At 39.8% G+C, this 55,109-nt stretch carries 50 protein-coding genes, 4 tRNA genes and 1 rRNA gene; 24 read left to right on the top strand and 31 right to left on the bottom strand.

Translation table 11 applies throughout. From position 1 onward, the window contains the following. The first annotated feature begins 289 nt into the window (after window positions 1-289). From FTV32_RS10750 to FTV32_RS10740, 3 genes are read left to right on the top strand one after another with little or no spacing between them, the layout of a single operon-like run. Window positions 290-793 carry a YfiR family protein gene (locus FTV32_RS10750; RefSeq protein WP_180028616.1) on the top strand — a complete coding sequence of 168 codons (504 nt, stop codon included), beginning with the start codon at window positions 290-292 and terminating at the stop codon, window positions 791-793. Between the two features lie 5 nt (window positions 794-798). Then, complete coding sequence (locus tag FTV32_RS10745) at window positions 799-2,016, top strand: diguanylate cyclase domain-containing protein (protein ID WP_180028615.1); 1,218 nt, start codon at window positions 799-801, stop codon at window positions 2,014-2,016. A 24-nt stretch (window positions 2,017-2,040) separates the two neighbouring features. Continuing rightward, window positions 2,041-2,520 (top strand): OmpA family protein, encoded by a 480-nt coding sequence (locus tag FTV32_RS10740; protein ID WP_035267906.1) that lies wholly within the window; start codon window positions 2,041-2,043, stop codon window positions 2,518-2,520. A gap of 110 nt (window positions 2,521-2,630) precedes the next feature. Here FTV32_RS10740 and FTV32_RS10735 read toward each other — a convergent pair. The 8 genes from FTV32_RS10735 to secA all read right to left on the bottom strand — a co-directional run bounded on the left by FTV32_RS10735 (window position 2,631) and on the right by secA (window position 8,966). After that, window positions 2,631-2,707, bottom strand: a tRNA-Pro gene (locus FTV32_RS10735). 17 nt (window positions 2,708-2,724) lie between these two features. Continuing rightward, window positions 2,725-2,800, bottom strand: a tRNA-His gene (locus FTV32_RS10730). A 37-nt stretch (window positions 2,801-2,837) separates the two neighbouring features. Continuing rightward, window positions 2,838-2,914: transfer RNA gene (locus tag FTV32_RS10725), tRNA-Arg, on the bottom strand. Window positions 2,915-2,961: 47 nt separating this feature from the next. Next, window positions 2,962-3,038: transfer RNA gene (locus FTV32_RS10720), tRNA-Pro, on the bottom strand. Window positions 3,039-3,194: 156 nt separating this feature from the next. Further along, the gene (gene nadA / locus FTV32_RS10715) at window positions 3,195-4,262 is read right to left on the bottom strand and encodes a quinolinate synthase NadA (RefSeq protein WP_180028619.1); all 1,068 of its coding nucleotides are present in this window, start codon (window positions 4,260-4,262) and stop codon (window positions 3,195-3,197) included. Window positions 4,263-4,376: 114 nt separating this feature from the next. Further along, a complete protein-coding gene (gene argJ, locus FTV32_RS10710; protein WP_180028614.1) occupies window positions 4,377-5,597 on the bottom strand; it encodes a bifunctional glutamate N-acetyltransferase/amino-acid acetyltransferase ArgJ in 1,221 nt (406 codons plus the stop codon). A 169-nt stretch (window positions 5,598-5,766) separates the two neighbouring features. Continuing rightward, window positions 5,767-6,117: a hypothetical protein gene (locus FTV32_RS10705; RefSeq protein WP_180028613.1), complete on the bottom strand. Its 351-nt coding sequence runs from the start codon at window positions 6,115-6,117 to the stop codon at window positions 5,767-5,769. Window positions 6,118-6,251: 134 nt separating this feature from the next. Then, window positions 6,252-8,966: a preprotein translocase subunit SecA gene (secA, locus tag FTV32_RS10700; RefSeq protein WP_035267914.1), complete on the bottom strand. Its 2,715-nt coding sequence runs from the start codon at window positions 8,964-8,966 to the stop codon at window positions 6,252-6,254. A 330-nt stretch (window positions 8,967-9,296) separates the two neighbouring features. On the opposite strand from secA, the gene FTV32_RS10695 reads away from it, so the two are divergent. Further along, window positions 9,297-9,938 (top strand): peroxiredoxin, encoded by a 642-nt coding sequence (locus tag FTV32_RS10695; protein ID WP_180028612.1) that lies wholly within the window; start codon window positions 9,297-9,299, stop codon window positions 9,936-9,938. A gap of 143 nt (window positions 9,939-10,081) precedes the next feature. Here the strand turns inward: FTV32_RS10695 and FTV32_RS10690 are convergent, their stop codons facing one another. The 4 genes from FTV32_RS10690 to trpA are packed head-to-tail and all read right to left on the bottom strand — an operon-like array spanning window position 10,082 to window position 14,013. Next, the gene (locus FTV32_RS10690) at window positions 10,082-11,044 is read right to left on the bottom strand and encodes an SPOR domain-containing protein (protein ID WP_180028611.1); all 963 of its coding nucleotides are present in this window, start codon (window positions 11,042-11,044) and stop codon (window positions 10,082-10,084) included. Beyond that, window positions 11,031-12,320 carry a bifunctional tetrahydrofolate synthase/dihydrofolate synthase gene (gene folC / locus FTV32_RS10685; protein WP_092768531.1) on the bottom strand — a complete coding sequence of 430 codons (1,290 nt, stop codon included), beginning with the start codon at window positions 12,318-12,320 and terminating at the stop codon, window positions 11,031-11,033. Before folC ends, FTV32_RS10690 begins: the two co-directional genes overlap by 14 nt. After that, window positions 12,317-13,213 carry an acetyl-CoA carboxylase, carboxyltransferase subunit beta gene (accD, locus tag FTV32_RS10680; RefSeq protein ID WP_035267924.1) on the bottom strand — a complete coding sequence of 299 codons (897 nt, stop codon included), beginning with the start codon at window positions 13,211-13,213 and terminating at the stop codon, window positions 12,317-12,319. The genes folC and accD overlap by 4 nt, the downstream gene beginning before the upstream one ends. After that, window positions 13,210-14,013: a tryptophan synthase subunit alpha gene (gene trpA / locus FTV32_RS10675; protein ID WP_180028610.1), complete on the bottom strand. Its 804-nt coding sequence runs from the start codon at window positions 14,011-14,013 to the stop codon at window positions 13,210-13,212. Before trpA ends, accD begins: the two co-directional genes overlap by 4 nt. A 351-nt stretch (window positions 14,014-14,364) precedes the next feature. Between trpA and FTV32_RS10670 the strand changes: the two genes are divergently transcribed. Continuing rightward, window positions 14,365-15,702 carry a Na+/H+ antiporter NhaC family protein gene (locus tag FTV32_RS10670; protein WP_180028609.1) on the top strand — a complete coding sequence of 446 codons (1,338 nt, stop codon included), beginning with the start codon at window positions 14,365-14,367 and terminating at the stop codon, window positions 15,700-15,702. A 58-nt stretch (window positions 15,703-15,760) separates the two neighbouring features. Here the strand turns inward: FTV32_RS10670 and FTV32_RS10665 are convergent, their stop codons facing one another. Beyond that, window positions 15,761-16,816, bottom strand: coding sequence for an AraC family transcriptional regulator (locus FTV32_RS10665; RefSeq protein ID WP_180028608.1), 1,056 nt, complete (start codon window positions 16,814-16,816; stop codon window positions 15,761-15,763). A gap of 141 nt (window positions 16,817-16,957) precedes the next feature. Between FTV32_RS10665 and FTV32_RS10660 the strand changes: the two genes are divergently transcribed. Both FTV32_RS10660 and FTV32_RS10655 read left to right on the top strand, forming a co-directional pair. Next, entirely contained in the window at window positions 16,958-17,833 is an 876-nt protein-coding gene (locus FTV32_RS10660; RefSeq protein WP_035267930.1) for a metal-dependent hydrolase, read from the top strand. Window positions 17,834-17,990: 157 nt separating this feature from the next. Next, window positions 17,991-18,860: a metal-dependent hydrolase gene (locus FTV32_RS10655; RefSeq protein ID WP_180028607.1), complete on the top strand. Its 870-nt coding sequence runs from the start codon at window positions 17,991-17,993 to the stop codon at window positions 18,858-18,860. A gap of 53 nt (window positions 18,861-18,913) precedes the next feature. On the opposite strand, the gene FTV32_RS10650 is transcribed toward FTV32_RS10655, so the two are convergent. Both FTV32_RS10650 and FTV32_RS10645 read right to left on the bottom strand, forming a co-directional pair. Beyond that, window positions 18,914-19,909 carry a DUF2804 domain-containing protein gene (locus FTV32_RS10650; RefSeq protein WP_180028606.1) on the bottom strand — a complete coding sequence of 332 codons (996 nt, stop codon included), beginning with the start codon at window positions 19,907-19,909 and terminating at the stop codon, window positions 18,914-18,916. 131 nt (window positions 19,910-20,040) lie between these two features. Further along, the gene (locus tag FTV32_RS10645; RefSeq protein WP_180028605.1) at window positions 20,041-21,159 is read right to left on the bottom strand and encodes a CaiB/BaiF CoA-transferase family protein; all 1,119 of its coding nucleotides are present in this window, start codon (window positions 21,157-21,159) and stop codon (window positions 20,041-20,043) included. A 210-nt stretch (window positions 21,160-21,369) separates the two neighbouring features. Here FTV32_RS10645 and FTV32_RS10640 point away from each other — a divergent pair, with 210 nt between their 5' ends. The 4 genes from FTV32_RS10640 (at window position 21,370) to FTV32_RS10625 (ending at window position 26,919) form a co-directional block, all read left to right on the top strand. After that, the gene (locus tag FTV32_RS10640) at window positions 21,370-22,380 is read left to right on the top strand and encodes an AraC family transcriptional regulator (protein WP_092768523.1); all 1,011 of its coding nucleotides are present in this window, start codon (window positions 21,370-21,372) and stop codon (window positions 22,378-22,380) included. A 746-nt stretch (window positions 22,381-23,126) separates the two neighbouring features. After that, window positions 23,127-24,332 carry an acetyl-CoA C-acetyltransferase gene (locus FTV32_RS10635; RefSeq protein ID WP_035267939.1) on the top strand — a complete coding sequence of 402 codons (1,206 nt, stop codon included), beginning with the start codon at window positions 23,127-23,129 and terminating at the stop codon, window positions 24,330-24,332. A gap of 11 nt (window positions 24,333-24,343) precedes the next feature. Beyond that, a complete protein-coding gene (locus FTV32_RS10630; protein ID WP_180028604.1) occupies window positions 24,344-26,476 on the top strand; it encodes a 3-hydroxyacyl-CoA dehydrogenase NAD-binding domain-containing protein in 2,133 nt (710 codons plus the stop codon). A gap of 113 nt (window positions 26,477-26,589) precedes the next feature. Next, window positions 26,590-26,919, top strand: a complete 330-nt coding sequence (locus tag FTV32_RS10625) for a hypothetical protein (RefSeq protein ID WP_035267942.1) — start codon at window positions 26,590-26,592, stop codon at window positions 26,917-26,919. A gap of 38 nt (window positions 26,920-26,957) precedes the next feature. On the opposite strand, the gene FTV32_RS10620 is transcribed toward FTV32_RS10625, so the two are convergent. After that, window positions 26,958-27,386 (bottom strand): GNAT family N-acetyltransferase, encoded by a 429-nt coding sequence (locus FTV32_RS10620; protein ID WP_035267944.1) that lies wholly within the window; start codon window positions 27,384-27,386, stop codon window positions 26,958-26,960. A 21-nt stretch (window positions 27,387-27,407) separates the two neighbouring features. Next, the gene (locus FTV32_RS10615) at window positions 27,408-28,619 is read right to left on the bottom strand and encodes an SAM-dependent methyltransferase (protein ID WP_035267945.1); all 1,212 of its coding nucleotides are present in this window, start codon (window positions 28,617-28,619) and stop codon (window positions 27,408-27,410) included. 103 nt (window positions 28,620-28,722) lie between these two features. On the opposite strand from FTV32_RS10615, the gene FTV32_RS10610 reads away from it, so the two are divergent. Continuing rightward, on the top strand, window positions 28,723-29,361 hold the full coding sequence (locus FTV32_RS10610; protein ID WP_035267946.1) for a hemolysin III family protein: 639 nt from the start codon (window positions 28,723-28,725) through the stop codon (window positions 29,359-29,361). A gap of 141 nt (window positions 29,362-29,502) precedes the next feature. Beyond that, the gene (locus FTV32_RS10605) at window positions 29,503-30,813 is read left to right on the top strand and encodes an MFS transporter (RefSeq protein ID WP_035267948.1); all 1,311 of its coding nucleotides are present in this window, start codon (window positions 29,503-29,505) and stop codon (window positions 30,811-30,813) included. Between the two features lie 42 nt (window positions 30,814-30,855). Here the strand turns inward: FTV32_RS10605 and FTV32_RS10600 are convergent, their stop codons facing one another. Beyond that, entirely contained in the window at window positions 30,856-31,866 is a 1,011-nt protein-coding gene (locus tag FTV32_RS10600) for a metallophosphoesterase (RefSeq protein ID WP_180028603.1), read from the bottom strand. Window positions 31,867-32,037: 171 nt separating this feature from the next. On the opposite strand from FTV32_RS10600, the gene FTV32_RS10595 reads away from it, so the two are divergent. Next, window positions 32,038-33,600, top strand: a complete 1,563-nt coding sequence (locus FTV32_RS10595; RefSeq protein WP_257227618.1) for a phospholipase D family protein — start codon at window positions 32,038-32,040, stop codon at window positions 33,598-33,600. A 34-nt stretch (window positions 33,601-33,634) separates the two neighbouring features. On the opposite strand, the gene FTV32_RS10590 is transcribed toward FTV32_RS10595, so the two are convergent. Next, window positions 33,635-34,429: a 1-acyl-sn-glycerol-3-phosphate acyltransferase gene (locus FTV32_RS10590; protein WP_180028602.1), complete on the bottom strand. Its 795-nt coding sequence runs from the start codon at window positions 34,427-34,429 to the stop codon at window positions 33,635-33,637. A gap of 378 nt (window positions 34,430-34,807) precedes the next feature. Here FTV32_RS10590 and hflX point away from each other — a divergent pair, with 378 nt between their 5' ends. From hflX to FTV32_RS10575, 3 genes are read left to right on the top strand one after another with little or no spacing between them, the layout of a single operon-like run. Next, a complete protein-coding gene (hflX, locus tag FTV32_RS10585; RefSeq protein WP_092768502.1) occupies window positions 34,808-36,139 on the top strand; it encodes a ribosome rescue GTPase HflX in 1,332 nt (443 codons plus the stop codon). A gap of 42 nt (window positions 36,140-36,181) precedes the next feature. Continuing rightward, on the top strand, window positions 36,182-36,553 hold the full coding sequence (locus FTV32_RS10580) for a hypothetical protein (RefSeq protein ID WP_180028617.1): 372 nt from the start codon (window positions 36,182-36,184) through the stop codon (window positions 36,551-36,553). A 9-nt stretch (window positions 36,554-36,562) separates the two neighbouring features. Then, a complete protein-coding gene (locus tag FTV32_RS10575) occupies window positions 36,563-37,240 on the top strand; it encodes an LrgB family protein (RefSeq protein WP_035270007.1) in 678 nt (225 codons plus the stop codon). Between the two features lie 75 nt (window positions 37,241-37,315). Here FTV32_RS10575 and FTV32_RS10570 read toward each other — a convergent pair whose 3' ends face one another. From FTV32_RS10570 to FTV32_RS10555, 4 genes are all read right to left on the bottom strand, one after another. Next, window positions 37,316-38,167, bottom strand: a complete 852-nt coding sequence (locus FTV32_RS10570) for a symmetrical bis(5'-nucleosyl)-tetraphosphatase (protein ID WP_180028601.1) — start codon at window positions 38,165-38,167, stop codon at window positions 37,316-37,318. Further along, the gene (rsmA, locus tag FTV32_RS10565) at window positions 38,168-38,980 is read right to left on the bottom strand and encodes a 16S rRNA (adenine(1518)-N(6)/adenine(1519)-N(6))-dimethyltransferase RsmA (RefSeq protein WP_035270009.1); all 813 of its coding nucleotides are present in this window, start codon (window positions 38,978-38,980) and stop codon (window positions 38,168-38,170) included. Between the two features lie 30 nt (window positions 38,981-39,010). Continuing rightward, the gene (gene pdxA, locus FTV32_RS10560) at window positions 39,011-39,991 is read right to left on the bottom strand and encodes a 4-hydroxythreonine-4-phosphate dehydrogenase PdxA (protein WP_228133293.1); all 981 of its coding nucleotides are present in this window, start codon (window positions 39,989-39,991) and stop codon (window positions 39,011-39,013) included. A gap of 105 nt (window positions 39,992-40,096) precedes the next feature. Further along, entirely contained in the window at window positions 40,097-40,519 is a 423-nt protein-coding gene (locus tag FTV32_RS10555) for a hypothetical protein (RefSeq protein WP_035270015.1), read from the bottom strand. 211 nt (window positions 40,520-40,730) lie between these two features. Between FTV32_RS10555 and rplM the strand changes: the two genes are divergently transcribed. From rplM to FTV32_RS10525, 6 genes are all read left to right on the top strand, one after another. Then, window positions 40,731-41,159 carry a 50S ribosomal protein L13 gene (gene rplM, locus FTV32_RS10550; protein WP_035270016.1) on the top strand — a complete coding sequence of 143 codons (429 nt, stop codon included), beginning with the start codon at window positions 40,731-40,733 and terminating at the stop codon, window positions 41,157-41,159. Window positions 41,160-41,171: 12 nt separating this feature from the next. Next, window positions 41,172-41,558, top strand: coding sequence for a 30S ribosomal protein S9 (rpsI, locus tag FTV32_RS10545; protein WP_035270019.1), 387 nt, complete (start codon window positions 41,172-41,174; stop codon window positions 41,556-41,558). 276 nt (window positions 41,559-41,834) lie between these two features. Further along, window positions 41,835-42,206 carry a hypothetical protein gene (locus FTV32_RS10540; protein ID WP_180028600.1) on the top strand — a complete coding sequence of 124 codons (372 nt, stop codon included), beginning with the start codon at window positions 41,835-41,837 and terminating at the stop codon, window positions 42,204-42,206. Between the two features lie 222 nt (window positions 42,207-42,428). Continuing rightward, a complete protein-coding gene (locus FTV32_RS10535) occupies window positions 42,429-43,082 on the top strand; it encodes a glutathione S-transferase N-terminal domain-containing protein (RefSeq protein WP_035269487.1) in 654 nt (217 codons plus the stop codon). A 21-nt stretch (window positions 43,083-43,103) separates the two neighbouring features. Next, entirely contained in the window at window positions 43,104-43,538 is a 435-nt protein-coding gene (locus tag FTV32_RS10530) for a ClpXP protease specificity-enhancing factor (protein WP_035269488.1), read from the top strand. A gap of 19 nt (window positions 43,539-43,557) precedes the next feature. Further along, window positions 43,558-44,208 (top strand): hypothetical protein, encoded by a 651-nt coding sequence (locus FTV32_RS10525; protein WP_035269490.1) that lies wholly within the window; start codon window positions 43,558-43,560, stop codon window positions 44,206-44,208. 45 nt (window positions 44,209-44,253) lie between these two features. Here the strand turns inward: FTV32_RS10525 and FTV32_RS10520 are convergent, their stop codons facing one another. The 6 genes from FTV32_RS10520 to FTV32_RS10495 form a co-directional block, all read right to left on the bottom strand. Further along, window positions 44,254-46,203, bottom strand: a complete 1,950-nt coding sequence (locus FTV32_RS10520; protein ID WP_035269495.1) for an acetyl/propionyl/methylcrotonyl-CoA carboxylase subunit alpha — start codon at window positions 46,201-46,203, stop codon at window positions 44,254-44,256. Window positions 46,204-46,286: 83 nt separating this feature from the next. Further along, complete coding sequence (locus tag FTV32_RS10515) at window positions 46,287-47,117, bottom strand: enoyl-CoA hydratase/isomerase family protein (protein ID WP_035269505.1); 831 nt, start codon at window positions 47,115-47,117, stop codon at window positions 46,287-46,289. Between the two features lie 14 nt (window positions 47,118-47,131). Beyond that, a complete protein-coding gene (locus FTV32_RS10510; RefSeq protein ID WP_035269512.1) occupies window positions 47,132-48,289 on the bottom strand; it encodes an acyl-CoA dehydrogenase family protein in 1,158 nt (385 codons plus the stop codon). A gap of 138 nt (window positions 48,290-48,427) precedes the next feature. Beyond that, window positions 48,428-50,041: an acyl-CoA carboxylase subunit beta gene (locus tag FTV32_RS10505; protein WP_035269519.1), complete on the bottom strand. Its 1,614-nt coding sequence runs from the start codon at window positions 50,039-50,041 to the stop codon at window positions 48,428-48,430. A gap of 31 nt (window positions 50,042-50,072) precedes the next feature. Next, window positions 50,073-50,954, bottom strand: a complete 882-nt coding sequence (locus tag FTV32_RS10500; RefSeq protein ID WP_092768552.1) for an SDR family oxidoreductase — start codon at window positions 50,952-50,954, stop codon at window positions 50,073-50,075. Window positions 50,955-51,025: 71 nt separating this feature from the next. Further along, entirely contained in the window at window positions 51,026-52,825 is a 1,800-nt protein-coding gene (locus FTV32_RS10495) for an acyclic terpene utilization AtuA family protein (RefSeq protein WP_092768480.1), read from the bottom strand. A 160-nt stretch (window positions 52,826-52,985) separates the two neighbouring features. On the opposite strand from FTV32_RS10495, the gene FTV32_RS10490 reads away from it, so the two are divergent. After that, window positions 52,986-53,588 (top strand): TetR/AcrR family transcriptional regulator, encoded by a 603-nt coding sequence (locus FTV32_RS10490; protein ID WP_035269534.1) that lies wholly within the window; start codon window positions 52,986-52,988, stop codon window positions 53,586-53,588. Between the two features lie 51 nt (window positions 53,589-53,639). On the opposite strand, the gene FTV32_RS10485 is transcribed toward FTV32_RS10490, so the two are convergent. Further along, a complete protein-coding gene (locus FTV32_RS10485; protein WP_180028599.1) occupies window positions 53,640-54,803 on the bottom strand; it encodes an acyl-CoA dehydrogenase family protein in 1,164 nt (387 codons plus the stop codon). Window positions 54,804-55,008: 205 nt separating this feature from the next. Beyond that, window positions 55,009-55,109, bottom strand: a 5S ribosomal RNA gene (gene rrf, locus FTV32_RS10480); the annotation flags it as partial.

The raw sequence follows: 55,109 nt of genomic DNA, 5'->3' as shown, positions 1-55,109 counted from the left end.
AACTCATTCTCAAAACTTAGATCTAACCTATTCAGCTAAATCTTTGTTTTTCAACAAGTTTTAATCAACATCACCGCCGATGGATGTGCATTCTACAGCATTCCTCCCCCAATGCAACCTCTTTTTTCAATATTTTAGTATTTTTTTAAATTATGAGTATTGAGTGGGTATTTAATAATCAAATTCACATCATTCAGTATGATATCGATAAAAAATCGAACACTTTAACTTTATTAAAATTAGATTAGAATAGTCTCTATTATTTAACTGACTAGAACTATGTTACTAAATGGCTATATTTAAAATCAAAAAAGCCGTATTGATTTCCCTACTGCTTTTGAAGTGCAGCTTTAGCCATGCCAATTCCAACCAGAACATTTATCAAATGACTCTATCTATTTTGAGCTATGCCAAAATTTCATCTCCACAACCAGATTTATGTCTAATTGATAACACTGTGGCATTAGCAGAGTTTAATCAAATAATTCTAAAGCAAAATTCAAAGATCAAAGCACAAAATATTCATGATTACGAATTAAACAAGACCAATTGTGATGTTATATTTTTCTCTAAATCTTCTCCAACAGTCGAACAAAAGCTCATCGGAGAATCACTAAAGAAATCAATTCTCTCATTTTCAACAAATAATGAAGATTGCGAAGTTGGAAGTGTTTTCTGTCTCTATAGCAATAAAGCAGGTATTACAAAATTTAAAGTCAATTTAGACAGTCTTGCAAAAACCAAAATCCACGTTGATCCTCGTGTATTACTTCTTGCACAGAACATGGAGTAATTCAGATGATTGATAAATTTTTTGGATTAACTTCACTCCAATCACTATTTAGACGATCACAATTTTTAATTTTTGCGATTACTTTTTTGATCTGCACTTTAATTTTTGCAACGATTTCAATTTTTACGGTGAAATCATACGCCAATCAAAACTTAACCTTAGTGAGTCGCACAATTGCGGAACGCATTCAACCTGCTCTTGTTTTCCAAGATAAATACACTTTAGACAATATTTTACACGAGTACACACAACAACACTCAATTCGCCTTATCCAAGTATTGGATAGCAATAAAGTTAAAATCACTGAAAGCAGCAAACTGATAGATCGCCATTCAGAACTTCAAACTTGGTTTGATGGATTATTTTTTTCTAAGCCGATTCAAATTGAAGTTACCCACAATGGACAATTGGTCGGTGAGCTTCATCTATTCGGCAGTTCTCAAGATATCATTTTATTCATTATCAAGATTTGCTTAGCCTTGATTTTAGGTATGCTTTTTATGATTTTCGCCTTATGGTGGTCGGTTAATGCAACCTATCGTCATATTATGAATTCTATATCACCAATTATTCATACAGCACAATTAGTGAGTCAACAAAAAGCATATAATCTCCGCTTTCCAAAAAATGATATTCAAGAATTTCATCATCTAAACTCAGTATTTAATCAACTATTAGAAGAAATTCAATCTTGGCACAATCAGTTACAGTCTGAAAATACTCAGCTTAATTATCAAGTACAACATGATGAATTAACACAATTACCAAACCGACATTACTTTTATAAAGTTTTGTGTAGCCTTTTCGATCAGCCTGATAAACGTGAAAATACTGTTTTGATTTTTATAGATAACAATAAATTTAAGTCTATTAACGATCAATATGGTCATTTAGTGGGGGATGAAGTGTTGAAAGAGATGGCTAAACGATTAAAACAAAACACTCGTCAAAATGATTTTGTCGCAAGATTAAGCGGTGATGAATTTGCAATTATCCTAAGTCCTGTCAGTCAGGTGGATCACTTAATTTCGATCGCCGAAAATCTTATAAAATGTTCTGATGAGCCCTTAAAATATAACGGACAATCAATTCATTTTAGTTTTAGTCTTGGTATTGCTTTGGCTAAAGAAGCTCATACCCCTGAGGACTTAATTTCTCAAGCAGACCAAGCGATGTACAAAGCGAAGAATCTAAAACATCATTGGCACATATTTCAACAATAGAGTTTTTACTGAGGATTAATACCTATGCTCAATCGTAGTTTCAAACTTTTTATCATGAGCATTCTTTGTATAGGATTAAGTGCATGCTTGGGTATGGGATCTTTAAGCTATAAACAAGTAAAAATGTTAAAACAACAAGGTTTCGTACTCACAGAGGAAGGTTGGAGTTTGGGACTACCCGAACGACTTCTTTTCGATTTCGATCAGGCTGAAATCTCTAAAAAAAATCGTGAACAGATTCAACATCTCGCAGCACAACTACAAAAGTACAATTTAAAGAAAGTCCGTATCGTCGGTCATACCGATCTTATTGGCAATCCAGATTATAATTTTAAACTTTCTGAAAGCCGTGCCCGAAGCGTAAGCACTATTTTTATTGAGGAGGGTTTTAACCCAGCTCATATCCAAACCATTGGTCGCGGTTCAACCCAACCTATTAATACTGCAAATACTGACGCTGCCCATGCAGAAAATAGACGCGTTGCTGTTATTATCGTGCCTTAAACACTCAACAAAAAAAGATCCTGATAGGATCTTTTTTTAACAGCAAAAATCAGACATAAAAAAACCGCTTAACGCGGTATCTTTTATCTGACCATTTATAATGAAATAAATGGTCGGAGCAGTAGGATTCGAACCTACGACCCCCTGGTCCCAAACCAGGTGCACTACCAGGCTGTGCTATACTCCGATTACATGGGTTTGTGTTGGGGTGAATGACGGGATTCGAACCCGCGACAACCGGAATCACAATCCGGGGCTCTACCAACTGAGCTACATCCACCATCACAAAATTTGGTTCTATAAAATCAAGCGACCAATGGCGCGCCTGACAGGATTCGAACCTGTGACCATCCGCTTAGAAGGCGGATGCTCTATCCAACTGAGCTACAGGCGCATTACCCATGATTGCGAGATCATTGGAAAACCTTTGCCTTGAAGAATTGGTCGGAGCAGTAGGATTCGAACCTACGACCCCCTGGTCCCAAACCAGGTGCACTACCAGGCTGTGCTATACTCCGATTCATCTCAGCTTTTGTACCGTTCAACTTATCGTTTGATGTATCGTTCGGTACGGTGTGCATTCTAGGCGTGACGCTGGATAACGTCAACACCTATCTTCAAAAAAATTCAAAAAAACACTTCAAATGTATATTTATCAAGCATTTTGACTAATATTAACGCTTTAATGACGCACTAAAGTTTAACATTCGATCTAATGGTAATTTAGCGCGCTCTGCTAAAGCGGGATCAACATACACTTCCTGATCACCATGTCGTAAAACATGCAAAATGCCATCCAATTCATTCATTGCCATCCATGGACAATGTGCACAAGAACGACAAGTCGCTCCCTCACCTGCCGTAGGAGCCTCAATCAAAGTCTTATTCGGCACCATTTGCTGCATCTTATAAAAAATACCGCGATCGGTCGCAACAATCATTGTTTCATGCGGTAGTTCTTTTGCAGCCTTAATCAATTGCGAAGTACTTCCTACTGCATCAGCAACATCAATCACCGATTCTGGAGATTCAGGATGGACTAAAACTGCAGCATCAGGATAGATGGCTTTCATCTGAGCGATGCCACGTGCTCTAAATTCTTCATGTACGATACAAGAACCATCCCAGAGCAACATATCCGCTCCAGTTTTCTTTTGAATGTAACGTCCTAAATGCTGATCAGGTGCCCAAATAATTTTTTCACCTAAACTATCTAAATGCTCAACAATTTCGACAGCACAACTGGATGTTACCACCCAATCTGCACGTGCTTTTACCGCAGCTGAGGTATTTGCATAAACCACAACAGTATGATCAGGATGAGCATCACAGAACTTGCTAAACTCATCTACAGGACAACCTAGATCGAGTGAACAAGTTGCCTCTAAAGTAGGCATTAAAATGGTTTTGTTAGGTGATAAAATTTTAGAAGTTTCACCCATAAACTTCACACCAGCCACAACGAGTGTTGTCGCATCATGGTCACGCCCAAAACGTGCCATTTCAAGTGAATCTGAAACACAACCACCAGTCAGCTCCGCAAGCTCCTGTACGACTGGATCACAATAATAATGAGCAACCAATACCGCATTACGCTTTTCCAATTCGGCTTGGATCTCAGCAAATTTTTGCTGCTTTAACTCTGGTGTTAAATCTTGATTGTTAGATTCACCAATCAGGTCTAAATGAGCTTGAACAATTGCTTTCGCATCATTTGCAATTAAATTGGTTGCATCATTCATTATTTGCATCTCTATCCATAGCGCTTATCAATATAAGCAATTACACACAGATTGGATTTGACCAATCATTAAAATTTGATAAATAAAAAGCCTCAACAGGGAGGCTTAATTTATTTAAGAACGATAATCTGCGTTGATCTTGACATAATCATATGACAAATCACAGGTGTAAACCGTATCTTTGGCAGAACCACGGCCCAAATCAACGCGAATAGTAATTTCTGATTGATTCATCACTTTAGCACCAGCCTCTTCTGTGTAATCTGCCGCTGCACCACCATCTTTACAGATCTGGACATCATCTAACCATACTTGGATTTTGTCGACATTTAAATCTTGGACCCCAGCATAACCAATTGCAGCCAAGATACGCCCCCAGTTAGGGTCAGAAGCAAAGAACGCTGTTTTTACCAAAGGTGAATGTGCAATGCTGTAAGCGATATCACAACACTCTTGCGTATTTGCACCACCTTCAACTGAAACAGTTATAAATTTGGTTGCACCTTCACCATCTCGAACGATTAACTGAGCCAAGCGCTTCATGACACGTGTAAGTACATCTAAAACAACAGAGTAACGAGCATCTTCTTTAGATTTAATTTCAGCACCACCTGCTTGACCAGTTGCTGCAAAAATACAAGAGTCATTAGTAGATGTATCACCATCAATCGTGATGCGATTAAATGATTGTTCAACCGTGGTTTTTAATAGTTTTTGAACCAATTCACGAGCAATAGGCGCGTCTGTCGCTACGAAAGACAACATTGTTGCCATATTAGGACGGATCATTCCTGCACCTTTTGAAATCCCCGTCATTGTATAAACAACCCCGTCAATTTCAAATTGTTCAGAAGCACCCTTAGGTAAAGTATCCGTCGTCATAATACCTGATGCTGCCTGAGGCCATACATCATCTTCAAGACTCTCAAATGCTGGTTTTAACCCAGCAATCAAACGCTCCATGGGTAATTGTTCACCAATTACGCCTGTTGAGAATGGCAAAACTTCGTTCTCATTTACACCAGCAATTTTGGCAAATTCAGCACAAGTGTCCTTTGCATTTTTCAAACCTGTAGGACCAGTACCTGCATTCGCATTGCCTGTATTAATTACAAGGTAACGTGGATTTGTTTGAGACAAATGCAGTTTTGAAATATGTACTGGCGCTGCGCAAAAAGCATTTTGGGTAAATACACCTGCAACTTGAGTGCCTTGTGCAAATTCAAATACAACCAAGTCACGTCGATTTGGGTAACGTACATACGCTTCTGCTGAGCCAATTCTTACACCCTTTACCACATGCATTTGTGGCATTGATACGTCACCCACCGCCATTTTTGATTGTCCGAATTAAAAAAAATGATGGCTAAGCTTATTAGAAATTAGAAAAAAAATCGAGTGAATAAGGCATTAGGGTTGATTGAAATGAATGATTTGAAATAAATCTCGATCCCTAAAAACAATAAAGCCAGTCAAAGACTGGCTTTTGTACGAAATTCTAAAATTAATTAGATACAGTTTGTTCCAATAAGGCTTGTTTTGCTTTTTCTTGACTTGAACTTGAAAGAGCTGGATTTGATGCAACAATACGATTTGCTGTAGCTGGAGTTGCTGGTGCTATTGAAGCTGTTTGAAGAATGATTGGTCGACCAGCTGTATTACCAAGTGTGTAACGAATACCAGTGCGAGGACTTATCACCGTTGTGGAGTCATTTTTAACTTCAGTTTGTGCTTGAGTAACACCCGCAGCTGCTTGAACTTTCGCTAGAGGTACAGTTTTTGTATCAGTATTGGCAAATGCAAAAGCTGGTAAAGCAAAAACTGCAAATAGAGCCGGTTTTAGTATTTTTTTCATTGTCGTTTCCATATATTCAATCATGCAAAATTAAATAGCATTAACTGAGAAAATTGGCAATGCTTATTCACATGAACTGACCAAGCACTATAATAAAATAAAAAAAGCAGAACCTAAGTTCTGCTTCATGAAATTTAGATTTTACCGTGACACTGCTTGTATTTTAAACCAGAACCACATGGACAAGGTGCATTACGGCTTTGAGGTGGCGTAATCTCAACTTCATTCTGATCCAATTCTTGAGTATTAACTGTTTGCTCACCTGTTAAACCATCAACTTCAGCATGAGAAAGTGAAAGTTGCATCGCTTCAGCTTGAGCTTGCTGCTGTGCTTCCATTTCTGCCAGCTCTTCAGGCGTTGGTAAACGTACCAATGAAAGATCTGTCACAACATCAGACTTAATGACAGCTAACATATTTACAAACAGATTGAATGCTTCTTTCTTATATTCCTGCTCAGGATTCTTTTGCGCATATCCGCGTAAATGAATACCTTGACGTAAATAATCCATCGCTGCTAAATGATCTTTCCAGTGGCGATCTAAAGAACTTAACATAAAGTTTCGTTCTAACACTGCTGCAGATTCAGCCCCCATTTGTTCACGACGCGCACGATAGCGTTGTAAAACCTCATCAGTGATACGACGTGCTAATGCTTCTTCATCTAATCGACGATCTTGGTCCAACCATTGCTGTACAGGAAGATCAATATTAAAGTCTGAGCGTAATGCAGATTCAAGACCTGGTACATCCCACTGATCATGAATAGATTCAGGTGGGATATACGTTTCAATCACCCCTTTCATCACTTCTTCATGCATTGACTCGATATATTCTTGCAAAGTACTTTCTGCCAGAATTTCATCACGCTGTGAGTAAATAATTTTACGTTGTTCATTATTTACATCATCATACTTCAACAGGTTCTTACGAATATCGAAGTTACGTGCTTCAACCTTACGTTGGGCGTTTTCAATCGAACGAGACACCATTTTATGTTCAATGGCTTCATTTTCTTGCAGACCCATTGCACGCATCATTGCGACGACACGATCACCTGCAAAGATACGCATCAAATCATCTTCTAACGATAAGAAGAAACGCGAAACACCTGGATCACCTTGACGACCTGAACGACCACGTAATTGGTTATCAATACGACGAGATTCATGACGTTCAGAACCAATAATGTGTAAACCACCAGAATTCAGCACCAGTTGGTTATTTTGTTCCCATTCTGCTTTTAAACGTGCTTCATCTTCAGGAGTTGGATTTTCAATTTTCGCCAGTTTCGCTTTCCAGTTACCACCGAGCAAGATATCCGTACCACGCCCTGCCATGTTGGTCGCAATAGTCACGGCACGTGGAGAGCCAGCTTGTGCAATAATATCCGCTTCACGCTCATGCTGTTTGGCATTCAGTACTTCGTGTGCGATACCCGCTTCTTTCAGTTTATCCGATAAGATTTCAGAAGCTTCAATTGTTGCCGTACCAATCAAAATCGGTGCAACACCAGCTTCATGAATTTTCTTAATTTCTTCAATAATCGCATTGTATTTACCATTACGATTCAAATAAATTAAGTCATTCAGATCTTTACGAATCATTGGACGATGGGTTGGAATCAACACCACATCTAAGCCATAAATTTCTTTCATTTCAGCAGCTTCAGTATCTGCTGTACCTGTCATACCTGAAAGTTTACGGTATAAACGGAAATAGTTTTGGAATGTGGTCGTTGCAAGCGTTTGGTTTTCAGGTTGAATTTCTAAACCTTCTTTCGCTTCTACCGCTTGATGTAAACCTTCAGACCAACGACGACCAGGCATCGTACGACCTGTATTTTCGTCGACAATAATCACTTCACCGTCATGGACAATATAATGCACGTTACGTTGATACAAGTAATGTGCGCGAATAGAAGCTGTCACATGATGAACAAGATTTAAGTTGGCTGCAGAATATAGACTCTCACCTTCTGCCAATAATCCCATCGCAATAAGTTCACTTTCAATGGCTTCAAAACCAGCTTCTGTGATTTCGACTGAACGTTGCTTTTCATCGATCCAGAAGTGCCCACCATCTGCAACTTTTTCTTCTTTTTGAGCATGTAACTTTGGCGGAATCGCATTCATTGCCGCGTAAAGTTGTGAGGAATCTTCGCTTTGACCCGAAATAATAAGTGGAGTACGTGCTTCGTCAATTAAGATCGAGTCAACCTCATCGATAATCGCATAAGCAAGACCACGTTGTTTTTTCTCGGCTAACGAGAACACCATATTGTCACGAAGATAGTCGAAACCAAATTCGTTGTTTGTACCGTAGGTAATGTCTGCTCGATAAGCTTCTGCTTTTTCGACAGGATTCTGCATGGAGTAAATCACCCCAACAGATAATCCCAAAAATTCATAAAGTGGACGGTTTAACTCAGCATCACGTTGCGCCAGATAATCATTGACAGTAATAACGTGAACACCTTGTTCACTAATTGCATTTAAATATACAGCCAAAGTACCCATTAGGGTTTTACCTTCACCTGTACGCATTTCTGCAATTTTACCTTCATGTAGGGTAATACCACCAATCAACTGTACGTCATAATGACGCATACCCATAATACGCTTACCAGCTTCACGACATACCGCGAAAGCTTCTGGTAACAAGCGATCAAGACTTTCGCCGTTTTTATAACGTTGTTTGAATTCTTCTGTTTTTGCAGATAAGTCTGCATCACTTAACACAGATATCGTCGGCTCGAGCGCATTGATCTTCTCGACAATTTTACGCATACGCTTCAATTCGCGCTCGTTTTTAGTACCGAAGATTCCTCCGATCAGACTTGCCAACATATAGACTCTCTAAAACTTACTTATCAAAATGATTTTTCTCAAACGTTATTATGGTGCTAGAAATTTGAAGTACAAGGGTTTTAAACAAATGCAATCAAAAAATTTCTGGATTATTTTCCATGACGCATGAGCAACGGCGAGTTAATGTAGCAAATTTGATCAAAAATATATATCGTTCAAATTCAATTTTATGAGCGTTTATTTGCACTCAGGCAGCCAAATAAATCTATTTTTTTCATAAGTAAATAAAAAAACACTATTTTTAATTATAAAGAGTTTCCTCCATATTAATTTCAATACATTAAGGTTTTGATAAGAATAGAGGTATATATGGCATTACGTTTAGGTGACACTGCTCCAGACTTTGAACAGCAATCAAGTGAAGGAGTAATTAATTTTTATGATTTTCTAGGAGATCATTGGGGAGTTTTATTTTCACACCCTGCCGACTACACTCCCGTATGTACGACGGAATTAGGTTTTACAGCAAAACTAAAAGACGAGTTTGAAAAACGTAATGTTAAAGCGATTGCTCTCTCTGTAGATGATGTTGAATCACATCATGGTTGGATTAAAGATATCAATGAAACTCAGTCTACCACGGTAAATTTCCCAATCATTGCTGATCAGGATCGTAAAGTTTCGACTTTATATGATTTCATCCATCCCAATGCCAGCGAGACCCTAACCGTCCGATCTCTTGTGATCATTGATCCAAATAAAAAAGTACGCTTGATTATTACGTATCCAGCGTCAACTGGTCGCAATTTCCATGAAATTTTACGTGTTATAGATTCATTACAGTTAACAGATAACTATAAAGTGGCAACCCCTGCAAACTGGCAGCATGGTGAAGATGTTGTGATTGTTCTCTCTATTAAAGACGAAAATGAAATTCAACAACGCTTCCCTAAAGGGTACAAGGCAGTGACACCTTATCTACGTTTAACACCTCAACCTGATCTTGATTAATTTTGACGAGCCATCAAGTTTCAGCGTTCAGCCTATCCTCAGATAGGCTTTTTTTTGATTATGGCTTATATTCTTTAACATATTAATTTAAAAAAGGATTCAAATTATAGTTTGAATCCTTTTTTCTAAAACAAAGCAAGAAACTATTGACGCTTATCCAGTGGTACCCAATCAATCACCCATGCTGATTTCATATTTAAACTTGCATCACTGTTAATTTTCTTACGTAACGCATCTGCCGAATCACGATCTTTAGATGGACCAACCATAATTCGAATACCTTTCGACGTTGGACTCTTCGTTACCTTATATCCTTTGGCACGAAGCTTAGCCGCAAGCGCATCTGCATTCGCCTCATTCGCAGCCAATGCCACTTGAACCATCCATTGACGATCTCCATTTTCCAGCAGATCACGAGCTTTTTCTGCCTCAGCTTTTTTCTTCGCTTCTTCAGCAGCTTTGCGTTTTTTCTCTTCTGCAGCTTTTTTATCAGCTTCAGCTTTCTTCTTCGCCTCTTCTGCTTTACGTTTTTCCTCAGCAGCTTTTTGCTCTGCTGCTTTCTTTTCAGCTGCACGTTTTCCTGCTTCGGCTTTACGCTTTTGTTCTTCTGAGGCTTTCGCCTGTTGTTCTTTTTGCTCAGCTAAACGCTTCTGTTCAGCTATGCGTTTTTCTTCAGCCAAACGCTTTTGCTTTTCAGCTTCATCCTCAACCAATTCAGGAGGAATATTGTCTGAACTTTGCTGAGCAGCGTTTCGACGAGCATTCATTGCAGCATATTCTTCAGCAGCGCGACGTGCGGCTTCAGCTTCGGCCTCTTGTTGCATTCTTAAATATTCAGCAGCACGAGCTTCTTGCTCTGCCACAGCTTTCTCACGAGCACGTCGTTGCTCTTCAAGTAAACGCTTTTCAGTTTCCACATCAACTGTGAGAGGTTGAAGTTGTACTGCTTCAGGTTCATTCTTTTTTTGTTGAACAGCTTCAACCGGTTGTTCAACATTATTTTGGTGGATCTCTTCTTTGCCTTTTAGAAGTAATGCTGCCAATAAAACACCACCACCCAATAAAACAACACCACCCATCCAGCGTTGTTTGTTATTCATTGACATTCTCTAAATACTCCCAGACCGCCTCTAAGGTATGAAACGAACCACACACCAAAATCAGCTGATTATTTTTTGTTTCTTCAAGTGCTGATTTAAATGCGACCTGTACATTTGAATACTGTTGTACTGTCTCACCTTGAAGCGCTGACTCTAATTGTTGTAATGGTGCTGCACGAGGCACATCCATCGGCGCAATTTTCCACATAAATACCGTGTTTTTCAATAAATTAACGACTGAATCTATATCTTTATCCGCTAACATCGAAAACACAGCGATAACTTCTGTGTACTGTTTATTGTATTCTAAATAATTTCGCAATTGCTTTAACAAAAATTCTACACCATGCGGATTATGTCCCGCATCGAAAATCACTGTTTTTCCTGCGATTTCCCTTATTTCAAATCGACCTGGTAAATGTGCTTGAATAATGCCCTGCTCTAGTGCAGTTTGAGAAATTTTCAATCCACTGACCAATAATGCAGCCACGGCAGTAGAAACATTATCTAGGGCCAACTGACCACATGGTAATTTTAAGGTCAGGGCTGAACTTGAAAATGTCCAAGTTTTACCATCACCATTTGCTTGATAAAAATAATCCTGATTTAGACATGACAGCGTCGCATTACATGCAATGACTTTATCCTGAATTGATGTTGGAAGTATTTGTTGCCCACCAAAAATGACTGGAATATCTGGACGAATAATACCCGCTTTCTCAAAAGCAATTTTTTCAATGGTGTCACCCAGCCAATCTGTGTGATCCAATCCAATATTGGTAATGACCGCAACATTTGGATTAACGACATTCACAACATCCAAACGTCCCCCTAGTCCAACTTCCAATACCCAAACATCACATTTCTGTTGTTTGAAGATGACAAAAGCTGCAAGGGTTGTTGCTTCAAAAAAAGATAAACTTAAATCACATTCACGTCGTGCTTGATCAACTTGAACAAATGCTTCGATCAGAAGCTCATCTGAAACTTCCTGACCTGCGAGTTTTACACGCTCATTGAAACGATAGATATGCGGAGATTGATACAAACCGACTTGATATCCTTGAGCATTCAGAATTGAAGCTAAGGTTGTAGTTGTTGAACCCTTACCATTCGTACCAGCGACGGTAATGACTTTCGCTTGCGGGTGTGTAACTCCCAATTTTTCAGCCACAGGAATGACGCGTTCAAGCCCTAAATCAATTCCTGTAACGTGAACATGGCTCCAATAATCGAGCCATGTTTGTAAATTATCTGTACTGAGTGGAGCAGTGAGGTTCAAGGCAAATTCATCAATTTCGCTACGATACGATAAACTGTATCACGTAATGCGTGACGATGAACAATTTGATCGACTACACCATGATCAAGCAAGAATTCAGCACGTTGAAACGGCTCTTCTAACTTTTCGCGTACAGTCTGTTCAATGACACGTTTACCAGCGAAACCAATCATTGCTTTAGGCTCAGCGATATGCACATCACCCAACATGGCTAAAGATGCGGTCACACCACCATATACTGGATGAGTTAATACAACAATGTACGGAATACGAGCATCTTTCATTTTTTGAATCGCAGCTGATGTACGTGCCATTTGCATTAAAGATAACATTCCTTCTTGCATACGAGCACCACCAGAGGCAGCAAAACAAATCATTGGCTGTTTGGTTTCAATCGCACGCTCTGCTGCTTGTACAAATCGATCACCAACTACAGTACCCATCGAACCGCCCATGAAATCAAATTCAAATGCACAAGCGATTAAAGATAAACCTTTGATTTGTCCTTCCATCACCACGAGTGCTTCAGTTTCGCCAGTTTTCTCTTGTGCTTCTTTCATACGCACAGGATAAGCTTTGCTATCCACAAACTTGAGTGGGTCTTTTGCAACAAACTCTTGACCTAATTCTTTTGCGGTTTGATCAAAAAACCAATTTAAGCGGTCACGTGCTTTCATTTTTAAATGCTCATCACATTGAGGACAAACATAAGCATTGAAAGACATCGCCGTACGAGTCACCAGAGCATGACATTCTGGACATTCAATCGTAGGCTCAGTAAACGTCGCTTTTAACGATTGCTGTTGATCAGGGATTTGAATACCTGGTACTGAACGATCTGTCCAAGGTGTTGCAGGTGCTAAAGTTTTCCCTGATTTAACTTCTTGATTCATACTAACTCATCGAGCGCTGCTCGAAGCTCCTTGACTTTATTGACCGCCTGTTCAACTGCTTGATCAGGAGTTGTCTGTGCAAATGGTTTAACAAAAGCACTACCAACAATGACCGCATCCGCTGCGCTTCCGATTGCTTTTGCAGAGGCTGCATCACTAATACCAAAACCTACACCAACAGGTACATCCGTCATCGACTTGATTTTTTCGATGCGTTGAGCAGCTTCATTCACATCTAAAGTCGCTGCACCTGTTACACCCTTCAAAGACACGTAGTAAATAAAACCACTCGCTTGATTAGCGACATGTTGAATACGTTGATCTGTAGATGTTGGCGCCAACAAGAAGATCTGATCCATATCAAACTTTTTCAAGACAACATCGAGCACTTGTGCTTCTTCAGGTGGCAAGTCCACCAAAAGAATACCGTCCACACCACAGTCATGAGCAGTTGATACAAATTTTTCATATCCAATGACTTCTACAGGATTCAAATAACCCATCAACACCACTGGTGTATCTGTGTCCTTTTCACGGAATTGCTTGACCATTTCCAATGCATCCAATGTATTTGTACCGGCTGCCAATGCTCGCTCAGCCGCAAGTGCAATCACTGGACCATCGGCCATTGGATCTGAAAATGGTAAGCCAAGTTCAATTACATCCACACCTGCTTCCACCATTTGATGTAACAAAGGAACCGTTACGTGTGGATGAGGGTCACCTGCCATGACATAAGAAACTAGAGCCTTACGCTGTTGAGATTTAAGCTGTGCAAATCGTGTGGCTAAACGTGACATAGGGATGTACTTTCCTTGAATTGTATAGAATTGAGGAGTTGGTTTTGTAAAATACAAGACGGCCCATTGTAACGCTATTTTTTACTCATTGAACAGAGTGTGATGAAAAGCACCAAACACTCTTTTCAGTTAAGTATTCCAAGTGCATATTTATCAATGTTTTGATTTTTTTAACAATGATCAAAAAGCTCGATTTTTTCTGTTTTTTCTAAATCATGAATATTTATATGAACTTATGTTTATTGATTAAAAATGTTTAAAAACAAATAGCTTAGCACTTACATTTTAACTTTTCTGAATTAGCCAAAGCTGTTCTATACTATACATGCTTACTCTTTTATTTCTTATGTTATGACCACAATCTCCCCAGGCAAAGCTTCTCCGCGAGCGCTTGCCCTTCTACCGCTTATTGTGTTTTTAGCCATTTTTTTGGGCAGCGGTATTTATCACACTCTGATTGGCACTGAGTTTGCCTTCTACCAAATTAAAGCACCCATTGCTGCTATCCCCGCCCTTATTCTTGCGGTATTACTTTATCGTGGCAAATTAAATACAGGTATAGATGAGTTTCTCCGTGGGGCAAGCCATCCTAATCTTATTTTAATGTTTATGGTCTTTATGCTGGCAGGTGCTTTTGCCAGTATTAGTAGTGCCATTGGTAGTGTTGATGCAACAGTACAATTAGGTTTATCTCTCATTCCTTCGGCTTTTGTCCTGCCAATGCTCTTTGTTATTTCAGCGTTTATTGCTACTGCGATGGGCACCTCGATGGGTACTATCGCTGCTTGTGCGCCGATCGCATTTGGCTTCACTCAAGTCACCGATATAAATCCTGTTGTTGCGATTGGCGCTGTGGTTGGAGGAGCCATGTTTGGTGATAACTTGTCGATGATTTCAGATACCACTATCGCCGCAACTCGTAGCCAACGTGTAGAACTAAAAGATAAATTTAAAGTCAATGTATGGATTGCAGTACCAGCAGCACTTTTCACGATTTTGATTTATTTTGTGATGAGTCGTGATACGCAACAAATTTCTTTCAATGACTATAATTTTTGGCTGATTTTGCCTTATTTAGCTGTATTTGCTTTGGCTTTTACCCGATTACATGTGTTGGCTGTACTTATGCTGGGCATTGTTATGTCTGGACTCGTCGGTCTGATTCAAGCCCCCGACTTTAACCTACTTAAATTAAATATTGCGATTTACGATGGCTTTTTGGGCATGTTTGAAGTCGCATTGCTTTCAATGTTACTCGGTGGTATTTCTGCCCTTATGCGAAAAGAAGGTGGCTTAGAGTGGCTAATACAACGCATTTATCAACTTACGCGTTTATTCAAAGTGGGAACGCAAAGAGCTGGTGAAATCGGAATCTGTCTTCTGGTAATCTTGTCTAATTTCTTTGTGGCAAATAATACGGTTGCCATTATTCTATCTGGCGATATGGCACGTGAAGTTGCTAAAGAATATGGTGTTGACCCAAAACGCTCGGCTGCTTTGTTGGATATTTTTTCTTGTGTTGTTCAAGGCTTAATTCCGTTTGGCGCACAATTATTATTGGCGTGTTCAATTGCAAAATTATCGCCAATGGAAATGATCCAAAACGTTTTTTACTGCTGGATCTTAGCGGTGATTGCTATACTCTCCATTGCTTTTAGATATCCCAAAATACAGATGAATCAATTTTAGACTGGCATAAAAATTAAGTCTTTAAAGGTAAGCTACATGCTTACTTTTTTTTTATGATCTACCTTAGATTATGGTGGTGAGTTGGTCGTTGTTTAAGTTGTTTTTTAAACTGCAACAGCGTTATTCCATTATACATTTTAAATGCTCTAGCAAGCGCAGACTGATCTGAGTAACCGAGTTGCACTGCGATATCCGTTAACTCTAGCCCCTGAATTAATAAGCGCTCACATTGTGACATCCGTTCTTGCTCAAGTATGCGTTTAAATGATGTTCCGCGATCTTTTAATTGTCGTTGCAAAGTCCTCACCGACAAACATAATTCTGTCGCAATATCTTCAATCTTTGGCGCTTCGTGACGAATACGCAAATACTCAGCAATAATTAAGTGGAGTTGCCGATCAAGACTCGATTGCACGGGTTTTGATGCAATCGCCTCTTCCGCTTGTTGAACCAACAATTGCATAAGTGAAGGATCTGCTTGTTGGGGTTTTAGCTGCAACCCCTGAGTGCGAATTTGAAACTGATATTCAACTTGGCTGAACTCTACCAGACAACCATAGAACTTTTGATATTCATACAATGGTGCGATAGCTTCATGCGCCATGATCACTTTATACAGTGGAAAGGTATCATGCACTAATATTTGCTTTGCCAATGAGACCATCATGGCATTCGTCAACTCATTGATAAAATTATAGTCATCACAAATAAACGGCCAGCTTAAAATCAGTATTTCACCGTCCTGATGGATCTGCATGGGTGTAATCTCTTCACCATCAATCACCAAGCGGCTAAATCTTAAAATATAGTTCAGTGCTTCCGCCACCGTCTCACTTCGTGTAGCCATATATCCAAGCACACCAAAATGCTCAGGTTTCACATATTGAGCCATTTCAAAAATATAATTGGCGCGATTCAAATAAACCTGCGTGAGAGAATTAAGCTTTAAGAAAAAAGAATAAGATGATTGCATGGCAATCGGTGCTGCCAAAATCTTATTCAGCGTATCAACATCCTGATTTAATGCAGTCTTTATCTCTTTATCGAGCTGTTTCACTTGAATAAATGTTTGCCATAAATGGAAATATCCATTGGGTATTTGAATATCTTTCACGATGCACTATTCCTTTAGGCAAATTTGACTTTATTCATTTTCATTTGTCGTAAAATGTATAAAAAATGGCAAGTACTGTCAAAACAATCAGACCAATGCCATACATACTTAAACGATCTAAAGCGGATGAATGAAAATAAGATGAACGCATTGGTAAAATATCAGGTTGATCCTGTCGTACGCACGAATCTCAATTTCAAGCTCTCAGAAATTCCTCGTTTTTGGTTTGGTGGAGATCCATTCAAAACCCGTATGTTTGATGCATTGAGTCTAACTTTCCCAGACGGAGAGCGCTACTTCATTGAATCAGTTCGATTATTTAGAGATAAAATCAAAGACCCTGAATTACAAAAACGCGTCGCAGATTTTATTCGACAAGAAGCACAGCATGGAATTGCGCATGACAAGATGAATCAGGTCATGAAAGATCAAGGTATGCCTGTCGATCAATTTATTAAGGTTCTTAACAAAATTTTTAAATTCGAACTGACACGTCGTTCACCTCAATATAATATTGCCATGACTGCTGCAGCCGAACACTTAACTGCATTAATGGCTGATACTTTTTATAGTCAAAAAGCAACCCTTGAAGATGCTCACCCCTATGTGCGCGCGCTTTTAGCATGGCATGCTATCGAAGAGATGGAGCATCGTGATGTGGCTTTTGATGTCATGAAACAAGTCGGTGATGTTCCAGAACTTACTCGACAATTTGCTTTGGCATTTACAACTTTCATGATGCTTGGATTTACAACTTATCGTGCCAATATCATGTTGAAGTATGACGGATTTAGTCGTTTAGACCGTTTCAAAATGACCGTCAAAGGACTTCCATGGTTTATCGGTCGAAATGGCATGTTAACGAGAATGAAAGGTCCATACTTAGATTGGTTTAAAAAAGACTTTCATCCAAGCCAACATCCTGTGATTGCCCAATATGATGTCTGGGTAAAAACATTAGCCGAGACCAATGATCCAATTCAAGCTGGTGAAGCATTCTGGCAAGCAGCTCGATAATATTCCTATCGCCGGCTAAATCATTTTTATTCGGATGATTTAGCCGACATTACTTACAGTTTTAATCTCCTTCTCTCTTCTTTTGTCCTGTAGAGATAATGACCTCAATGTGATTTTTTTACATACTTGTTCTTTCTGCATAAGTGATAAAAATAAAATGAATGCAATTACCACATACCATCCAGTGATTCGTAAGCACCTTGATTTCCGACTTAACGAAGTACCACGATTTTGGTTTAACAACGATCCTTTTAAAACACGTGTATTTGATGCTTTGAGTTTGACATTTCCAGATGGAGAACGATATTTCATACAGTGTGTCCGACTATTTCAACCGCATATTCAAGATCCTATCTTAGCCAAACGTGTGAAAGACTTTATTCAACAAGAAGCGCAACACGGTATTGCCCATGACAAAATGAATAAAATTTTAATTGAGCAAGGTATGCCAATTGAAAAATATATTCATCAAGTCAATCAACGTTTCAAACATGCGTTAAAAAGGTATCCTGATCGTTTTAATATTGCGATTACCGCTTCATGCGAACACTTAACCGCTTTAATGGCAACGACCTTTTTCAGTCATAAAAGTACGATGGCCCATGCACATCCTTTTGTCCGTGGTTTATTTGCATGGCATAGTATTGAAGAAATGGAACATCGCGATGTAGCTTATGATGTCATGATCGAAGTGGCGCAGACTTCAAACCTTACACGTTATACCGCCTTGGTTTTAGTTACGCTTATGATGTTTGGATTTACCATGCAAAGAACACATGGACTTCTCAAACAAGATGGCTTTACTCGAATTGAAAGGTTAAAAATGTTTGCTCAAGGCTTGAAATGGTTGCTTGGAAAAGATGGCATTTTAACGGCAAAAAAACGAGAATATTTAGACTGGTTTAAAGCTGATTTCCACCCAAACCAACACCCTATTATTCATCAATACCAAGTTTGGGTTGATACGCTCGCTGAAACTCAAGATCCAATTCAAGCAGGTGAAGCTTTTTGGCAAGCTGCGATATAAAAAAGAATGTAAAAAAGTCCGATCAATCGGACTTTTTTGTTGTTATGACGCCATTACCATTTAGCGTAATGTTGCTCTAATAGTCCATACTCTTGATTAAGCTCAATATGCTGACCATCATCTGAAATAATAAAACCCGTAATTTTAGATTGCCACTGACTGAACTGGCTGCCTACCATTCTAAGATTAAGATTTTCATAACGGCGCCAGCCTGTTTCAATGGTCAATTGTAATTTGTCATCCATAGATCGTATGGTCCACATCTGATCATTTTGCATTTCAAAAAGAACATCCGTCAACGCATAAAGGCGCCCATTAATCCACAAACAGTTTTCATTGCCAAAGCTTTCATTCACGCCAGAGGCAAGATTCAAACCCACACGGTTTCCTTGCGCATCCCAAAAATTAGAAGATAGCCAAAACCAAGCCGTTTCAGGTCTTAGAAAACCGCAAGTATCATCAAGCGAAGCAAAAGTTCGTGAGTTAAATTCAATTTTTTCTTTTTGTTTATTAATGAAATACCCTTCAACGGCCAATGTAGTTAGTTTCTGAGTATAGGTCCAACCATTTATACCAGTAGGACTGCACATCGACAAAGGATCTGTTCCAGCACAAAAGATTCGTGCAGACAGTTTTTCTTCACCATGTTTGATCACTTTGATATAACGAACACCATTGGCATGTTGGATATCGAGTTGGATTTTTCCATGTTGAAAATGGCTATGATTAAATAGTGGCTGTTCATCTAGAACCGTACTGTGTGCCAATACATTAATCGCATTCCACTCGACGACTTGTCCGGTGTTATGGTCATAAATATAGATGAAACCATGTCCCGCCCAAGCGATATCGACGATAGCCATCCCAATGCTGTAATGCTCATGTTGGATACTACAAAACTTAAATTTCTTATATTTAAGTTTTTTTCTCCATCCTTTGAGCACTTTGCCATATGGCGTTTTATAAATATATTTTGAGACAGAAATTGCACTTGGCAATTCTGTAAAACGCCCATAGCGCGGTTGACCATTTACTTGAATTAAATCCATTGGGACTCAGCCTAATTTCATTCCATGACAATTATAGACTTTAGTCTAAAGTATTTCATTTACTGTATGAAAACATAGATTAAAGAACCGATACAGATCGGTTCTTTTTTTTCATATATTCAATACTTTGACTACCAGTTCCCTTCACCCAGTGTTTGGCCGATATAATGATACTGTGCCTTGGATCTTGAAAATTTAATTGGGCAAGCCAACTGTTTTTCTACCTCATTTGCATCTTTCCTTAGAGGTACATCTACTGTCCAAGCACGTTGTTGAGCCAAATCTGACGTCAGAGCTTCGTCTAGATTTAACACAGGTTCTACACATACGTCTAATTCAGAAAATGTTTTACGCCATACATCAAAACTTTTTTCCCTGATTTTATCAGCGATCGCAGCCTTGACTGCTTTTCGATCTTCAACATCAAATGAGGTTCCTTTTTCCAATAATATAGGCAGTTCTAATGTAGTTGCCAGACCTGTCATAAATTGGGGCTCTAGACTCCCAATTGAGATATAGCGCCCGTCTTGCGTTTGATAATAGTCATAAAATGTTCCCCCATTCAGATGTTCATTTTCAGGGTGTTGATTCTGTCCACCTGCAAGTACAGCTGCCGCAGCCATATTGTTTAAGGTCACCGCACAATCCGTCATAGAGATATCAATATATTGACCTAAACCACTCCGTTGCCTTTCAATCACGGCTGTTAAAATGCCGATCACTGCGTGTAAAGAACCGCCTGCGACATCAGCAATTTGAATCCCCATCGGTGGTGGTCCACTTTCCTGCCGACCTGAATGCCCAGCAATCCCTGAGAGCGATACATAATTAATGTCATGTCCCGCTTTATCTTTATAAGGACCTGTTTGCCCATATCCTGTTATTGAACAATAAATCAGACGTGGGTTTATTTCAGATAAAGTTTGATAGTCGAGTCCTAAACGTCGCATCACTTCAGGACGGAACTGCTCAATGACGATATCGTATTCTGAAATTTTTGATTTAATGAGTTCAATACTCTGACTATCTTTTAAATCTAGAGCAATCGACTGCTTGTTGCGATTCAAATAACTGTGCGCCGTGGCTTGACCATTTGCATAAGGTGGCAACATTCTGACAAGGTCTGGTCGATTTGGTGACTCTATATGGACCACCTCTGCCCCTAGATCTGCTAAGTACAAGGTCGCAAAGGGTCCGGGTAATAATGTGGAAAAATCTAAAACTTTCAATCCCTTTAATGCAGCTGTCATTGTTATTTTCACCAAGAATATGTTGATTTTTCACCCATAATAGAAATATAAAACAAGATTAACAATGTCATGTTCAGCCATTTACCTTGATCATTTCGGCAATTTATGATGTAAAAGAGCAATTACTCTAGTGATAATTGCCAATTAAATTATTTTTTGTGTCATTTAGGTCAAGTAGCAGTGAACATCAAAGAGACTGAAGGATTTAACATGAGTCGCGATACGATAAGTATCCATTTTGTGAATGCAGCCCTGACTGGGGTAAAACGTCTAGGGATGGATGTTGACACTTTACTTTCACATGTCGGCATTGAAGCTGAACTACTCCGCCAACCTAAAGCACGTATTTCTCCTGAGCAGTACACACGCTTTGTTAAAATGCTGTGGATGGTCACCCAAGATGAACACGTTGGTTTTGATATCCAGCCACGTCGCTTAGGGACCTTTGCGATCATGTGTCAATTGATCATACATGCCAAAACTTTAGGTGATGCGCTTGAGTTATCATCACAGTTCTACAAGTTATTTGGTGATGAGTGGTCTGTGACTTTAGAGCGCGATAAGCATGAAGCACGCTTAGTTCCACTCATTCCAAAAACAATGGATCCTGACCATTTCATTACTGAAAGTATGCTCATGATCTGGCATGGTTTGGCATCGTGGCTCATTGAGCGTCGTATTCCGTTAGAGCGTGTACATTTTTCATATCCACGCCCACAACATGCAGATGAATATGATGCGTTATTTTTTGCGCCAGTAATCCAATTTGATTCAGCTCGTACTGAAATCACATTTGCTGCAGACTACTTAGATCTTCCAATTCGCCAAGATGAAAACACCTTGGAAGAGTTTCTAAAAGGTGCTCCAGCGAAACTGTTGGTGAAATTCAAAAATACCAATTCGCTCACATCACGTATTCGTGAAGTATTGAAGAGCCAAATTGGTGAAGAAATGCCAACATTAAATGATGTTGCAGCCATGCTTTATTTATCACCACAGACGCTTCGCCGTCGCTTAGCTGCTGAAGGTAAGAGCTATCAAGGTGTAAAAGATGCCTTACGTCGAGACGCTGCAATTCACTTACTGTTAAACCCATCTTTAACTTTAGAAGATGTGGCACAACAAGTCGGCTTTAGTGAAACCAGTACCTTCCACCGAGCATTTAAAAAGTGGACAGGGGTAACACCAGGACTGTATCGTCAATTACATGGTTATCATTAATTTATTCAAACATAAAAAAGTCTGACATTGTTCAGGCTTTTTTTTACATATGGATTTAAGTGCTTATTTAACAAAAATATTCAAGTTGAAATTAAAATATTCGTAATATTTAAAGGAATAATAAGATGACACTTACTGCAATCTTAATCTCAATTTTGATTGGAATAGCAATTTATTTTTACAGTGTAAAATCGCACAGCTCTCGACCTCAAGCTGATATACAGTACACTTATAATATTGTCGGAGAAAATGCATTTCAAAAAAAATTTACTTAAAATAGCTGGTCAAAAAAAGCTGTATCTAAATTTCATGAATGTACTGCTCATGTTCTGTCAGAACCATTTAACCAATACCATCCAAATGCAATCAAAGTTGAAATCAACGGATTAACAGTTGGCTATTTAAGTAAATTAGAAGCTGAAAAGCTGAAAGGGCAGATTATCAATAAAAAAGTGCCCGCTGTAATTAACGGTGGTTGGTATGTTGATAAAGATGATGAAGGTTCTTATGGTGTAAAGCTTGCCATATCAAGCGCCAAAGATTTGATATAGCAAAATTATAATCAAAGCATTCGCAATACAATTTTTTTTTATTCGTCAAAAACTTTCATTTCACAATTTAAAACACTTAATTTTTCAGTGACCAAAAATATCAAACGACTCATCCGTTCTCGTCATTGCACAATCACATAGATCATCTACACTCAAAACACCATAACAATTTCAACCTATAAAAAAGGAACTATTATGAGCGAGGCTTACATCATTGATGCCATTCGCACACCACGCGGAAAAGGAAAAAAAGATGGTTCTTTACATGAAGTAAAACCAATCACATTACTCACAACGCTGTTAAATGAACTTCAAACTCGCCATCAACTCGATACTTCTAAAGTCGATGACATCGTGCTGGGTTGTGTAACTCCAATTGGTGATCAAGGCGGTGATATCGCTAAAACTGCTGCAATTGCTGCAGGCTGGAATGATGATGTAGCAGGCGTTCAAATCAACCGTTTTTGTGCTTCAGGACTAGAAGCTGTCAATCTTGCTGCACAGAAAGTTCGTTCAGGCTGGGAAGATGTTGTCGTTGCAGGTGGTGTAGAGTCAATGTCGCGTATTCCAATGGGCTCCGATGGCGGGCCATGGGCACTCGATCCAGAAACAAACCTGAAATCTACCTTTGTTCCACAAGGGATTGGTGCTGATTTAATCGCAACTTTAGATGGATACTCTCGTGCTGATGTAGATGCTTTTGCTGCAGATTCACAAAAGAAAGCAGCAGCGGCTCAAGCGAATGGTTACTTCAATAAATCAGTTGTACCAGTAAAAGATAAAGCTGGCGTTGTCGTTTTAGATAAAGACGAGTTCATCAAACCAACGACTACCGTTGAAGGCTTAGCCAAATTAAATCCAAGCTTTGAAATGATGGGTGGTATGGGATTTGATGCAGTCGCATTACAAAAATATCCAGAAGCTCAGAAGATTAATCACGTTCACCATGCAGGAAACTCTTCAGGCATTGTAGACGGCGCTGCTGTTGTTCTACTTGCATCTGAAAAAGCGGTTCAAGAACAAGGCTTAAAACCACGTGCCAAAGTATTAGCAACTGCGCTTGTCGGAACTGATCCAACAATCATGTTAACTGGTCCAGCACCTGCGGCACGCAAAGCTTTGGAAAAAGCTGGCTTAACCATTGATGATATCGATTTATTTGAAGTGAACGAGGCGTTTGCGGCTGTAGTAATGCGCTTTATTAATGAACTCAATGTCGATCCTGCAAAAGTCAATGTAAATGGTGGTGCAATTGCAATGGGTCATCCACTCGGTGCGACAGGTGCCATGATTTTAGGTACGTTGCTCGATGAACTTGAACGTCAAGGTAAAAAACGTGGCTTGGCTACACTGTGTGTAGGTGGTGGTATGGGTATCGCAACGATCATTGAATTGGTATAAGGAGAAGAATAATGAGTGCAATTCAATTTGAAAAAAATGCTGATGGCATTGTTATTCTCACCTTAGACTCACCTAATCAGTCTGCCAATACCATGAATGCAGATTTCCGAGTTGCTTTGGAAGAGACGGTAACAAAACTGAAAGCCGAATCTGGCATTACAGGTATCATTTTTAAATCTGCAAAGAAGACCTTTTTTGCAGGCGGTGATTTGGATGAGTTGATTCAAGCTCAACCAGAACATGCCACTGAATTCTTTGGCATGATCCAAAAAATGAAAGCAGAATTCCGCTATATTGAAACCTTGGGTGTACCTGTTGTCGCTGCATTAAATGGAACAGCGCTCGGTGGCGGTTGGGAAATCGCATTAGGCTGTCATGCTCGTATTGCATTAAATGATCCTAAAGCGAAATTTGGTCTACCTGAAGTTACCTTAGGATTGTTACCAGGTGGCGGTGGTATCGTGCGTATGGTGCGACTGCTCGGCTTACAGAATGCTTTTCCTTTCCTGATGGAAGGAAAACAATTTGGTGTAGAAAAAGCAAAATCTCTAGGCTTAATTCAAGATACGGCTGATTCTGAACAAGAGCTCATGGATAAAGCAATTGCTTGGGTTAAAGCAAATCCAAAATCTCAACAACCATTTGATGTTAAAGGATACAAAATTCCAGGTGGTACGCCATCATCACCTCAAGTGGCTCAAGTCCTTGCGATTGCACCAGCGATGCTGCGTGATAAAACAAAAGGTTGCTATCCAGCCCCTGAAGCCATTATGTCTGCTGCCGTTGAAGGTGCTCAGGTAGATGTTGATACTGCATTAACTATTGAGTCTCGCTATTTTACGTATCTGGCAACTGGTCAAGTTGCGAAAAACATGATTGGTACGTTCTGGCATGGACTGAATGCAATCAAATCAGGTGAAAGCCGCCCTAAAGAGCCTGCAAAATGGCAGGCGACCAAAGTAGGTGTTTTAGGCGCTGGAATGATGGGGGCTGGCATTGCCTACTCGACAGCGATTAAGGGGATTCAAGTCGTCCTTAAAGATGTATCGATTGAAAATGCAGAAAAAGGTAAGGCGTATAGTCAAAAACTGTTAGATAAACGTGTTTCACAAGGTCGAATGACTGCTGAAAAACGCGAACAAATTTTATCTCTCATTACCCCTACAGCGAATGCATCTGATCTACAAGGCTGTGATTTAATCATTGAAGCTGTATTCGAAAATCAAGAACTCAAAGCCAAAGTAACTCAAGAAGCTGAGCAATATTTAGTTGACGGCGGTGTGATGGCTTCTAATACATCCACCTTACCGATCACAGGTCTTGCAACAGCAAGTAAAGATGCGAAAAACTTTATTGGACTGCATTTCTTTAGCCCTGTTGATAAAATGCAGTTGGTTGAAATTATTAAAGGTAAAGAGACTTCAGCTGAGACACTAGCTAAAGCCTATGATTATGTTCAACAAATTGGAAAAACACCTATCGTGGTGAATGATAGTCGTGGTTTCTTCACCAGCCGCGTATTTGGTACTTTTGTCAACGAAGGTTTGCGTTTACTGGCTGAGGGAGTACATCCAGCCAAAATTGAAATGGCTGCTTTAAAAGCAGGTATGCCAGTCGGTCCATTAGCAATCCAAGATGAAGTCGCATTAACCTTGTCTGAGCATGTGACCAACGAAACGCGTAAAGCGCTTCAGGCTGAAGGCAAAGATTTACCACACTCCCCTGCTGAAGATGTTTTAAAGCAAATGATCCATGAGTTTGGGCGTAAAGGGAAAGCTGCTGGTGCTGGTTTTTATGAATATCCTGAAAGTGGTAAAAAATACCTTTGGGATGGTTTAAACCATTGGACGAAAGAGACTGATATTTCTGAGCAAGAAATGATTGATCGCTTCTTGTTTGTGCAATCTTTAGATACCTTACGTTGTCTTGAAGAGGGTGTTTTAGAGTCTGTCATTGATGGAAATATCGGTTCTATTTTTGGCATAGGATTCGCCCCTTGGACTGGCGGCGCTTTACAGTTCCTCAATCAATATGGACTCGCACAAGCGCTTGAGCGCGCGAATCAGCTTGAAGCGAAGTATGGTGAGCGTTTTAAAGCACCTCAACTCCTCAAGGACAAAGTTCAGTCTGGTCAGTCGATCTGATTGATATAAACTAAAAACCTCTCTTCGGAGAGGTTTTTTTCGGTCTTGTCGATAAATATGTGTTATAAAGTAACATATTCTCAGATTCATTTTACCCAACTTGGTATAGCATTATGACTGATCATTCTTCACCAGAAAAATCTCCTTGGGGTTGGAAAGCGCTAATTATCGCGATCATTTTAAGTATTATATTTATGGTGATTTTCTATGTAGCCATTGAAAATGAACCTGACTATATGCCAAGTAAACAACGAACAGAAACCAGTGAACATCATGCATTCAAAGCATCACCTGTGATGTCTGAAGAAGCAGCAGCAAAAATCGAAGCCAACAAAGCTGCTCAAGCTAGTGCAACTGAACACAATATGACTGAAGAAGAACACGCAGCAATGGGCGAACACAGTCATACACATGATGATCAATCAGGTTCACATAGTCATTGATATTTGTGATGAAAAAACGGAGCATTGGCTCCGTTTTTTTATTCAAGCTGCATCGTCATATAAACATGAGGAATACCACAATCTAAGTATTCCTTACCTTGGGGCTCAAACCCTAAACGTTGATAAAATGGTAATGCATGAACTTGAGCAGAAAGATTCAAGGTTGGTCGCTTTTCCCTTTGAGCAAACTCAATTATAAATTTCATGAGCTCAACCCCAAAACCTTTTCCTCGATAAGCCTTTATGACTGCTACCCTTCCAATACTATGATTTTGAAGTAGTCGAGCCGTGGCGATTGCCTCACCTTCATGGAAAACAACGAAATGAATCGATGTCTCATCTTCCATATCCCATTCGTCTTCAGGTGAAATTTGTTGTTCCAGAATAAATACTTGCTCTCGTATCTGCATCGCGTAGCACTTTAATTGCGACCATGAACCTACTTGAACATCGAAGACATTACTCATGTGTTAATTCCCAAAGGTGTGTTAGCACTTTTCACCAATATTTTGTTGCTCCCACTCTCCTTTTAGAAGCAACTCTAATGAGTGCTTTTGAATACCATACATATTTTTTAATGCAATTATTTGATCTAACACTTGCTGATCTGGTGCGTTAAAGTCTTTGCGCTTGGTGGCTAAAATCATTTTATTTTTACTGGTATGCTCCAAAGCCACAAATTCAAAAACTTTTGTCTCGTAACCATAGGCTTTTAACAATAGCGCTCGAATTGTATCTGTCAGCATTTCAGCTTGTTGCCCCTCATGAATACCAAACTGCAACATTGGTTTTAGTACAGAGGGACTTTGTATTTGAGGTCTCAACTCTTTGTGGCAGCACGGCGCGCACATAATCATTTGCGCATTCAATCGAATACCGGTATGAATCGCAAAATCAGTTGCTACATCACAGGCATGCAACGCAATCATGACATCGAGTTTTTCAGGCGAGTAAGTTCGTACATCTCCTTGGAAAAAATCTAAATGCTTAAAATCTGATTTACGGGCAACATCTTGACAGAATTGAACCATTTTCTCGTTCAGTTCCACACCTGTAACATAAGGATTGTAATCATTTTTTTGTAAGTAATCATACAGTGCAAAGGTGAGATAACCTTTACCTGAGCCAAAATCGACAACGTTGAGCTGCTGATCAACTTGAATTTGGTTTAATGCGCCTGAGCAAATCTCAACAAATTTATTAATCTGTTTCCACTTACGCGCCATGCTTGGAATAATTTGTTCTTTTTGATCCGTAATACCCAACGGTTGAAGAAAATAACTTTCTTGCTCAACAAAACGGTGTTTTTGACGGTCGTGTGATTTTTCAATGATCTTGGAGACTGAAGCCTTTTTACTTTGAGTTAAGATGGCTTTTTTCTTATTTTTCTTGAGCTGTAACTCGCTGTCCAATGTAAAAAGATTGGCTTGTTTGCATTCACTGACTAATTTACTCACCAACGAATCAGCTTCATCAATTGGAAAATTTTTGGTCACATCTTGAGTTTTAAAGCGATACAGAACATTCAGCATCCATTCATCTTGTAGTCGAATCATGCGTAAAGTCATCTTTTCTAAAGCTTCGATCTCACCTTGATATTGGCTCAGAATCATACGATCAAAACGCTGAGAAGCTAATGCTTGATGAAATGCTTCAAGAAATTGTTGCTCTTGCGGGGTGGAAGATGCCGAAACGGTCATAAACAGTGCCAAAAAAAGAAATGCTATTAAATTTTAATGCGTCTTACGCGAAAAGCAAAATTCAATTACGATACAGATGTATAATTAAATGTGTAAGTGAACAATGAAAGCATCTCCTGCTTCGTATGATCCATTAGAAGAAAAAATTAATTTCATCAGTCATGCCATTGGTGCTGTATTGGCCGTTATCGGTGCCATTTTATTGATTATAAAAGGTGCTGCTTATCCTATGGCACAATGGATCGGGCTTTGGGTCTATGGACTTAGTTTAGTTCTACTCTTTACGGCGTCTAGTCTTTATCATTTTGCGGAAACACCTGAGCGTCGGGGTTGGTTTAAAAAATTGGACCACACGGCTATTTATTATCTCATCGCAGGAACATACACTCCTTTTCTATCTATAGCTTTACCAACGCAAAAAGCTCACTATTTATTAATTGCGCTTTGGGTAATTGCGGCGATTGGCACTTTGTTCAAATTGGTATTTATTCACCATTTTCAAAAAATATCGCTTTTAGCCTATCTCGCAATGGGATGGTTAGCATTACTTGTGATTGATGATATGCGCACATATTTATCTGATCAAAGTTTAACCCTCCTTATTGTTGGTGGCCTTGCTTACACCATAGGCGCATTGTTTTATGCTTTAAAAAAGGTAAGATACACTCACGCTATCTGGCATATTTTTGTATTGATAGGTGCAGGATCACATTTCCTGTCTATTTATCTTTACGTGCTATAACCACTTTAACTACATCGTCTAGCAACCCTAACACCGTAGAGCAAGCTGGTATTTCGTATTTTTTTAAGAAATTACGCCTTTTTTAAAAAGATTACGCTATTAAATCTAAGTTTTTTATTTTTAGTAAGTGTAAGGTCTCTCATGGCGTCTAATACAGCATCACAACAAGCTCAGCCCGCAAACTCTAAAACTCGGGTACTAACCGCAAGTCTCGTTGGTACAACCATCGAATTCTTCGATTTTTATATCTACGCTACAGCTGCAGTCATTATTTTCCCCTACTTGTTCTTCCCAACAAGTACAGATCCTATGACAGCAACGATTCAATCATTAGCAACTTTTGCAATCGCATTCATCGCACGTCCTATCGGCGCCGCACTATTCGGTCATTTGGGAGATCGAATCGGTCGTAAAGCAACCTTAGTGGCAGCCTTGCTAACCATGGGACTTTCTACCGTTGCGATTGGTTTACTTCCAACCTATGCGCAAATTGGCATTGTGGCACCCTTACTTTTAGCTTTATGCCGATTAGGTCAGGGCTTAGGTTTAGGTGGCGAATGGTCAGGTGCAGTTCTACTCGCAACTGAAAATGCGCCAGAAGGCAAACGTGCTTGGTACGGTATGTTCCCTCAACTTGGTGCACCAATCGGCTTCATCCTTGCTACAGGCTCTTTTCTTACGCTTGGGGCATTCATGAGTGAAGAAGCATTCATGTCATGGGGATGGCGTATTCCATTTATTTCAAGTGCCTTATTGGTGATTGTAGGCTTGTGGATTCGCTTAAAGTTGCATGAAACGCCAGCATTCCAAAACGTGCTTGATAAACAAAAAGAAGTGAATGTTCCTTTTGTACAAGTTTTTAAAAAGCATTCAAAAATGCTTGTACTCGGAACGATTGCAGCCATTTGTACTTTCGTAGTTTTTTACTTAACCACTGTATTTGCTTTGCAATGGGGTACAAAACAATTAGGTTACTCTCGTGAAGAGTTCCTACAACTTCAGTTGGTTGCAACGCTTTGTTTTGCAGCATTTATTCCCCTTTCTGCAATTTTTGCGGAAAAGTTCGGTCGTAAAACCACTTCGATCGCGGTGTGTGTAATTTCTGCTATTTTTGGTATTTTCTTTGCGGACATGTTGGAGTCAGGAAGCACACTGATTGTGTTCTTATTCTTATGTATTGGTCTTGCGATTATGGGCTTAACCTATGGTCCAATCGGTACGGTACTTTCAGAAATCTTCCCGACATCGGTGCGTTATACTGGTTCGGCGTTAACATTTAACCTTGCTGGTATTTTTGGTGCATCTTTCGCACCTTTGATTGCAACGAAATTGGCAACTGAATATGGTTTGTCTGCAGTAGGCTATTATTTGACGGCTGCATCAATCCTTTCGCTGATTGCTTTCCTCATGATTCGCGAAACGAAACATGATGATGTGAATAATCAAATTTGATGCTTTCAGCTAATAAAAAAACCGGCTTAAGCCGGTTTTTTATTAGCTGAGCTCAATGATATCAATCATCGGTGGTACTCTGAATCTGAATGGGACACCTACCATGCCAGTACCTACGGACACATAAACATTGGCATGTTCATGCTTATATAAACCACGTTTATGACCCAAGATAGACACTTTTTTCATGATGTAATCTGTCAACCACGGAAGCTCCACTTGTCCCCCATGAGTATGCCCTGACAACATCAACGGATGAGTTGGCAATTTTGGCACCATATCCACCGTATCCGGATTATGTGACAGAATTAACCACGGCTTATCTTGTGGTAAATCAGGCATATCCCGCATGTCAGCCTTACCTGCCCACAAATCCCCCACACCAATCAATCTAAACTCATCAAACTCAACAATCTTACCTTCAATATCCATCACCTGATTTGAAGCTAGCGCATCTTTTAATAATGCCTGAATCGGTGGACCTGGATATTGCTCATCATGATTACCATTCACAGAATAGACAGGCGCTTGAATTTCTCTTAATACTCGGAGCTCTTCTGCCAGCTTATTTTCTGGTTCATAGGTCCAATCACCTGCCACAACCACTAAATCTGGTTGAGCTTGATTAATCTTATTCACGATAATTTTCAGTTGTCTTTCATGCCCAGAAAACAATCCAATATGTAAGTCTGCAATTAATGCCACTTTAATCGGATGTTTAAAGGATTGCGCCGAACTTAACTTGTAACTCAGGTTATTCACTACTACACGATGTGGCTCAATGAAACGTGCATAAATCAATACACTGCTCAACAAGAAAATAAACACACCTTCATGCAATGAAAATATACCTTGCCAAGTAGCAAAAATACTAAAAAACCACAACGGAACAAGTAAATACGAAAGATAAAATGCCAAGAGATGAACAAAGGCTTTAAATGGATGTATGGTTTCAGTTCGAGATTGGCTCATCCATGCTTGCGTGACTCCCCAAATAGCGAAGAGCGAGAAAATAATATAGAACGCAGCAAGGATGTTATTTGTTGTCCACATATTCAATCTCTTTTATTAAATCAGACGAATAATCTGAGTGGTTCATTTATCTTTTAAATGGTGCTCTTTATACTTTAGCACATTGAGTTCAAAGAATAGATTATGCAAGCAAATCACATGGAAAAGAATCAATCTCAACAATTGAATCGCCAAAAGAAAACATCTTTTAAAATGCGCTTCATCATGAGTTCATGTTTGATTCTTGCTTTACCCGCATGCTCAACTTTACCCATTCAACAAGCTGTTGCACCTCAATATGCGTATGACATCGACACTCATGACACTTCATTGGCGCAAATTGTCGAACCTTTGAAAATTAAGAATCCTGAATTAACAGGTTTTCATGTTTTATATGATCCAATCGAAGCGATAGCTGCACGTTTTCAATTAATTGAGAAAGCTGAGAAAACACTCGACCTTCAATATTACATTTGGGATAACGACCGTGTAGGTGCATTGGCTCTTTATAAAATCATTCAAGCTGCTGATCGTGGTGTAAAAGTCAGATTGTTAATGGATGACAATAACGCTAAGACGATGGAAAGTATTTATCTCGCGCTGGATCAACATCAAAACATTGACGTAAAGTTATTCAATCCTTATAAATTCCGACGCCTTAGACCCGTTGATATGATTTTGGATCTGAAACGTATCAATCGACGGATGCACAACAAAACGTTTACAGCTGACAATCAAATTACCCTGATTGGCGGCCGAAATATGAGTAATCAATACTACAATGTCAGTGACCGATATCAATTTTCAGATGTTGATGTCATGCTTGTCGGTCATGCAGTAAGTGATATTACACACTCATTTGATGAGTACTGGAATCATGAATATGCCTATCCAGTTAAAAATATTGTCAATCATCAACAATATACATTGCGCTATGAAGGTTTAAAACAGCAACTGCAAGAGCACTTTGATGATGGTGCTGTACGTAGTTATGTTGAAATTACTCGTGAATCTCATGATTTTGATCGTTGGCTCAATCAAGAAATTAAGCTGGATTGGGTGAAAGCAGAAGTCATCAAAGATTCTCCTGAAAAAATCAAAGCGAAAGCTAAGAAAGAAGAACATCTCAACTTTCAACTGGTTGAACGCTTAGAGAAACCAGCAAAAAGTGTCGATATCATTTCCGCTTACTTCGTTCCTGAGCGCAAGGGTGAGCAACGTTTAAGTGCAATCGCACAAGATGGCGTTAAAGTTCGTGTACTGACCAACTCTTTTAAAGCCAATGATGTTGCACTTGTACATGCGTTTTATGCGAAATACCGTCAAGATTTACTGCAAAACGGCGTAGAGTTATATGAGTTCCTCCCTGCTTTGCCAGAAGAATTCCAAAATAAAAATAATATTGAAATTTCTAAGCAGTCCAAAGTGAGCCTTAAAGGGCTGAGTCGCTCAAGCCTACATGCAAAAATGATGGCTTTGGATGATAAGCAAGTATTTATCGGATCATTTAATTTTGATCCACGTTCAGCCAATTTAAATACTGAAATAGGCGTCATTTTAAACAGCCAGCCCCTAGCGCAAGCTGTGCATAAAACCATGGATCAGAACCTAAAAAAATATGCCTATAAATTAGTTCTAGATTCACAAAATAATATTAATTGGAAACAAGCGACACCTGAAGGTATTAAAATCTATACCAAAGAACCAAAAATGAAATGGTGGCAAAAAGCAAGCTTGAAAGTTATCTCCTGGTTGCCAATCGAAGGATTCATGTAAAAGCAGGGATCATCATGATCCCTGCTTTTACTGATTAAGCTTTGAGTACTTTTTGATGTAATACTTCCAATCCTTCCTGCATTCTGAGTTGCACTTCTCTCGTTAAGCTTTCAACTGTATGTCCAGTAACATCAATCGTGGGCAAAGCTGTTAAATGTGCAACGACTTGAGGCATTTCCAATACTGCTTTGAGATGCGCTGTAAATGCAATATTTCCAATAAAGGGAGCAACCTGATCTAACTCCCCCTCTTGATTGACATAACAGATTAAACAAACTTGCACTGGTTTTTGAGCCTCGATAGCTGCAGCTAAAAGTCTTCCATGCACTTTTTTGACTTTAGTTCCATCAGTCGTGGTTGCTTCTGGAAAAAATAAGACAGGAATATTTTGCTTCAAAAATTCTGTGATTTGCTCTTTAATACGGACCGAATCTCCTGAACCTCGTTTAATGAACAGTGTTCCACCACCCTTGGCAAGTTTCCCAAAAATCGGCCAATTTTCAATTTCTGCTTTTGCTAAGAAAAATACACGCGCACTCGAACCTAATACAGGAATATCTAACCAAGAGATATGATTGCTCACCCATAATGCGGGTTCACGAGGAATGTTGCCATGTACTTGTAAATCGATATTAAAAACTTTGCATAAGCGACGGCAAAAATGTTGTACATAGCGAGTATTGTTTGGATTATTCGGATTTTTATACATTTGATGCCTAAAAATTAAATAAAACCCTTCAGTGACAGCAGCAGTACCTGAGATGATTTTTTGGCTATATAGCGCTGTTTTTGAAAATAAATTGAGTTTTTTAGGCGTTAATTTTGTCATAAATTATTTCACTGAATAATAACAGGCGTTATCCACTATAGCTCCATTCTATACTGAGCTCACCAGAGATGCATTGATTATAAAAACCGTATACACATATTTGAAAATTCAATTTCAATTCAAATACCCAATAAAATATAATTTTTAAATCGAATTTATAGATTTAAAAATTATGCAAACTACAACTCAATCACCATCAAATCAAGTCATTCCCATCTGGTCGGCACTCTTCTCATTGGCATCAATTGTCGGTGGCGTCTTTTTATTTATGCTGGCGTTTATACTTATGTTCAAAACTGCTTTAGGTTAATTTAAATCTATTTCCCTCAATTGTTCAATTTCCTCTACACTAGAGTTTTGATGTGGAGTATTAGCTGAGTGGAAGTTACTGGACAAAATCAAGCAAATGAACGTGCGGTCTTGGTGAGTGTTAATGTCCAAATATTAGAAGATCTTGATCAAGAAGAATTTCGTTTATTGGCCAAATCTGCTGGTGCAGAGATTCTTGAACATATACAAGCTCAACGTATTAAACCTGACCCTAAATTTTTTATTGGTTCGGGTAAAGCTGAAGAAATCGCCGAATTTGTTGCAGCAGTAGAAGCTGATATTGTCATTTTCGATCATTCCCTCACACCATCTCAAGAACGTAATCTCGAGCGTGTTATTCAATGTCGTGTCATCGATCGTACTCGCCTGATCTTAGATATTTTTGCACAACGCGCACGCACACATGAAGGTAAACTACAAGTTGAATTGGCTCAGTTAGACCATCTCGCTTCACGTTTAGTGGGTGGTCGCATGGGCTTAGATGGCCAAAAAGGTGGTATTGGTTTACGTGGTCCAGGTGAAACACAATTAGAAACAGATCGTCGTTTACTTCGTCTCCGCATAACCCAGCTCAAAGACAAACTTGAAAAAGTCCGCCAAACACGAATTCAAGGTCGTGCAGCGCGTCAAAAAGCGTCTATTCCAACAGTGTCTCTAGTCGGTTATACCAACGCAGGAAAATCCACCCTATTTAATATTCTTGCTGAAAGTGATGTGTATGCAGCAGATCAATTGTTCGCAACTCTTGACCCAACTTTAAGAAGATTAAATTGGGATGGCATTGGAACATTGGTCTTGGCTGACACAGTGGGATTCGTTCGCAATCTTGCACACTCGTTAGTAGAGTCATTCAAAGCAACCCTTGAAGAAACACTTGAGGCGACTTTGCTTTTACATGTTATCGATTCAAATAGTCCAGAAAAGCTTGAGCAAATTGATGCTGTTGAAAAAGTCCTAAAAGAAATTGGGGCTCAAGTGCCAATACTACGCGTATACAACAAAATTGATCAAACGGGAGAAGAACCTAAAATCATTTATGCTTCTCCCAATTTGCCTGATCGAGTCTATGTTTCAGCACACTCAAGTCAAGGTTTAGATTTACTGCGACAAGCCGTTCAAGAGTGTTTAATGGGGCAAATACAACAATTTGAACTCACACTCAGACCTGAATATGGCAAATTACGCAATCAACTGTATGAATTAAATGTGATTCAGTCTGAACATTATGATGATCTAGGTCATTTGATTTTAAATATTCAAATTGCGCCACATAAATTAGAGCAACTTATAAAACAAGCTCATTTACCAATTGATCAAATTCTTGGTGATAAGGCGCAACAATTTAAAAGACCTTTAGAAGAGTTTGAAATCAAATCATAAATCAGTTAAAACGTGATAAATAATGTTAAAAGTATAATCATGATGCAGCGGATGAAAACGATAGATTGGCCAGCATGGATTGGCACCATAGTGCTTATTATTGGCTTCCGAGAAGGTTCAGTTTGGCTTATGACTCAATTGAATCATCCCGAACTGGGCAATCTTGTCGGGTTGCTTTCCTTACTACTTGTACTGTTTGCTTGGCGTAGATTTGGCACTCTTCCAACCAGAGTTGTCGATGTAAATAATAAAATCATGAAAGAAAGTGCTTTCGCATTTTTACCAATTAGTGCTGGGGCATTGGTTATGTTGGTTCATATGGGTAAAGAAATTCCTCTTTTTTTACTCGTACTCACGTTAAGTACACTTATTCCACTTTGGGTTTACGCCAAAATGGCAAAACGCTGGTTATAGGAGAGAAATATGCTCGCAATTTTAATCGGCTTTGCTATTACGTTATTCGCCTATTTAATTTCAAAACCCTGTAACCGTGTCGTACCACAGATTCCTGTCATTGTATTCGGGATGTTCTTTGTGATCGTCATCTTACTGATTATTGGTATTCCTTATGATCACTACATGAAAGATGTCAATCCGATTTTTGATCATTTATTAGGATACGTCACAGTGGCTCTCGCGATCCCACTTGCAGCGATGCGTTATGACGATTTACCACTAAAAGGCATTTTAGGAATATTAGTGTTTGCTAGTGTCAGTGCTGTCGCACTGCCTATGGGCTTAGCGTATCTACTGCATATGGCAGATTCGACCATTATGGCTTTCGCTACACGTGCAGTGACAACACCAATCGCAATTAATATTGCGACCTTACTCCATGCACCAATTAGCTTAGCCATTTTAATCGTTATTTTATCTGGTGTGATTGGCGCAGCTTTTTCACCACTCATACTACGTCATATTAATGATGAGCGTGCCTCAGGCTTAGCACTCGGTTTAGCAGCCCATGCGATTGGGACAGCTCAAGCTTGGCAACGAGGCAGTGTAGCTGGTCGTTATGCTGCATTTGGTATGGCGGTAAATGCAACGTTTACAGCCGTTTGGCTCCCTACTTTTATTCACTTTTTAAAAGCGACCTCTTGATTTACCCACGATTGAAAATAAAAAAGCCACTGATAAGTGGCTTTTTTATTAGACGAAAACGACCTAAAGTAGATTCTATGCAAACATAGGATTATCTACAGCAAACATTTGCTGATCTTCAAGACGATACGCCATTAATTGATTGCCCCAGACACAACCACCGTCAACATTCTGAATATGCGCAGATATTGTTCTGCCCTGTAAGGCAGCCCAATGTCCAAAAATGACTTGATGAGTTTGAGCAGCTTTTGACTCATATTCAAACCATGGCTGATAGCCAGCTGGCATCGGCTCATCTAAAGCGTCTTTAAAACTAAATTCAAGTCGACCCTCTGGATCAGTCAAACGCATACGGGTTAGATAATTCACGATACATCGTAAGCGCTCATGTCCTGTTAAATCATCTGACCATAATGTAGGTTCTTTACCATACATTTCTTTCAAAAATGCATCCAGAACATCAAAATCATCATGCGCAATAACCGTTTCAACCTCTTGAGCAAACTGTTTCACTTGCTCTACTGTCCAAATATGTGGAATACCCGCATGTGTAATGACAATATTTTCATTTGGACATAAACATAAGGGTTGTTTGCGTAACCAGTCGATTAAATCATCACTGTCAATCGCATCAATCACATCACGAGTATTGTCTTTCTCTTTAATCTCTTTAATGCCCCTTGCGCACGCTAACAAGGTCAAATCATGATTACCCAAGACTGTCGCAGCAACGCCTCGATCGACCAGTTTCTTGATAAAACGTAAAGCGCCAATCGAGTTTTCACCACGTGCGACTAAATCACCCGCAAACCATAAAAAATCCTGATCAGGATCAAATTTGATTTCCTTGAGTAACATTTTCAAAGCTTCAAAACAGCCCTGAACATCACCAATCACGTAATTATATCGAATGTTTTCACCAGCCATTTATGCATCTACCATTTGATCTGCAAGTGCAACAAATTGAGCAAGTGTTAATGTTTCCGGACGCGCCATTGGATCAACACCAGCTTTTTCAAATCCTTCCTCTTGCAACATGCCTTTTAAACTGTTGCGAAGTGTCTTACGGCGTTGTGTAAATACATGGGAGACTAAACGTGCCAAGGCTTTTTCATTCTTCGCCACTATTGGTTTTACATCATACGGCTCTAAGCGAAATACCGCAGAAGTTACTTTGGGTGGTGGATTGAACGAACCAGGTGGCACTTCAAACAAGAATGTCGGTTTACAGTAGTACTGAATCATGACTGATAAACGACCATATTCTTTGGTATTTGGTGATGCCGTAATACGATCGACCACTTCTTTTTGCAACATGAAGTGCATGTCTTTGACTTTGTCACCAAACTCTAAGAGATGAAATAACAAAGGTGTAGAAATGTTATAAGGTAAGTTACCGACAACACGCAACGGACGACCATCAAACAGTTCAGTGAAATCGTAGCGTAAGGCATCAGTTTCCACAATAGTTAAACGTTCAGGATGCGGTACACGACCGGGTAATCCAGCTGCTAAATCACGGTCTAATTCAATGACAGTTAAAGCATCACATTCACCAATTAAAGGCGATGTTAAAGCAGCAAGACCTGGACCAATTTCAACAATATTGTCACCAGTACGCGGGTTCACCGAACGCACAATTTTGGCAATGACACGTTGGTCATGTAAGAAGTTTTGACCAAAACGCTTACGCGTGTGATGCCCTTCATCTTTCGGGTTTAAGGCATTAATCTGATACATAAAGATTTCCAACGTGTAATTAAGACAAGATCACTGACGCGCTAAATCGAGCGCTAAGTCCACAGCCACCTGTAAGCTCGAGCTTTTCGCAAGTCCAGTACCTGCGAGGGAGAGTGCTGTGCCATGATCGACAGAGGTGCGAATAAACGGCAAGCCCAAAGTAATATTAATGGCTTCACCAAATCCTTGCGATTTTAACACAGGTAATCCCTGATCGTGATACATGGCTAAAACTGCATCGGCATCTTTTAAATTTTCTGGTGTAAATAAGGTATCTGCAGGCAGACATAAACTCATGTCTATCCCTTGCGCACGATAGCGTTCAAGTACAGGATTAATCACTTCGATCTCCTCCACTCCTAAATAACCATCTTCACCTGCATGAGGATTTAAACCGCACACCAAAATTTTGGGAGATTCGATTTTAAATTTTGATTTTAAATCATGAATCAGAATGTCGATGACCTGATGCAAGCGCTCAGCTGTAATCGCATCCGCAACCGCACGAAGGGGTAAGTGCGTGGTTGCAAGTGCAACACGTAAGGTTTTGGTTGCCAGCATCATGACCACGCGTAACACACCAGCAAACTCTTGGTAAAACTCAGTGTGACCACTGAAATGAATACCTGCCTCATTAATCACTGACTTTTGTACAGGTGCTGTCGCCACGCCAACGCTTTTACCTGACATCGCATAATCTGCAGAACGGCGGAGTTGCTCTAAGACATAACTCGCATTTTGAGCATTTAACTCACCCAGTACTACTCTTTCATTTAAAGGAATATGTTCCACATAAAGCTGACCCACTTTTGACGATGTTTGTTGCCCTTGATACTCAATCACTTCAACTTCAAGATGAAGTATTTCTGCACGTTGCTTGAGCATTTGTATATCAGCAAGCACGACGAGTGGACGCTCATCCAGACGTTGCGCAAGGCTTAAACAGATATCAGGACCAATTCCAGCAGGCTCACCGCTGGTGACATACAAAGGAAGCATAACGATCATCATTCAAGGATTTTTATTATTTTAATACAGATCGAATGTGCGATGTTCAACAATCCCAAAATGGTAAAATCTTAGCCCTCTGATTTTTTAATCGTTCTTTTGAGTCTTTTAGCGCCAATCCATACGAAATCTTGCATCTAATAGACCAATTGCATGAGCCATCTCGGATACACATACAATCACGATAACGAGGAACAAACCTAACAAAAGAATCCGTCCAATCGTTGAACGCACTGAATAAAACGCTGAGTCTTTAATGCACAAGAAACCAAAGCCACCGATTGAATAAATAAACCAAGGGAAAATCATAAAATGTGCATACATTGAATATATAAGAATGACACTCAAAACATCGATTCCATAAATAGCGCCAAACACCACGCCTAACGCTAAATATATTCCGAGAAAAATAAATAAAAATCCGGTCAAAAATTTCGTCACTTTACTCACTTTAATTTGATCATGGCGTGAAGATAAATCTGAATGATGAACAGAATGAGAGAAACGATCATTATTATTTTGTGAACTCATCAAAACTCCGAGCTATTATTATGATTATTTCCTCATTCTAAAAGAAATTGATTAAATAAACCGCTATACTTTTCAATCTAAATTAAATAGAATATGCCCCTCGAAATCTTAATATTTTGATTGTGGTTCTAGTGTTTTTCCGCTAGAATTCGCTCTCCTTTTTGTTTGGACAGATTCCACCGTCCAAACCAACTATAATAGGTAGTGGTTAATGAAAACTCTCAGCGCTAAGCCAGCTGAAGTTCAACACGACTGGTACGTTGTTGATGCTTCTGGCAAAACTTTAGGTCGTCTTGCGACTGAAATCGCACGTCGTTTACGCGGTAAGCACAAAACTTCTTATACTCCTCACGTTGACACTGGTGATTACATCGTAATTATCAATGCTGAGCAAGTTCAAGTAACTGGTAACAAGTCACTTGATAAGAAATACTATCGCCACACTGGTTTCCCTGGTGGTATCCGTGAAACTAACTTTGAAAAATTAGTTGCTCACAAGCCAGAAGAAATCTTCCAACGCGCTGTAAAAGGCATGTTGCCAAAAGGTCCTCTTGGTTATGCTATGATCAAGAAAATGAAAGTGTATGCTGGTGCTGAGCATCCTCACACAGCTCAACAGCCACAAGTTTTGGACATCTAAGGGATACAGCACATGGCTACTAACTATGGTACAGGTCGCCGTAAGACCGCAACTGCACGTGTTTTCCTATCTGCTGGTACTGGTAAACTCGTTATTAACAACCGTTCTTTAGAACAATACTTCGGTCGTGAAACTGCTCGTATGGTTGTACGTCAACCACTTGAGCTTTTAGATGCTACTGAGAAATATGACCTTTACATCACTGTTGCTGGTGGTGGTATCGGTGGTCAAGCTGGCGCAATCCGTCACGGTATTACTCGTGCATTGATCGCTGCTGACGAAACTTTAAAACCTGCTCTTCGTCAAGCTGGTTTCGTTACTCGTGATGCTCGTGAAGTTGAACGTAAGAAACTTGGTTTACGTAAAGCTCGTAAACGTCCACAATTCTCTAAACGTTAATTTGTTTTCCGAATTCGGACAAAAAAACCTTGGCTTATGCCAAGGTTTTTTTTCATCTTTATATTTTCCCTTACTCATGAAAATCAGTCGTACACGATACTTTAAAATGAATATTAAACTCTGATATCAATAAAAAGACGCTAGTTTTTATTGCTCTATTTTGACTGACTTAAACAAATATATGCTTAATCATCTATCCCAATTTGAGGATTGTTAACTTTTTACAACTTTATTAAAAAATACTTTCATGCAGTTTTTTAAATTAAAGGGATAAAAATGTTAAATAGGGAAATATGTTTATCATTCGCCGTAGCCGCTACAATATTAGGTACATCCAATATTGCACAAGCAAATAACTCACAATTGATAGATGCTTTAGCCGTGTGTTGGCAATCCAATACGGGTAAGCATGTTTGTGATGGACCCATACAAAGATTAATGTCTTCATATGAAAACATAAATAAAGCATTAGAGTTAGTTGGATGCTCAGATGGATACCCTGTACAAAATAACAGTCTGGTTCATCGATCTTTAGGTCAAAAATTCTCAGTGGTTTACAAGTGTAGCTATAAACTTAGACCAGGCGACACAAGTGCATTAACTAACAATCGCGACGTCCGTCAATGGTGGAGTGGAATCATACATTAGTGCACAAGGCCGATTTAAAGATCGGCTTTTTATATCGCTTTGGATAAAAAGCTAAAGATTAAATTTCAACAATACAAGGATAGAAATTTAAAAAACCACGTTACAGACATAAATACGATTCAATATGAAATTCAAGTGTTTTAATAGGCATCGCTCATTAAACGATGATTTTAGCGTGCATTTTTAGTATCCTTATCTATTCATTAATACTTTGATTGGAATATGTCAGTCGAAACCACCCCCTTACAAGGCATCACCGTTTATAGTCATGCAGATGACTTTCGATCGCATTGGATTCGCTTCTTACTGGCAGAAAAACAAATTAAACATAATTTATTTATTGTCGACGAAGACAACGAGGATCTTGCGAGTTTAAATCCATACAATCGACTCCCGATGATGATTGAAAATGAGTTAAAACTTTTCAATACATCCATCATTTCTGAATATTTAGATGATCGCTATCGTCAGAATAAGTTATATGCAGATGCTCCTGCTCCACGTGCAGAACAACGCCAATATATATGGCGTTTTGAAAATGACTGGTTAAAACTTGCAGATGATATGTTGCGCCACCCAGACACACTTGATGTTGACGCACAAAAGGCAGCCCAAAAAAAGTTAAAAGATACGCTTATCTCGCTGACACCTTTGTTTCAGCACTATCCTTATTTCATGTCTGAACAATTTACAATTTTAGATTGCATGTTGGCACCGATTTTTATACGGTTAAGAACGATGGGTATTGAGCTTCCAAAGCAACAATGCCGCCCGTTTTATTTATATTGCCAGCGTGTTTTCAGTCGTCCAGCCTTCATTAAGTCCATGACGGTTCAGGAAAAAAATCGTTATAGTCCTGAATTAAAATCCGCTTAAAAAAGCAAAAGAGTGAGTCACATGTCTGATCAAGAAATCAAATTAAGTCCAACTCGCCCGTATTTAGCACGTGCGATTTATGAATGGATTTGCGATAACAATCTCACCCCATATCTACTGGTAGATGCCACACAGCCTTATACCGATGTACCTACACAGTTCGTTCAAGACGGTCAGATTGTTTTAAATATCGTGCCACATGCTGTGCATCAACTACACATGAGCAATGAAGCGATTACCTTTTCTGCACGTTTTGGTGGTGTTTCCAAAGATATTTATGTGCCAATCAATGCTGTACTCGGGTTATATGCAAAAGAAAATGGTCAAGGATTATTCTTTGATCCTGATGAATATGCCAATGCACAAACGGATGAAAATCCGATAGAATCTAAACAGCAACAAAATCAAGAAAATGAAGCACCAAAGAAAAAACCGAGTTTAAGAATTTTGGATTAAAAACTTACAGGAGAGTTGAATGGCTTTTGATTTAGTACAATATTTTGTTGAGCAGACCAAAATTCAAAAGCCTCAGCTGTTGAAACAGTATCCAGCTGAACAACGGCATGAATATCTCAATGAATTAAATATCTTAGCTTTAGGTAAACTCATCAGCCTATGGCGTAAAGACGAAAAAAAAATATACCAAGAAATTCATGCCGCTGACCAACTTTATATTCAAGAAGTCGCACGGCATTTGACGACATCTCAACATAATCAGTCTACGCTGTCTCATCAAGAACTTGAAACTGCGACATCAGAGATTTTGACCTTACAGCTTAATGAACTTAAACAACTTGATGTAACAGGTCATTATCAACTACAAGGCATGAATGAATTACTTCAGGGTCAAGTTGAACATCTCTCTGGTAAAGCAAAAGATTGGGTTTGGCTAACAAATAACCTAAATGAGTTGATTGGTTCTCAACCTGTCATTCAAGAAGAGATATCATTAGACCAAACGATGAAGGAGTTTCATGACATGGTCAATCAAGTTCAACATGATCACCACGATGTTGCTGAGCCAGAAGTAGTGGCTACACCAACTTGGGCAAAAGTTTTAGAACCTGTAGTTGCGATTGCAATTCTTTGGGTGCTTTACTGTGCCGTACAAACAGTATTTGCATAAATCCGGTCATAAAAAAAGCCATCGTTAGATGGCTTTTTTTATTGCTTATTCAGCATCAACCTCAATATTCATCAAGATTTGACGTTTTTTCACTTGCTGACCAACTTGTCCTACGATTTCACCCACAACACCGTCGACATCTGACTTAATTTGCTGTTGGATTTTCATCGCTTCAAGAATCAATAATGTTTGCCCTTTAGTTACACGCTCTCCAGGTTGAGCAATGACATTTATAATTGCACCATCCATTGGGGCACGAATTTTACCATCCCCTGCCACATCGGCAGTCTCAGGTGGTAAATAGGTAATATTTTCCACCATGACGTTGCCATTCGCGCGATCTAAATAAACAAAATTACCATCAAGAACATAGTCAATTCGACGTCGAATTCCATTAATGCTATAAATCAATTGCTGTGTATTTTGCGCTACAACCTCAATCGACTGGCTTTCACCACAGGTTTCAACACTCACTGAACGACCATCACGATGCACAATGAGATCTAACTTTTGATCATCATATCGAAGTTTCAGTGGTAATGCTGAAGAAACTCCTGTGTTCCAATCTGTTTGCGCAGATGCATTTATCAACAACGCTGCAATCAATGCTAAGCTTTCTAAATTTAGACTCTGTTTATTCAAACTCACATCACTTTGGAAATGCTGTTGAATAAAACCAGTGTTCACATCACCCTCCACCACAAGTGGATGACGTAATAAGTTAACTAAAAATTCCTTATTACTGTTTACACCTAACAGTACAGAATCATTTACAGCACGTGCAAGTAAACGAATCGCATCGGTACGTGTTTTGCCATGTACGATGATTTTAGCCACCATTGGATCGTAGAATGGGCTAACTTCATCAGTTGGCATCATACCGTGATCGATACGTACGCCTTCTAAATCCGAAGGTTGCCAACGTAATACTTTGCCTGTTTGTGGTAAGAAGTCTTGACGTGGGTCTTCTGCATATAAACGCACTTCAATGGCATGACCATTCATAGTCAATTCTTCTTGCTTGAGCGGTAATGTTTCACCGTTTGCCACACGAAGCTGCCATTCCACAAGATCAAGACCTGTAATCATCTCTGTTACAGGATGCTCTACTTGCAAACGTGTGTTCATTTCTAAGAAATAAAACTCACCTGATTGATCTAGTAAGAATTCAACCGTACCTGCACCCACATAGTTACAAGCTTTGGCTGCTGCAACTGCTGCATCACCCATGGCTTGACGTGTTTCTTGTGTCAATACTGGACATGGTGCTTCTTCAACCACTTTTTGGTGACGACGTTGAATCGAGCAATCACGTTCAAATAAATACACGTAGTTGCCATGTGTATCACCAAAGACTTGGATTTCTACATGGCGAGGTGCAATCACTGCTTTCTCGATAATCAGCTCACCCGAACCGAATGCATTTTCTGCTTCAGAACGTGCTGTTTTTAACGCTTCAAGCAATTCAGCTTCTTGATGTACAAGACGCATACCACGTCCACCACCACCTGCTGATGCTTTCACCATCAATGGGAAACCTACTTTTTTCGCTTGATCTGCTAAAAAGTCGATGTCTTGTTGGTCGCCCTCATAACCCGGTACACATGGTACGCCTGCTTCAATCATGGCGATTTTAGACAAACGCTTGCTACCCATGAGCTCAATCGCACCTGCTGGGGGACCAATAAAGGTAATACCATTTTCTGCACATGCTGCGGCAAAATCTGTATTTTCAGATAAGAAACCATAGCCCGGATGCACAGCATCTGCGCCCGTTTTCTTACACGCTTCGATAATATTTGGAATCGATAAATAAGATTCTGATACTTTTGAAGGGCCAATATAAACCGCTTCATCTGCTACTTTTACATGACGCGCATTTTTGTCGGCATCAGAATACACAGCAACGGTTTCGTAACCTAAGGCTTTTGCTGTACGCATCACACGAGCAGCAATTTCACCACGGTTTGCAACTAATACTTTTGTAAACGCCATAGTTCCACCAATTTTTTAGGCTCCTCTTGTTTTGAGGAGCGTATCCTTTTTAATTCACATTCATACAGGCGTTGGAATGTGGTTTATTCTGCCCAGCTTGGTTGGCGTTTTTGAATAAACGCCATTGTGCCTTCCATCCCTTCTGCGCTTGCCACGGCATCTGCAAATTGACGTGCTGCATCATCAAGTAGCGGCCCCAATTCTTCTTTGGTGGTACGATGTAATAATGCTTTGGTTGCACGCGATGCCAATGGCGCACAGCGTTTAATTTGGGTAATGGTTTCTTCAAGTGCTGATGCAAGTTCAACTTCATCTGCAACCACTTGATGCACAATCCCCACCTCTAAAGCGGTTTGACCCTTAAAGCGCATACCTAATAATGCTAAGCGACGTGCTTGAGTTAAACCAACACGCGTCACTACAAATGGTGCAATTTGTGCAGGTAAAATCCCTAGACCAGTTTCTGGTAAGCCAAATTGTGCTTCTGCATGCGCAAGTGCCACATCAGACACACATGCCAAACCAAAACCACCACCGAGTACCGCACCTTCTAGTACAGCAACTACGGTTTGTGGTGCTTGATCCACTTGCTCAATCAGCGCACCAAACGTACGGTTAAATTCGGTATAAGGTGTGTTGTTGCCCACTTCCATTGCTTTAGCACGGATCGCTGCCATATCTTTAATGTTACCACCTGCACAGAAGTGACCGCCTTTACCACGCAAAATCACTGCACGTACAGATACATCATCTTTGATCGCAGCAAATACCGCTTGCATCGATTGGACCATCTTTAGGCTCATCGCATTACGACTTTCAGGATGGTTTAACCATAAAGTTAAGATGCCACCGTCTTGCTCTAGGATGATGCTGCCATCAACTTCTAAATTGGCAATTGAGCTTGATAATGTCATATCAGATCTCCTGCTTATTTTTTCTTACCAGGAAGGATGTCCATCATCTTACAGATAATGCCAAGCATGATTTCGTCTGCACCACCACCGATCGAAACTAAACGACCATCACGGTAGAATTGTGCTGCTGGGTTGTCTGCCATAAAGCCATTACCACCCCAGAATTGTAAGCAGCTATCTGCAACTTCACGTGTTAAACGACCTGCTTTCAGTTTTGCCATAGACGCCATTTGCGTTACGTTTTCGCCTTCGATATGTAATTGGCAAGCACGATAGGTTAATGCTTTCAGCGCTTCAATTTCAGTCATTAATTCGGCAAAACGGAAATGGATATATTGGTTGTCAATTAACGGCTGACCAAATGTGGTACGCTCTTTCGTGTATTGAATTGTTTTTTCGATACATTGCAACATTCCACCCATTGCGTTTGCAGCACCCCACATACGCTCTTCTTGGAACTGAAGCATTTGCATCATAAATCCCATGCCTTCTTGACCCACTAAGTTACGTTGTGGCACACGTACGCTGTCAAAGAATACTTGTGCAGTGGTACTAGAACGCATACCTAATTTATCTAATGGCTCAGAGAATGTAATCCCCGGTGTGTTTGCTGGAACCACAATCATTGACTTATTAAAGTGTGGCTTACCGTCAGAGGTATTCGCTAACAAACAGAAAAAGTCTGCTTGAAGCGAGTTCGTAATCCACATTTTGTGACCATTAATAATGTAGTCATCACCATCTTTTACAGCTGTAGTTTTAAGTGCTGCAACGTCAGAACCTGCTTGGACTTCAGATACCGCAATCGCTGCAACTTTTTCACCTGCAACTGCTGGTGTTAAAAACTCATCGCGTAATTCTTTAGAACCAAAACGAGCAATCGCAGGTGTTGCCATATCAGTTTGTACACCCATCGCAAGTGCAACACCACCCACGTTGATACGACCTAACTCTTCTGCAACCACCAAGTTATAAGAGTAATCGAGTGCCAAACCACCGTTTTCTTCAGGTTTACAAATACCTAATAAACCCAAATCACCCATTTTTTTGAATACTTCATGAATTGGGAATCGACCCGCTTTTTCCCATTCTGCTGTAAATGGGTTGATTTCGTTTTCTACAAATTGACGTGTTGTACGGCGTAGCGCTTCATGTTCTTCAGTAAATTTCATTTTTGTCTTCCTTAAAATTTCAATATTTTTTTTAATCTTTAATCTCCCTTGCGAAGCCATGCTTCTCACCACTTTAAAAAGAGGGGGAATTCCTCACTTTTCACAGGGATGAGGAATATATTCCGCAAGAGGGATTTATTAGAATCTTGGCACACCAAAACGTGTTGGATTCAACTCACGTGCTTGTGATTCATTAATCGTTTGCAATAAGAAAATTAGCAATTTACGTGTATCACGTGGGTCGATAATGCCATCATCATGCAACATCGCTGTGTTGAATAATGCAGTCGATTGCGACTCTAATTTCATTGCTGTCGATTGTTCTAAGAAATCTAACATTTGCTCATTTGGCTCCATGCCAGATTCACGCTGTTTTGCTTCTGCAACAATACGAAGAACTTTACCAGCTTGCGCACCACCCATTACCGCAACACGAGAGTTCGGCCATGAGAAGATAAATTGTGGGCCAAGTGGACGACCACACATCGCATAGTTACCTGCACCATATGAACCATGGGCAATGATTGATATCTTCGGCACTGTACAGTTGGCAACCGCTTGGATCAGTTTAGAACCATGTTTGATGATGCCATTTTGTTCTGCATCTGTACCCACCATAAAGCCTGTGGTGTTATGCAAGAATAAAATTGGGCGACGTGTTTGTTCACATAACTGAATAAACTGCGCTGCTTTTGCTGCACCTTGTGGGGTAATTGGGCCATTATTGGTAATGATGCCTAAATGCATACCACCAATTTGCGACCAACCACATACCGTATGTGAGTCATACTCATTTTTAAATTCGAAGAAATCAGAATCATCAACAATACGAGCAATGATTTCTTTCATATCCAAAGGTTGTTTTGGATCTGATGGAATAATGCCAAGTAACTCATCTGCCGAGTAACGTGGCTCTTTATATTCTGGAATATCAAGTTTCACTTGTTCTTTCCAGTTTAAATGCTTAAATATTTCACGTGCGATACGGATACCATCAGCATCATTTTCTGCCAAGTATTCTGCTGTACCTGCCACTTGCGCATGCATTTCTGCACCACCCAATTCTTCAGCAGTTGCGACTTCACCTGTTGCAGCAAGTAACAATGGCGGCCCTGCAAGCAACATTTCGGTTTGCTTACGTACCGTAATTACGTAATCAGATAAACCCGGTTGGTATGCTCCACCTGCTGTTGCGTTACCATGTACTACAGAGATTTGTGGAATCCCTTTTGCAGATAAACGTGCTTGGTTGGCAAATGTTGTACCACCGGCAGTAAATACTTCTGCTGCATAGTTTAAGTTTGCACCACCACTTTCTGCCAAAGTAATGATTGGTAATTTTTGCTCTAAGGCAATTTGGTGTAAACGAAGGCTTTTGTGTACACCCATTGGGGCAATCGTACCGCCTTTGATCGCACTGTTATTGGCAGCCACCATACAACGTGTACCATTTACAAAACCAATCCCTGCAATGATCCCGCCACCTGCCTCTGAACCATCTTTATCATCATGCATCTTGTAACCCACAAGACCACACAACTCTACAAATGGAGAATCTGCATCGAGCAACATACGTACACGCTCATGCGGTAAAATCTTTCCTTTTTTATCAAACTTAGGCTTAGCTTTATAAGAACGATCTAGCGCACTTTTTTGAATCGCTCGAATCTCTTCGATTTGCTCGAGCAATTTCGCTTTATTCTGTTCAAATACTTCGCTTCCTACTGCAACTTCGGACTGAATCACTGCCATTCCGTTTCCTCCTTGTTCCTTATAATCTCGATTAATTCTTTTCGTCTTTTTTCTTTAGTACATCTGGAATAAATGCACGGTGGAAGCCGTTATAAGACTCACTATTTTCTGCAGATGATAATGGGAATACGCGTGTACCTTGTGAAGCAGCACCATCGATACGTACTGTCATCCCTGAAACAAAGTTGGCCGCTTCAGAAAGTAAATACACAATCGCTGAAGACACTTCCGATTCTGTTCCCATACGTTGTAAAGGCACATTGCCTGAAAGGTTTGGGATAATAAATTCCGCCACAGGGCCTGAATAGGTATCCATGCCTGATGAGATAATCCAACCCGGCGCTACGCAGTTTACACGTACACCTGATTTACCCCATTCCACTGCAGCCGTTTTGGTCAAGTTATCCACACCCGAACGTGCTGCACCTGAATGCCCCATGCCAGGCATACCGCCCCACATATCTGCTGCCATATTGACAATGGCACCACCATTTTTTGCCATCCACTGGTTATAGGCTTCACGCATTAAAAAGAACGTTGCGTGCAAGTTGTTACGGATCACCGCATCAAAACCATTGGCAGAAATACTTTCTAAAGTCGATGGGAACTGACCACCTGCGTTATTGACTAAACCATCAATGCGACCAAATTTTTCGATCACTTCCGCAATCATATTTTTGACTTGTTCTTCTTCGCGGTTATCACACACGATGCCATGTGCGTGACCACCATCTTCTGTAATTTCAGCAATCACTTTTTCAAGTTTTTCAATCTTACGACCTGTGATGACCACTTGCGCACCAAGTGATGCAAGCTCATGTGCCGTACAACGACCAATCCCCGAACCACCACCTGTCACAATCACGACTTTGCCAGCGAACGCATCATTTCTAAAAATTGATTGATAACCCATTGCGCATAATTCCATTTTTAATTGATGTAAATTTTCTGGATTGGGCATCATGGCGATGCCCAAAGCTGTGCTTACAATAAATTTGCAGGCACTTTCACTGGCATATCTAACAATTGTTGTGCAAAGGCTTTACCTTGTGGGTCAATACGTAAACTCGCAACACCACCACCACCAAGCGCATCAATCAATAAGAAGTTCATGGCATTTAAACCCGGTAATTCATAGCGACGAACTTCGCCACCCTCACCGCCTTCAAATACATGCTTCATATATTCAGCAACATTGGCTTCCGTTAAAGATGCACGAATCCAAGGTAAGAATTCTGGTTTACGTGCAAGTACACCGATGTTGCTGTAGTTACCTTTATCACCACTACGTGCATGTGCAACTTCAACCAATGGCACTTCGATTTCATTACCTGTTAAAGTTGCCACTTCACCTGTAGGAATCGTTGGAATCTCTGCAAGCGGCTCACCCTGTGGTACATCAACTTTATGACGCTCACCATTGATATCCACTTCAACATTTAGTTGAGATTTCTCTACCAAGAACGAGAATAATTTAATCACTGGAGATGGTTTTGGACGACCACCCACAATCCCTGTTAATGCAGGTGCCATACCTGTTGAAGCTTGCGCAATCTCAGATGCAAAGAACATACATGCTTCTTTAAACATATGTTTAACGGCAATTTTCACCACAACTTCACGAGGTTTTTGCACACGACGATTTGCGCCATACGTTGTTTCTGTACCTAAAATCTCAATTGATTTTTCAGTAAATGGTGGAATCGAACGAAGCGCCATTACACGCTCAACTTTATTTAAAATTGCATTAGAAACGGCATAAGCTTTTTCTTCTGCATCTTGGCCTGCAAGTAAGAAACTCACCAACACACGGTTACCATCAGGATAGGTTGTGCTTACTTTGTAATGTTGTGTCGGTGCTGTACCTTTTGCACCTGTCACCAATACACGGTGCTCGCCTACTTGCTCAAGTTTGACTTGGCTAAAGTCAGCAGTTACATCAGGCAATAAATAAGCTTGTGGATGACCAATTTCATACACAATTTGCTCGCCCACAGTACCTGTAGAAACTAAACCACCTGTACCATTTGGTTTAGTGACGATAAATGATGAATCTGCTTTCACTTCAACAATTGGGAAGCCCATGTTGTCAAAGCCTTCAACCAAACGCCAATCTGTGAAGTTACCGCCAGTACATTGTGCACCGCACTCAATCACGTGACCTGCAAGTGCAGCTTGTGCTAATTTATCGTAATCGTTTAAATCCCATTTGTATTCATGCAATAAAGGCCCAATCACAACAGCCGAATCCACGACACGACCTGTGATCACAATGTCTGCACCTAAATCCAGAGCATCACGAATACCTACGGCACCCAAATAAGCATTACTACTTGCGACATGTGGAGGAAGATCCTCACCATTAAACATTTCTTTTATATTTTGTTTTTGAAGTTCAACGTGCTGATCCATTAAATCATCACCAAGTACCACCGCAACTTTCAAATCTAAACCAGCATTTTTGATCACTTCTTGAAGTGCATCACGGCATGCCAATGGATTTACACCGCCAGCATTACTTACAACTTTGATTTTCTTGTCCGCAATTTTTTTGATGAGCGGTGTCATAACACGACTAACAAAGTCCAATGCATATCCATGAGAAGGATCTTTCATTTTGGCTTTTGCCATGATAGACATGGTGATTTCTGAAAGATAATCAAATACTAAATAGTTAATATCCGACATATGTACCAATTGAAATGCAGCTGTGTTGGTATCTCCCCAGAAACCTGAAGCACAGCCAATTTTTACAATTTTTTGTTCGTCCTGAATATTTGTCATAACAATCTCATTATTCTGTTTAGAATTTGAGATTAATCTACCAAGCAAGCGCTTGGTTTGTAAAGTGCAAAATGTTATTATTATTTGCAAATCTGCTTATTGCGCTAAAATTTGCATGGAAGCAACGCGTTTAGAAAACAAAATAGGATAAAATAACAAGATGATCGCGACCTCTATTGACCAAATTCAACCAATAGCCTGCTTTGACGATACACCACGTGGTCGTTTACTTTTGGGGGCAGCTTATTTATTCCATAAACAAGGTTATGCCAAAACCACTGTTCGTGAACTCGCTCAGTTTATTGGTATCCAATCTGGAAGTTTATTTCATCATTTCAAAACCAAAGACGATATTTTGGCGCATGTGATGGAACAAACCATCATTTACAATCACGCTTGCCTTGAAAGTGCCATATCCACTTCAGACCATCCAGAGCAACAACTCAAGGCTCTGATTAAAGCTGAACTCGATGCGATCTCTGGGGATACAGGTTCCGCTATGGCTGTATTGGTCTATGAATGGTTTTCACTTTCTGAGGAAAATCAGAAGAAACTATTAAAATTAAGAAATGATTATGAAGGGATATGGCTGAGTGTCATCAAGGTATTACATGACAAAGGCAAAATTAAGCACGATCCTTTTATCTGGCGAAGACTGATTGGTGGTTCAATCGCTTGGACCGTAACTTGGTACAATCCAGAAGGGAAAATGTCACTTGATGAGTTAACCAATATCGTCTGGGATATGGCAATGAATGCTTAACTTTATATCTGATCAATTAAAAAAGGTGGCTTATCCACCTTTTTATTTCTTTTAGAAGCCCAGCTGTCGGCTTGCCAAATCTTTCATAATTTCCTCAGCTCCACCGCCTATCATATTCACTTTAACTTCGCGATATATACGTTCAGATTTCATGCCACGCATAAAGCCCATGCCACCTAGTGTTTGAACGGCTGCATCAGCACAGAATTGCATAGTTTGCGTTGCTACGTTTTTGAGCATACAAATTTGTGCAATCATTTCATTCCCTTGAAGTTCAGGACGCCCCATTTTATATGCCGTATCTTCAAGTAAAGCGCGAGTCGTTTGTAAACGTGTTGCCATATCTACCAATTTATGACGAACAACTTGATGATCTACCAAGCGTTTACCAAAAGTACGTCGCTGTTGAGCCCAATCTAGAGCTTCTTCATAACAAACTTTTGCATAACCATAACTACTCGCAGCCAAGAAAAAACGCTCCATATTGAAGTTATTCATGATAACAAAGAAACCCATATTCTCAGGACCAATCAAATTTCTTGCAGGCACTTTAACTTGATCGAAGTGTAGATGAGCGGTATCAGAAGCCCACCATCCCATTTTATCTAACTTCGTTTTTGTAATACCTGGTGTATGGGCATCAATCAGTAGCATTGAGATACCATTGGGTCCTTTTCCTTCAGGATCAGTTCGAACGGCAACGGTATAGTAATCAGCGCGAATACCAGAAGTAATAAAGGTTTTTTCGCCACTGACTACATAGTAATCACCTTCTTTTACTGCTTTTGTTTTAAGTGCTGCAACATCAGACCCCCCTCCCGGTTCTGTTATTGCTAATGCCGAAATCTTCTCACCTGATAAGATTTGTGGCAAAACCTCTGCTTTCACCTCTTCACTTGCAAAGCTATTGATTGGCGGTGCACCGATCATATGTGAAAGTAAGGAAGCGATTAACCCACCTGATGCCGCCTTTGCCAACTCCACACATCCCAATAAAGTATAGAATGCATCTGTATCTGGGATACCACCGTATTTTTCATCAAAACCTGATGCCATCAATCCAACTTCTGCAGCTTTTTTGTAGAGTTCTCGTGGAAAAGTTTCAGCTTCGTCCCACTCATTTATATAGGGAATAATTTCTTTTTCTACAAATTTTTTTACTGCATCGGCAAATGCAAAGTGTTCATCTGTGTAATAGATCGGATTGTATTGCATCAACTATGTCCCTGAAATTATTTAAATCCTCATAGGCATACTGACATTTATTGTTGTTTTTTTAATTGCAAGAATCATCAATCTTTTGGCATAAATTAACTGAATGGAGCTTCTTATTTAATTACAAGGGTTTAATTATTTTCAAATTCAATTTTTCCACATAAAAAAACACCCCCTTCTATTGAAGGGGGTGTTTAGAATAATGAGCTGGCGATGACTTACTCTCACATGGGTAACCCCACACTACCATCAGCGCTAAGAGGTTTCACTTCTGAGTTCGGGAAGGGATCAGGTGGTTCACTCTTG

The sequence above is a fragment of the Acinetobacter sp. YH16032 genome (assembly GCF_013417345.1).
Taxonomy (GTDB): Bacteria; Pseudomonadota; Gammaproteobacteria; order Pseudomonadales; family Moraxellaceae; genus Acinetobacter.
Note: the sequence above shows the minus strand (reverse complement) of the source record. Positions and strands in the feature narration are given on the sequence as shown.

What these genes read in the sequence shown, in the direction of transcription:
- FTV32_RS10600 (WP_180028603.1), bottom strand. Translation starts at nt 31,866, where the DNA reads ATGTGGACAACAAATAACATCCTTGCTGCGTTCTATATTATTTTCTCG.
- FTV32_RS10500 (WP_092768552.1), bottom strand. Translation starts at nt 50,954, where the DNA reads ATGGGTTATCAATCAATTTTTAGAAATGATGCGTTCGCTGGCAAAGTC.
- FTV32_RS10555 (WP_035270015.1), bottom strand. Translation starts at nt 40,519, where the DNA reads ATGAGTTCACAAAATAATAATGATCGTTTCTCTCATTCTGTTCATCAT.
- FTV32_RS10610 (WP_035267946.1), top strand. Translation starts at nt 28,723, where the DNA reads ATGAAAGCATCTCCTGCTTCGTATGATCCATTAGAAGAAAAAATTAAT.
- FTV32_RS10485 (WP_180028599.1), bottom strand. Translation starts at nt 54,803, where the DNA reads ATGCAATACAATCCGATCTATTACACAGATGAACACTTTGCATTTGCC.
- nadA (WP_180028619.1), bottom strand. Translation starts at nt 4,262, where the DNA reads ATGAATGATGCAACCAATTTAATTGCAAATGATGCGAAAGCAATTGTT.
- FTV32_RS10575 (WP_035270007.1), top strand. Translation starts at nt 36,563, where the DNA reads ATGCTCGCAATTTTAATCGGCTTTGCTATTACGTTATTCGCCTATTTA.
- argJ (WP_180028614.1), bottom strand. Translation starts at nt 5,597, where the DNA reads ATGGCGGTGGGTGACGTATCAATGCCACAAATGCATGTGGTAAAGGGT.
- FTV32_RS10490 (WP_035269534.1), top strand. Translation starts at nt 52,986, where the DNA reads ATGATCGCGACCTCTATTGACCAAATTCAACCAATAGCCTGCTTTGAC.
- FTV32_RS10510 (WP_035269512.1), bottom strand. Translation starts at nt 48,289, where the DNA reads ATGAAATTTACTGAAGAACATGAAGCGCTACGCCGTACAACACGTCAA.
- pdxA (WP_228133293.1), bottom strand. Translation starts at nt 39,991, where the DNA reads ATGATGATCGTTATGCTTCCTTTGTATGTCACCAGCGGTGAGCCTGCT.
- FTV32_RS10705 (WP_180028613.1), bottom strand. Translation starts at nt 6,117, where the DNA reads ATGAAAAAAATACTAAAACCGGCTCTATTTGCAGTTTTTGCTTTACCA.
- FTV32_RS10640 (WP_092768523.1), top strand. Translation starts at nt 21,370, where the DNA reads ATGAGTCGCGATACGATAAGTATCCATTTTGTGAATGCAGCCCTGACT.
- FTV32_RS10655 (WP_180028607.1), top strand. Translation starts at nt 17,991, where the DNA reads ATGAATGCAATTACCACATACCATCCAGTGATTCGTAAGCACCTTGAT.
- FTV32_RS10690 (WP_180028611.1), bottom strand. Translation starts at nt 11,044, where the DNA reads ATGTCAATGAATAACAAACAACGCTGGATGGGTGGTGTTGTTTTATTG.
- FTV32_RS10750 (WP_180028616.1), top strand. Translation starts at nt 290, where the DNA reads ATGGCTATATTTAAAATCAAAAAAGCCGTATTGATTTCCCTACTGCTT.
- FTV32_RS10630 (WP_180028604.1), top strand. Translation starts at nt 24,344, where the DNA reads ATGAGTGCAATTCAATTTGAAAAAAATGCTGATGGCATTGTTATTCTC.
- trpA (WP_180028610.1), bottom strand. Translation starts at nt 14,013, where the DNA reads ATGTCACGTTTAGCCACACGATTTGCACAGCTTAAATCTCAACAGCGT.
- FTV32_RS10570 (WP_180028601.1), bottom strand. Translation starts at nt 38,167, where the DNA reads ATGGCTGGTGAAAACATTCGATATAATTACGTGATTGGTGATGTTCAG.
- FTV32_RS10695 (WP_180028612.1), top strand. Translation starts at nt 9,297, where the DNA reads ATGGCATTACGTTTAGGTGACACTGCTCCAGACTTTGAACAGCAATCA.
- FTV32_RS10520 (WP_035269495.1), bottom strand. Translation starts at nt 46,203, where the DNA reads ATGGCGTTTACAAAAGTATTAGTTGCAAACCGTGGTGAAATTGCTGCT.
- FTV32_RS10605 (WP_035267948.1), top strand. Translation starts at nt 29,503, where the DNA reads ATGGCGTCTAATACAGCATCACAACAAGCTCAGCCCGCAAACTCTAAA.
- FTV32_RS10540 (WP_180028600.1), top strand. Translation starts at nt 41,835, where the DNA reads ATGTTAAATAGGGAAATATGTTTATCATTCGCCGTAGCCGCTACAATA.
- rplM (WP_035270016.1), top strand. Translation starts at nt 40,731, where the DNA reads ATGAAAACTCTCAGCGCTAAGCCAGCTGAAGTTCAACACGACTGGTAC.
- FTV32_RS10595 (WP_257227618.1), top strand. Translation starts at nt 32,038, where the DNA reads ATGCGCTTCATCATGAGTTCATGTTTGATTCTTGCTTTACCCGCATGC.
- rsmA (WP_035270009.1), bottom strand. Translation starts at nt 38,980, where the DNA reads ATGTATCAGATTAATGCCTTAAACCCGAAAGATGAAGGGCATCACACG.
- FTV32_RS10515 (WP_035269505.1), bottom strand. Translation starts at nt 47,117, where the DNA reads ATGACATTATCAAGCTCAATTGCCAATTTAGAAGTTGATGGCAGCATC.
- FTV32_RS10650 (WP_180028606.1), bottom strand. Translation starts at nt 19,909, where the DNA reads ATGGATTTAATTCAAGTAAATGGTCAACCGCGCTATGGGCGTTTTACA.
- FTV32_RS10580 (WP_180028617.1), top strand. Translation starts at nt 36,182, where the DNA reads ATGCAGCGGATGAAAACGATAGATTGGCCAGCATGGATTGGCACCATA.
- rpsI (WP_035270019.1), top strand. Translation starts at nt 41,172, where the DNA reads ATGGCTACTAACTATGGTACAGGTCGCCGTAAGACCGCAACTGCACGT.
- FTV32_RS10535 (WP_035269487.1), top strand. Translation starts at nt 42,429, where the DNA reads ATGTCAGTCGAAACCACCCCCTTACAAGGCATCACCGTTTATAGTCAT.
- FTV32_RS10745 (WP_180028615.1), top strand. Translation starts at nt 799, where the DNA reads ATGATTGATAAATTTTTTGGATTAACTTCACTCCAATCACTATTTAGA.
- accD (WP_035267924.1), bottom strand. Translation starts at nt 13,213, where the DNA reads ATGAATCAAGAAGTTAAATCAGGGAAAACTTTAGCACCTGCAACACCT.
- FTV32_RS10615 (WP_035267945.1), bottom strand. Translation starts at nt 28,619, where the DNA reads ATGACCGTTTCGGCATCTTCCACCCCGCAAGAGCAACAATTTCTTGAA.
- FTV32_RS10635 (WP_035267939.1), top strand. Translation starts at nt 23,127, where the DNA reads ATGAGCGAGGCTTACATCATTGATGCCATTCGCACACCACGCGGAAAA.
- FTV32_RS10620 (WP_035267944.1), bottom strand. Translation starts at nt 27,386, where the DNA reads ATGAGTAATGTCTTCGATGTTCAAGTAGGTTCATGGTCGCAATTAAAG.
- FTV32_RS10525 (WP_035269490.1), top strand. Translation starts at nt 43,558, where the DNA reads ATGGCTTTTGATTTAGTACAATATTTTGTTGAGCAGACCAAAATTCAA.
- FTV32_RS10495 (WP_092768480.1), bottom strand. Translation starts at nt 52,825, where the DNA reads ATGACAAATATTCAGGACGAACAAAAAATTGTAAAAATTGGCTGTGCT.
- FTV32_RS10590 (WP_180028602.1), bottom strand. Translation starts at nt 34,429, where the DNA reads ATGACAAAATTAACGCCTAAAAAACTCAATTTATTTTCAAAAACAGCG.
- FTV32_RS10740 (WP_035267906.1), top strand. Translation starts at nt 2,041, where the DNA reads ATGCTCAATCGTAGTTTCAAACTTTTTATCATGAGCATTCTTTGTATA.
- FTV32_RS10530 (WP_035269488.1), top strand. Translation starts at nt 43,104, where the DNA reads ATGTCTGATCAAGAAATCAAATTAAGTCCAACTCGCCCGTATTTAGCA.
- FTV32_RS10670 (WP_180028609.1), top strand. Translation starts at nt 14,365, where the DNA reads ATGACCACAATCTCCCCAGGCAAAGCTTCTCCGCGAGCGCTTGCCCTT.
- FTV32_RS10625 (WP_035267942.1), top strand. Translation starts at nt 26,590, where the DNA reads ATGACTGATCATTCTTCACCAGAAAAATCTCCTTGGGGTTGGAAAGCG.
- secA (WP_035267914.1), bottom strand. Translation starts at nt 8,966, where the DNA reads ATGTTGGCAAGTCTGATCGGAGGAATCTTCGGTACTAAAAACGAGCGC.
- FTV32_RS10505 (WP_035269519.1), bottom strand. Translation starts at nt 50,041, where the DNA reads ATGGCAGTGATTCAGTCCGAAGTTGCAGTAGGAAGCGAAGTATTTGAA.
- FTV32_RS10645 (WP_180028605.1), bottom strand. Translation starts at nt 21,159, where the DNA reads ATGACAGCTGCATTAAAGGGATTGAAAGTTTTAGATTTTTCCACATTA.
- FTV32_RS10660 (WP_035267930.1), top strand. Translation starts at nt 16,958, where the DNA reads ATGAACGCATTGGTAAAATATCAGGTTGATCCTGTCGTACGCACGAAT.